General features: G+C 28.4%; 58 protein-coding genes, 13 tRNA genes, 1 pseudogene and 1 riboswitch (2 of these 73 running past the window's edge). Of the genes and pseudogenes, 60 read left to right on the top strand and 12 right to left on the bottom strand.

The window, feature by feature from the left end; all coding sequences use genetic code 11:
• The 3 genes from BQ2505_RS03605 to yfcC form a co-directional block, all read left to right on the top strand.
• On the top strand, positions 1-18 hold the 3' portion of the coding sequence (locus BQ2505_RS03605; protein ID WP_074016416.1) for an Mrp/NBP35 family ATP-binding protein. It extends 747 nt beyond the left edge of the window; the window shows 18 of its 765 coding nt (coding positions 748-765); the start codon falls outside the window, past its left edge; its stop codon occupies positions 16-18.
• A 99-nt stretch (positions 19-117) separates the two neighbouring features.
• Entirely contained in the window at positions 118-1,689 is a 1,572-nt protein-coding gene (locus BQ2505_RS03600) for a PAS domain-containing protein (protein ID WP_074016415.1), read from the top strand.
• A gap of 153 nt (positions 1,690-1,842) precedes the next feature.
• Positions 1,843-3,342, top strand: coding sequence for a putative basic amino acid antiporter YfcC (gene yfcC / locus BQ2505_RS03595; RefSeq protein ID WP_074016414.1), 1,500 nt, complete (start codon positions 1,843-1,845; stop codon positions 3,340-3,342).
• Positions 3,343-3,556: 214 nt separating this feature from the next.
• Here yfcC and BQ2505_RS03590 read toward each other — a convergent pair whose 3' ends face one another.
• Positions 3,557-4,714, bottom strand: coding sequence for a multidrug effflux MFS transporter (locus BQ2505_RS03590; RefSeq protein ID WP_074016413.1), 1,158 nt, complete (start codon positions 4,712-4,714; stop codon positions 3,557-3,559).
• A gap of 306 nt (positions 4,715-5,020) precedes the next feature.
• On the opposite strand from BQ2505_RS03590, the gene pth reads away from it, so the two are divergent.
• The 22 genes from pth to BQ2505_RS03480 all read left to right on the top strand — a co-directional run bounded on the left by pth (position 5,021) and on the right by BQ2505_RS03480 (position 14,435).
• A complete protein-coding gene (pth, locus tag BQ2505_RS03585) occupies positions 5,021-5,596 on the top strand; it encodes an aminoacyl-tRNA hydrolase (RefSeq protein ID WP_074016412.1) in 576 nt (191 codons plus the stop codon).
• A 74-nt stretch (positions 5,597-5,670) separates the two neighbouring features.
• Positions 5,671-6,984 (top strand): electron transport complex subunit RsxC, encoded by a 1,314-nt coding sequence (gene rsxC, locus BQ2505_RS03580; protein WP_074016411.1) that lies wholly within the window; start codon positions 5,671-5,673, stop codon positions 6,982-6,984.
• Between the two features lie 25 nt (positions 6,985-7,009).
• Positions 7,010-7,957, top strand: a complete 948-nt coding sequence (locus BQ2505_RS03575) for an RnfABCDGE type electron transport complex subunit D (RefSeq protein WP_074016410.1) — start codon at positions 7,010-7,012, stop codon at positions 7,955-7,957.
• Complete coding sequence (locus BQ2505_RS03570) at positions 7,947-8,480, top strand: RnfABCDGE type electron transport complex subunit G (protein WP_074016409.1); 534 nt, start codon at positions 7,947-7,949, stop codon at positions 8,478-8,480. Before BQ2505_RS03575 ends, BQ2505_RS03570 begins: the two co-directional genes overlap by 11 nt.
• The gene (rsxE, locus tag BQ2505_RS03565; protein WP_074016408.1) at positions 8,480-9,097 is read left to right on the top strand and encodes an electron transport complex subunit RsxE; all 618 of its coding nucleotides are present in this window, start codon (positions 8,480-8,482) and stop codon (positions 9,095-9,097) included. Before BQ2505_RS03570 ends, rsxE begins: the two co-directional genes overlap by 1 nt.
• Entirely contained in the window at positions 9,094-9,678 is a 585-nt protein-coding gene (gene rsxA / locus BQ2505_RS03560; RefSeq protein WP_074016407.1) for an electron transport complex subunit RsxA, read from the top strand. Before rsxE ends, rsxA begins: the two co-directional genes overlap by 4 nt.
• 24 nt (positions 9,679-9,702) lie before the next feature.
• Positions 9,703-10,869, top strand: a complete 1,167-nt coding sequence (locus BQ2505_RS03555; RefSeq protein ID WP_074016406.1) for an RnfABCDGE type electron transport complex subunit B — start codon at positions 9,703-9,705, stop codon at positions 10,867-10,869.
• A 365-nt stretch (positions 10,870-11,234) separates the two neighbouring features.
• A complete protein-coding gene (locus tag BQ2505_RS03550) occupies positions 11,235-12,227 on the top strand; it encodes a PTS sugar transporter subunit IIC (protein ID WP_074016405.1) in 993 nt (330 codons plus the stop codon).
• A 42-nt stretch (positions 12,228-12,269) separates the two neighbouring features.
• Positions 12,270-12,575 (top strand): GIY-YIG nuclease family protein, encoded by a 306-nt coding sequence (locus BQ2505_RS03545; RefSeq protein WP_143403549.1) that lies wholly within the window; start codon positions 12,270-12,272, stop codon positions 12,573-12,575.
• Positions 12,576-12,659: 84 nt separating this feature from the next.
• A tRNA-Leu gene (locus tag BQ2505_RS03540) sits at positions 12,660-12,747 on the top strand.
• Between the two features lie 10 nt (positions 12,748-12,757).
• Positions 12,758-12,834: transfer RNA gene (locus BQ2505_RS03535), tRNA-Met, on the top strand.
• A gap of 22 nt (positions 12,835-12,856) precedes the next feature.
• A tRNA-Gly gene (locus BQ2505_RS03530) sits at positions 12,857-12,932 on the top strand.
• Between the two features lie 10 nt (positions 12,933-12,942).
• Positions 12,943-13,018: transfer RNA gene (locus tag BQ2505_RS03525), tRNA-Lys, on the top strand.
• An 8-nt stretch (positions 13,019-13,026) separates the two neighbouring features.
• Positions 13,027-13,103: transfer RNA gene (locus BQ2505_RS03520), tRNA-Arg, on the top strand.
• A 7-nt stretch (positions 13,104-13,110) separates the two neighbouring features.
• Positions 13,111-13,188 (top strand) — tRNA-Ile (locus tag BQ2505_RS03515).
• A 17-nt stretch (positions 13,189-13,205) separates the two neighbouring features.
• Positions 13,206-13,280: transfer RNA gene (locus BQ2505_RS03510), tRNA-Glu, on the top strand.
• Position 13,281: 1 nt separating this feature from the next.
• A tRNA-Ser gene (locus BQ2505_RS03505) sits at positions 13,282-13,365 on the top strand.
• 10 nt (positions 13,366-13,375) lie between these two features.
• Positions 13,376-13,451 (top strand) — tRNA-Phe (locus BQ2505_RS03500).
• A 5-nt stretch (positions 13,452-13,456) separates the two neighbouring features.
• Positions 13,457-13,532 (top strand) — tRNA-Val (locus tag BQ2505_RS03495).
• Positions 13,533-13,543: 11 nt separating this feature from the next.
• Positions 13,544-13,620, top strand: a tRNA-Asp gene (locus tag BQ2505_RS03490).
• Positions 13,621-13,757: 137 nt separating this feature from the next.
• Complete coding sequence (locus BQ2505_RS03485; protein ID WP_074016404.1) at positions 13,758-14,057, top strand: hypothetical protein; 300 nt, start codon at positions 13,758-13,760, stop codon at positions 14,055-14,057.
• 9 nt (positions 14,058-14,066) lie between these two features.
• A complete protein-coding gene (locus BQ2505_RS03480) occupies positions 14,067-14,435 on the top strand; it encodes a hypothetical protein (protein ID WP_074016403.1) in 369 nt (122 codons plus the stop codon).
• 244 nt (positions 14,436-14,679) lie between these two features.
• Here the strand turns inward: BQ2505_RS03480 and ppc are convergent, their stop codons facing one another.
• The 5 genes from ppc to ribH are packed head-to-tail and all read right to left on the bottom strand — an operon-like array spanning position 14,680 to position 20,959.
• Positions 14,680-17,484, bottom strand: coding sequence for a phosphoenolpyruvate carboxylase (gene ppc / locus BQ2505_RS03475; RefSeq protein WP_074016402.1), 2,805 nt, complete (start codon positions 17,482-17,484; stop codon positions 14,680-14,682).
• Between the two features lie 30 nt (positions 17,485-17,514).
• Complete coding sequence (locus BQ2505_RS03470; RefSeq protein ID WP_074016401.1) at positions 17,515-18,714, bottom strand: bifunctional 3,4-dihydroxy-2-butanone-4-phosphate synthase/GTP cyclohydrolase II; 1,200 nt, start codon at positions 18,712-18,714, stop codon at positions 17,515-17,517.
• An 8-nt stretch (positions 18,715-18,722) separates the two neighbouring features.
• The gene (gene ribE, locus BQ2505_RS03465; protein WP_074016400.1) at positions 18,723-19,379 is read right to left on the bottom strand and encodes a riboflavin synthase; all 657 of its coding nucleotides are present in this window, start codon (positions 19,377-19,379) and stop codon (positions 18,723-18,725) included.
• A gap of 31 nt (positions 19,380-19,410) precedes the next feature.
• The gene (gene ribD / locus BQ2505_RS03460) at positions 19,411-20,496 is read right to left on the bottom strand and encodes a bifunctional diaminohydroxyphosphoribosylaminopyrimidine deaminase/5-amino-6-(5-phosphoribosylamino)uracil reductase RibD (RefSeq protein WP_074016399.1); all 1,086 of its coding nucleotides are present in this window, start codon (positions 20,494-20,496) and stop codon (positions 19,411-19,413) included.
• Position 20,497: 1 nt separating this feature from the next.
• A complete protein-coding gene (gene ribH, locus BQ2505_RS03455) occupies positions 20,498-20,959 on the bottom strand; it encodes a 6,7-dimethyl-8-ribityllumazine synthase (RefSeq protein ID WP_074016398.1) in 462 nt (153 codons plus the stop codon).
• Between the two features lie 260 nt (positions 20,960-21,219).
• A riboswitch (FMN riboswitch) is annotated at positions 21,220-21,334 on the bottom strand.
• A 180-nt stretch (positions 21,335-21,514) separates the two neighbouring features.
• Here ribH and BQ2505_RS03450 point away from each other — a divergent pair.
• Positions 21,515-21,591, top strand: a tRNA-Pro gene (locus tag BQ2505_RS03450).
• Between the two features lie 7 nt (positions 21,592-21,598).
• A tRNA-Gln gene (locus BQ2505_RS03445) sits at positions 21,599-21,673 on the top strand.
• A gap of 34 nt (positions 21,674-21,707) precedes the next feature.
• Here BQ2505_RS03445 and BQ2505_RS03440 read toward each other — a convergent pair.
• From BQ2505_RS03440 to BQ2505_RS03430, 3 genes are read right to left on the bottom strand one after another with little or no spacing between them, the layout of a single operon-like run.
• Complete coding sequence (locus BQ2505_RS03440) at positions 21,708-22,484, bottom strand: ABC transporter ATP-binding protein (RefSeq protein ID WP_074016397.1); 777 nt, start codon at positions 22,482-22,484, stop codon at positions 21,708-21,710.
• Between the two features lie 6 nt (positions 22,485-22,490).
• A complete protein-coding gene (locus tag BQ2505_RS03435; RefSeq protein ID WP_074016396.1) occupies positions 22,491-23,321 on the bottom strand; it encodes an ABC transporter permease in 831 nt (276 codons plus the stop codon).
• Between the two features lie 22 nt (positions 23,322-23,343).
• Positions 23,344-24,279: an ABC transporter substrate-binding protein gene (locus tag BQ2505_RS03430; protein ID WP_074016395.1), complete on the bottom strand. Its 936-nt coding sequence runs from the start codon at positions 24,277-24,279 to the stop codon at positions 23,344-23,346.
• Between the two features lie 290 nt (positions 24,280-24,569).
• On the opposite strand from BQ2505_RS03430, the gene BQ2505_RS03425 reads away from it, so the two are divergent.
• The 14 genes and pseudogenes from BQ2505_RS03425 (at position 24,570) to BQ2505_RS03360 (ending at position 36,800) form a co-directional block, all read left to right on the top strand.
• The gene (locus BQ2505_RS03425) at positions 24,570-25,109 is read left to right on the top strand and encodes a toxin-antitoxin system YwqK family antitoxin (RefSeq protein WP_083232320.1); all 540 of its coding nucleotides are present in this window, start codon (positions 24,570-24,572) and stop codon (positions 25,107-25,109) included.
• A gap of 39 nt (positions 25,110-25,148) precedes the next feature.
• Positions 25,149-25,409 (top strand): chorismate mutase, encoded by a 261-nt coding sequence (locus BQ2505_RS03420; RefSeq protein WP_074016393.1) that lies wholly within the window; start codon positions 25,149-25,151, stop codon positions 25,407-25,409.
• Positions 25,402-26,205, top strand: a complete 804-nt coding sequence (locus BQ2505_RS03415; RefSeq protein ID WP_074016392.1) for a shikimate dehydrogenase family protein — start codon at positions 25,402-25,404, stop codon at positions 26,203-26,205. The genes BQ2505_RS03420 and BQ2505_RS03415 overlap by 8 nt, the downstream gene beginning before the upstream one ends.
• Positions 26,186-26,620 carry a type II 3-dehydroquinate dehydratase gene (gene aroQ / locus BQ2505_RS03410; RefSeq protein WP_074016391.1) on the top strand — a complete coding sequence of 145 codons (435 nt, stop codon included), beginning with the start codon at positions 26,186-26,188 and terminating at the stop codon, positions 26,618-26,620. Before BQ2505_RS03415 ends, aroQ begins: the two co-directional genes overlap by 20 nt.
• A 14-nt stretch (positions 26,621-26,634) precedes the next feature.
• Positions 26,635-27,390: pseudogene (locus BQ2505_RS08825) on the top strand (exodeoxyribonuclease III); the annotation flags it as partial.
• A gap of 60 nt (positions 27,391-27,450) precedes the next feature.
• Complete coding sequence (locus BQ2505_RS08820) at positions 27,451-27,813, top strand: arsenate reductase family protein (protein WP_202613310.1); 363 nt, start codon at positions 27,451-27,453, stop codon at positions 27,811-27,813.
• A gap of 30 nt (positions 27,814-27,843) precedes the next feature.
• Entirely contained in the window at positions 27,844-29,124 is a 1,281-nt protein-coding gene (gene brnQ, locus BQ2505_RS03395; RefSeq protein WP_074016390.1) for a branched-chain amino acid transport system II carrier protein, read from the top strand.
• Between the two features lie 64 nt (positions 29,125-29,188).
• Positions 29,189-30,397 carry a tyrosine--tRNA ligase gene (tyrS, locus tag BQ2505_RS03390; RefSeq protein WP_074016389.1) on the top strand — a complete coding sequence of 403 codons (1,209 nt, stop codon included), beginning with the start codon at positions 29,189-29,191 and terminating at the stop codon, positions 30,395-30,397.
• 17 nt (positions 30,398-30,414) lie between these two features.
• Positions 30,415-30,900 carry a GNAT family N-acetyltransferase gene (locus BQ2505_RS03385; protein WP_074016388.1) on the top strand — a complete coding sequence of 162 codons (486 nt, stop codon included), beginning with the start codon at positions 30,415-30,417 and terminating at the stop codon, positions 30,898-30,900.
• A 183-nt stretch (positions 30,901-31,083) separates the two neighbouring features.
• Positions 31,084-31,740, top strand: coding sequence for an endonuclease III (gene nth, locus BQ2505_RS03380; RefSeq protein ID WP_074016387.1), 657 nt, complete (start codon positions 31,084-31,086; stop codon positions 31,738-31,740).
• Positions 31,741-31,811: 71 nt separating this feature from the next.
• A complete protein-coding gene (gene nifS, locus BQ2505_RS03375) occupies positions 31,812-32,987 on the top strand; it encodes a cysteine desulfurase NifS (RefSeq protein ID WP_074016386.1) in 1,176 nt (391 codons plus the stop codon).
• A 62-nt stretch (positions 32,988-33,049) separates the two neighbouring features.
• The gene (gene nifU, locus BQ2505_RS03370; protein WP_074016385.1) at positions 33,050-33,427 is read left to right on the top strand and encodes a Fe-S cluster assembly scaffold protein NifU; all 378 of its coding nucleotides are present in this window, start codon (positions 33,050-33,052) and stop codon (positions 33,425-33,427) included.
• A gap of 378 nt (positions 33,428-33,805) precedes the next feature.
• On the top strand, positions 33,806-35,095 hold the full coding sequence (locus tag BQ2505_RS03365; RefSeq protein WP_074016384.1) for a D-alanyl-D-alanine carboxypeptidase family protein: 1,290 nt from the start codon (positions 33,806-33,808) through the stop codon (positions 35,093-35,095).
• 214 nt (positions 35,096-35,309) lie between these two features.
• The gene (locus tag BQ2505_RS03360) at positions 35,310-36,800 is read left to right on the top strand and encodes a carboxypeptidase M32 (protein ID WP_074016383.1); all 1,491 of its coding nucleotides are present in this window, start codon (positions 35,310-35,312) and stop codon (positions 36,798-36,800) included.
• A gap of 141 nt (positions 36,801-36,941) precedes the next feature.
• Here the strand turns inward: BQ2505_RS03360 and BQ2505_RS03355 are convergent, their stop codons facing one another.
• Positions 36,942-37,610, bottom strand: a complete 669-nt coding sequence (locus BQ2505_RS03355) for an L-fuculose-phosphate aldolase (protein ID WP_074016382.1) — start codon at positions 37,608-37,610, stop codon at positions 36,942-36,944.
• Entirely contained in the window at positions 37,600-38,973 is a 1,374-nt protein-coding gene (locus tag BQ2505_RS03350; protein WP_074016381.1) for an aminotransferase-like domain-containing protein, read from the bottom strand. The genes BQ2505_RS03355 and BQ2505_RS03350 overlap by 11 nt, the downstream gene beginning before the upstream one ends.
• A 161-nt stretch (positions 38,974-39,134) precedes the next feature.
• On the opposite strand from BQ2505_RS03350, the gene BQ2505_RS03345 reads away from it, so the two are divergent.
• The 6 genes from BQ2505_RS03345 (at position 39,135) to BQ2505_RS03320 (ending at position 46,654) form a co-directional block, all read left to right on the top strand.
• Complete coding sequence (locus BQ2505_RS03345; RefSeq protein WP_074016380.1) at positions 39,135-40,292, top strand: iron-containing alcohol dehydrogenase; 1,158 nt, start codon at positions 39,135-39,137, stop codon at positions 40,290-40,292.
• Positions 40,293-40,304: 12 nt separating this feature from the next.
• On the top strand, positions 40,305-41,600 hold the full coding sequence (locus BQ2505_RS03340; RefSeq protein WP_074016379.1) for a Na+/H+ antiporter NhaC family protein: 1,296 nt from the start codon (positions 40,305-40,307) through the stop codon (positions 41,598-41,600).
• 22 nt (positions 41,601-41,622) lie between these two features.
• Entirely contained in the window at positions 41,623-42,672 is a 1,050-nt protein-coding gene (locus BQ2505_RS03335; protein ID WP_074016378.1) for a s-methyl-5-thioribose-1-phosphate isomerase, read from the top strand.
• An 11-nt stretch (positions 42,673-42,683) separates the two neighbouring features.
• The gene (mtnK, locus tag BQ2505_RS03330) at positions 42,684-43,826 is read left to right on the top strand and encodes an S-methyl-5-thioribose kinase (protein WP_074016377.1); all 1,143 of its coding nucleotides are present in this window, start codon (positions 42,684-42,686) and stop codon (positions 43,824-43,826) included.
• A 110-nt stretch (positions 43,827-43,936) separates the two neighbouring features.
• Positions 43,937-45,457, top strand: coding sequence for an AbgT family transporter (locus tag BQ2505_RS03325; RefSeq protein WP_074016376.1), 1,521 nt, complete (start codon positions 43,937-43,939; stop codon positions 45,455-45,457).
• A gap of 15 nt (positions 45,458-45,472) precedes the next feature.
• A complete protein-coding gene (locus tag BQ2505_RS03320; RefSeq protein ID WP_074016375.1) occupies positions 45,473-46,654 on the top strand; it encodes a M20 metallopeptidase family protein in 1,182 nt (393 codons plus the stop codon).
• A 230-nt stretch (positions 46,655-46,884) separates the two neighbouring features.
• Here BQ2505_RS03320 and BQ2505_RS03315 read toward each other — a convergent pair whose 3' ends face one another.
• Positions 46,885-47,553, bottom strand: coding sequence for a cupin domain-containing protein (locus tag BQ2505_RS03315; RefSeq protein WP_074016374.1), 669 nt, complete (start codon positions 47,551-47,553; stop codon positions 46,885-46,887).
• A gap of 168 nt (positions 47,554-47,721) precedes the next feature.
• Between BQ2505_RS03315 and mreC the strand changes: the two genes are divergently transcribed.
• The 13 genes in view from mreC to BQ2505_RS03250 are tightly spaced (at most 54 nt apart) and all read left to right on the top strand, a layout consistent with a single transcriptional unit that may run on beyond the window.
• Complete coding sequence (gene mreC, locus BQ2505_RS03310) at positions 47,722-48,537, top strand: rod shape-determining protein MreC (protein WP_074016373.1); 816 nt, start codon at positions 47,722-47,724, stop codon at positions 48,535-48,537.
• A gap of 9 nt (positions 48,538-48,546) precedes the next feature.
• Positions 48,547-49,122 (top strand): hypothetical protein, encoded by a 576-nt coding sequence (locus BQ2505_RS03305; protein ID WP_074016372.1) that lies wholly within the window; start codon positions 48,547-48,549, stop codon positions 49,120-49,122.
• 16 nt (positions 49,123-49,138) lie between these two features.
• Positions 49,139-49,822, top strand: a complete 684-nt coding sequence (gene recO / locus BQ2505_RS03300) for a DNA repair protein RecO (protein WP_074016585.1) — start codon at positions 49,139-49,141, stop codon at positions 49,820-49,822.
• Positions 49,816-50,286 carry a PTS sugar transporter subunit IIA gene (locus tag BQ2505_RS03295; protein ID WP_074016371.1) on the top strand — a complete coding sequence of 157 codons (471 nt, stop codon included), beginning with the start codon at positions 49,816-49,818 and terminating at the stop codon, positions 50,284-50,286. The genes recO and BQ2505_RS03295 overlap by 7 nt, the downstream gene beginning before the upstream one ends.
• A 12-nt stretch (positions 50,287-50,298) precedes the next feature.
• The gene (nrdR, locus tag BQ2505_RS03290) at positions 50,299-50,748 is read left to right on the top strand and encodes a transcriptional regulator NrdR (RefSeq protein ID WP_074016370.1); all 450 of its coding nucleotides are present in this window, start codon (positions 50,299-50,301) and stop codon (positions 50,746-50,748) included.
• 17 nt (positions 50,749-50,765) lie between these two features.
• Complete coding sequence (gene fmt, locus BQ2505_RS03285; RefSeq protein ID WP_074016369.1) at positions 50,766-51,698, top strand: methionyl-tRNA formyltransferase; 933 nt, start codon at positions 50,766-50,768, stop codon at positions 51,696-51,698.
• Complete coding sequence (locus tag BQ2505_RS03280) at positions 51,692-52,543, top strand: bifunctional 5,10-methylenetetrahydrofolate dehydrogenase/5,10-methenyltetrahydrofolate cyclohydrolase (protein WP_074016368.1); 852 nt, start codon at positions 51,692-51,694, stop codon at positions 52,541-52,543. Before fmt ends, BQ2505_RS03280 begins: the two co-directional genes overlap by 7 nt.
• Before the next feature lie 15 nt (positions 52,544-52,558).
• A complete protein-coding gene (locus BQ2505_RS03275; RefSeq protein ID WP_074016367.1) occupies positions 52,559-53,008 on the top strand; it encodes an ACT domain-containing protein in 450 nt (149 codons plus the stop codon).
• A gap of 28 nt (positions 53,009-53,036) precedes the next feature.
• A complete protein-coding gene (locus BQ2505_RS03270; RefSeq protein ID WP_074016366.1) occupies positions 53,037-54,317 on the top strand; it encodes a hemolysin family protein in 1,281 nt (426 codons plus the stop codon).
• A gap of 3 nt (positions 54,318-54,320) precedes the next feature.
• On the top strand, positions 54,321-54,995 hold the full coding sequence (locus BQ2505_RS03265) for a DUF502 domain-containing protein (protein ID WP_074016365.1): 675 nt from the start codon (positions 54,321-54,323) through the stop codon (positions 54,993-54,995).
• A gap of 29 nt (positions 54,996-55,024) precedes the next feature.
• Positions 55,025-55,822, top strand: coding sequence for a tetratricopeptide repeat protein (locus BQ2505_RS03260; protein ID WP_074016364.1), 798 nt, complete (start codon positions 55,025-55,027; stop codon positions 55,820-55,822).
• Positions 55,823-55,876: 54 nt separating this feature from the next.
• Positions 55,877-56,398 carry an adenine phosphoribosyltransferase gene (locus tag BQ2505_RS03255; RefSeq protein ID WP_074016363.1) on the top strand — a complete coding sequence of 174 codons (522 nt, stop codon included), beginning with the start codon at positions 55,877-55,879 and terminating at the stop codon, positions 56,396-56,398.
• A 25-nt stretch (positions 56,399-56,423) separates the two neighbouring features.
• On the top strand, positions 56,424-57,671 hold the 5' portion of the coding sequence (locus BQ2505_RS03250; protein WP_074016362.1) for a RelA/SpoT family protein. Its footprint extends 927 nt past the window's final position; 1,248 of the gene's 2,175 nt are visible here — the first part of the coding sequence; the start codon lies at positions 56,424-56,426; the stop codon falls past the right edge of the window.

The following is a 57,671-nucleotide window of genomic DNA, read 5'->3' as shown; positions in this document are numbered from 1 at the left end:
ATTATAAAAAAAATGTAAGTGAATAAAGTTCATTTTAAATATTATCCGATTGACACTTGGAAGAAAAAAGTTTATAATTTTAGTAAACAATTATCTTTGAAAAGGAAGTGATATTTTATGGAAATTATGTCTAACCATTTACCAAAAATAGATGAAGAAAAATTAAAGTTTGTCATTGAATTAAAAGAAAAATATAATGCTGGAGAAATTAGTCTTACAGATGCTAAAAAACAACTTAAGGAGAGAGTAAAAACTCTAAAGCCTTATGAAATTGCTTATGCAGAACAAAAAATTATGCCTTTTGTAGAAGACGAGTGTATAAAAGAGAATATTCAAAATATGATGCTTTTATTTGATGAAGTTATGGATACAAGTAGACCGACAGAACTTCCAACAGATCATCCTATAATGTGCTATTATAGAGAAAATGATGATATGAGAAAATTATTAAAGGAAGTTGAAAATTTAATCCAATTTCCAGTTATAAAAAATCAATGGTATGAGCTTTATGATAAATTAGATTTATGGTGGAAGCTTCATTTACCTAGAAAGCAAAATCAACTATACTCTTTATTAGAAAAGAAAGGTTTTACAAGACCAACAACTACAATGTGGGTTTTAGATGATTTTGTTAGAGATGAATTGAAAGAAAATAGAAAAATGCTTGATGAGGAGAATGAGGAGGAATTTATAGCTTCTCAAACTAGTGTTGCAGCAGATATAATTGATTTAATTCAAAAAGAAGAAACAGTTTTATATCCTACATCTCTTGCAATGATTACTGCCGAAGAATTTGAGGATATGAAATCTGGAGATAGAGAAATTGGCTTTACTTTTGGAAAGATCGAAAGTACAACTACAAATGAAACAAAAAAAATTCAAGTTAATAATAGTTCTACTAATCCAGGAGGAAATTTAGCTAAAGATTTAGCAAATTTACTTGGGAAATATGGTTTTAATTCTAATTCTAATGAAAGTTCGGAGTTAGATGTTGCAACAGGAAAAATGACCTTAGAGCAGATTAACTTAGTATTTAAACATTTACCAGTTGATATAACTTATGTTGATGAAAATGAAATTGTTAAATTTTATTCAGATACAGCTCATAGAGTATTTCCACGTAGCAAGAATGTAATTGGTAGAGATGTAAAAAATTGTCATCCAAGAAAAAGTGTACATATAGTTGAAGAAATTATAGAGAAATTTAGAAAAGGAGAACAGGATTTTGTAGAATTTTGGATAAATAAACCTGAGTTATTTATTTATATATCTTATACTGCAGTTAAAGATGAAAATGGAAAATTTAGAGGTATTTTGGAAATGATGCAGGATTGTACGAAAATTCGTTCGTTACAAGGTTCTCAAACATTATTAAACTGGCAAAATGAAAATTTTGAGGCTAAAACATATGATGAAAATAATGAAGAAATAAAAAAAGAAGAAAATAGTTCAGAAATTGATTTAGATAAGATTAATGGAGATACTTATTTAAAAGATTTATTAAAAGTTTATCCTAAATTAAAAGAAGATTTAGTAAAAATATCTGAAAACTTTAAACTTTTACAAACTCCACTTGCTGCAATAATGTTGCCAAAAGTAACTTTACAAAAAGCTAGTGAAAGAGGTGAAGTAGAGCTTAATACATTGATAGAAAAAATAAAACTTCTTATAAAAGACTATAAAAAATAAAAATTTAACTATAAGTTAAAAAGAAAAAACTAGAATAAAAATTTACAAAAAACAAATTATAAACTATAATAATACATAAAATATAAAAGTTTGTAATTTGTTTTTTTATTCTACATAAGAATACAAAATCAAACAAAAAAAGGAGGATAAAATATGAAAAAGATTAAAATGCCTGACACCTTTGTCATAATATTTTTCGTTGTAGTTTTTGCATCACTGTTAACTTATATTGTTCCAGTAGGTAAGTTTGAAATGCATGAAGTTACTTATGTTACAAACACAGGTGAAGAAAAAACAAGAACAGTACCAGTTCCTGGAAGTTTTAAATACGAGTTAGATGACAATGGGAATAAGCTAACAAAAGGAATAAAACTTTTTGAACCTGGAGGAGAAGTTGGTATGACTAACTATGTCTTTGAAGGTTTGACAAGTGGAGATAAGTGGGGAACTGCTGTAGGAATTGTAGCCTTTATAATGGTAGTTGGTGGAGCTTTTGGAATAATACTAAAAACAGGTGCTGTTGAAACTGGAATTTATAGTATGATAAGTAAAAGTAAAGGGTCAGAGTTGATACTCATACCAGTGATTTTTATATTATTCTCTTTAGGAGGAGCTGTATTTGGAATGGGGGAAGAGGCTATTCCATTTGCAATGTTAATAATTCCAATAGTTATAGGAATGGGATATGACTCTGTTACAGGTATCTTAATAACTTATATTTCTACACAAATAGGTTTTGCAACTTCGTGGATGAATCCTTTTAGTGTTGCTATAGCTCAGGGTGTATCAGGAATACCTGTGTTGTCTGGAGCAGGATTTAGAATAGCAATGTGGACTTTCTTTACAGCTTTTGGTGTAATTTATACAATAATGTATGCAAGAAAAGTAAAAAGAAATCCTGAAAGTTCTATTGCATATAAAACAGATGCTTATTATAGAAATGACTTTAAAATAGAAGAACAAAAAAATAAAGAATTTAAATTTGGGCATAAATTAGTAATTTTAGTTTTAACTATTGGAATGGCTTGGGTTGTTTATGGAGTTGTAAAAAAAGGATACTACTTACCAGAAATAGCAACTCAATTCGTAATAATGGGACTAATATCAGGAATAATTGGGGTAATATTTAAATTAAATGATATGACTACAAACGATATTGCTACATCTTTTAGAAAAGGTGCAGAAGATTTAGTTGGAGCAGCTTTAGTAGTGGGAATGGCAAAAGGAATAGTTCTAATTTTAGGTGGAACAAGTGCAGATACTCCTACAATATTGAATACAATGTTAAATTATGTTGCCTCAGCTTTAAGTAATATGTCAGCTGCATTTTCGGCTTGGGTAATGTATATCTTCCAATCATTATTTAATTTCTTTGTTGTATCTGGTTCAGGTCAAGCTGCTTTAACAATGCCAATAATGGCTCCACTTTCAGATTTAGTAGGAGTAACAAGACAGGTTGCTGTACTTGCTTTCCAACTTGGAGATGGATTTACAAATATGATAGTTCCAACATCTGGAATATTAATGGCAGTATTAGGAATTGCTAAAATAGAATGGGGAACTTGGGCAAAATATCAAATAAAATTTCAATTAATATTATTTGCTTTAGGTTCTTGCTTTGTTCTATTAGGAGTATTTATAAACTTATCTTAAGAAAAAAATAAAAGAGTTAAATAAACTGCACCCAAAATCTTGGCTAAAGATTAGAGGTGCAGTTTTTTATTTATTCTATAGGAAAGTATAAATTAAATAGCAAAAATTAGTCTCTTGACAGCCGTATGAGTTCTACGAGCTCAATAAACACAGGCTCTTCGAACTAATAGGGACGTCAGAGACTTTATTTGTTTTATTAAGCTATTTTATTGATTTAAGGATTTTTTTTATTAATAGAATATAACATATAGCTAATACCAGAACAAGCAAGTATAGATACAGCTGAAGAATACATAAAATTACCTATTCCAACCAAAGGAGAGACTAAACCTCCAAAAAAATAAGGAAAGAAGCCTATTAATGCAGAAGCACTACCAGCTTTTTCTTTTTCTGTTTTCATAGCAAGAGTTACTGCAGAAGTCAATATATAGCCAAAACCAACTAATAATAAGAAGAAAGAAAGCTCGACAACATACATATTAGCTCCAGTTACTAAAAGAATAAAAAGGATAATACTCATAAATAACATTGTAAATATACCTATTTTTAAAGCCTTTTCTTCTTCTACTTTTATAGCTAAATAATTTCCTATAACAATTGCTATTCCATTTAGTGCAAAGAAAATGGAATACATAATAACTGAAGTTTTGTAATAAATTTGGAAAATAAAAGGGGAAGCCGCAATATATACAAATAGAGCTCCCATTGAAAACATTTGTATCATGGCAAGTAATAAAAATTTTTTATTTTTTAAAACTTCAATCATATTGAAATAAGAAAAGAATAAAGATTTTACTTCTCTTTTATCTATATGTAAAGATTCATAAAATTTAAAGCAAGCTGCTAATAATATTAAACCAATGATTGCAAGGGACAAAAATATGGCTCTCCAATTAAATAAATCTAAAAGTAATCCTCCTATAATCGGAGAAACTATTGGAGCTATACCATTTATTACCATAAGAAGTCCAAAAAACTTTCTCATTTCTTCACCGGAATATATATCTGTTGTAACTGCTCTTGCCATAACTAAAGAACCGGCTGCCGCAGTACCTTGTAAAAATCTAAAAAATATCATTATATAAATATTATTAGTAAACATAATCACTAGAGTACTTAGTAGGTATATAAATAAGCTGATAATTAATGGATTTTTTCTACCAAACTTATCACTGAGAGGGCCTATTATAATTTGACCAATTGCAAGTCCAACCATTCCTCCTGTTAAAGTTAATTGAACTAAAGTAGTAGAAACATTAAAATAAGTACTCATAGTGGGGAGAGCTGGCAGATAAAGGTCAATTACAAAAGGACCAAAAGCAGACAGAGTACCTAAAAATAATAGTAAAAATAATTTAGAATTTTTTATCATGAAAATCTCCTGTTATTTAATCTTAATACATATTTATAATTTTAGAATTAATTATAACATAAGCCACTTTTTTTTGAAATAAAAAATATGATATAATAAAAAACATGGATAAGAGCTTAAAAGCTCTTTTATTTCTCTATGGGAAAGTACAAAAATAAATAATGAAAATTAGTCTCTGACGTCTGTATTAGTTCGAAGAGTCTGTGTTTATTGAGGTCGTAGAACTCATACAGCTGTCAAGAGACTTTATCTATTCTATAAAAAAGTATAAAATTAAATAACAAAAATATAAAAAGAGGTGTATGGATGAAAGTAGTAATTGGGCTAGGAAATCCTGGTAAAAAATATGAAAAAACTAGACATAATATAGGATTTATAGTTGTGGATAGTTTGAGAGAAAAATTTAATGTTACAGAAGAAAGAGAAAAATTTCAAGCATTAGTGAGTGAAAAAAATATCGAAGGGGAAAAAGTAATATTTTTTAAACCTCAAACTTTTATGAATCTAAGTGGAAATGCAGTTATAGAAATTGTAAATTTTTATAAATTAAATCCAACAGAGGACCTTATAGTTATATATGATGATATGGACTTAGATTTTGGAGATATAAGAATAAGAGAAAAAGGAAGCTCAGGAGGACACAATGGTATAAAATCTATAATTTCACATATAGGAGAAAATTTTCTAAGAATCAAATGTGGAATAGGGGCTAAAAAGTTAGATGCAGTTGAACATGTTTTAGGAGAGTTTAGTCAGAGTGAACAAAAAGAGATGTCTGAAAATTTAGAAAAGATAAAAAACTGTGTTATAGATTTAATTACTGTTCAAGATATAAACAAAACTATGCAGAAGTACAATAAGAAGAAAATAAAAAACAAATAAAACTTGTTAATTTTGTATATATATGCTAAAATTCTCTAAGTGGAAAATAAACTATTATGAAAGGAGTGTTTTTGATGAAGTTTTTTGGTTTCAGAGGCGGCGTACATCCTCCTGAAAATAAATTACAAACAGAACATTTACCAATTGAAAGATTGGAATCTCCAAACGAGATTTTTGTCCCTCTTCTACAACATATAGGAGCACCTTTAAATCCTCTTGTTAATGTTGGAGATAAAGTTTTAAAAGGACAAAAGATTGGAGATGCAGAAGGGCTAGCGGTACCTGTTCATTCGCCAGTAAGTGGAACTGTAACTAAAATTGAAAATCGTGTTTTCCCTTTATCAGGAAAAGTGATGACAGTTTTCATTGAAAATGATAAAGAAGAAAAATGGGCAGATTTGAGTAAAATTGAAGATTGGGAAAAAGCAGATAGAAAAGAATTGCTTGACCTAATTAGAGAAAAAGGAATAGTAGGTATAGGAGGAGCAACATTCCCTACTCATGTAAAATTAAATCCTCCAGCAAATACTAAAATTGATACTTTACTTTTAAACGGAGCAGAGTGTGAACCGTATTTAAATTCAGATAATAGACTAATGCTTGAAAATCCTAAGTCTATAGTAGAAGGAATTAAAATTATCAAAAAAATTCTAGATGTAAAAGATGTATATGTTGGAATTGAAGATAATAAACCTGAAGCTATCGAATCTATGAGAAAAGCAAGTGAAGGAACTGGAATAAATATAGTTCCATTGAAAACTAAATATCCACAAGGTGGAGAAAAACAACTTATAAAATCTATTTTAGATAGAAAAGTTCCATCAGGACAATTACCATCAGCAGTTGGTGTTGTAGTTCAAAATACAGGAACAGCAGCAGCAATATACGAAGCAGTTGTAAATGGAAAACCTTTAATAGAAAAAGTTGTTACTGTTTCAGGAAAAGCTATAAAAACTCCAAAAAATATAAAAGTTGCAATAGGAACACCATTCTCATATATTCTTGATAATTGTGGAATTGAAAGAGAAAAAATGGAAAGACTTGTTATGGGAGGACCAATGATGGGACTTTCTCAAATGACAGAAGATGCAACAGTAATAAAAGGTACTTCAGGACTTTTAGCTCTAACAACTGAAGAAATGAGACCTTACAAGACAAAATCATGTATAAGTTGTTCAAAATGTGTGTCAGCTTGTCCTATGGGGCTTGCACCACTTATGTTTGATAGATTAGCAGCAGCTAAGGAATACGATACTATGGAAGAACACAACTTAATGGATTGTATAGAATGTGGTTCTTGTTCATATATTTGTCCAGCTAACAGACCATTGGCTGAAGCTATCAAGACTGGAAAAAGTAAATTAAGAGCTAAAAATAAGAAAAAGTAGATTAAACTAATTAAGGAGGAAAAAAGTGAGTACAATTTTGAAAACAGGACCAGCTCCTCATATCAGAACAGCGGAAACTGTCGAGTCGGTAATGTATGATGTTGTTATAGCTTTGATACCAGCGTTTGCTATGGCTGTATATACTTTTGGGATAAGAGCTTTTATCTTGACTGTTGTGGCAGTACTAACTTGTATAGTTACAGAATATATATGCCAAAAGGCATTGAAAAGAGATATAGAAGCCTTTGATGGAAGTGCTATTTTAACAGGTATATTATTTTCATTCGTAGTTCCAGTAATTATGCCGTTACAATATGTTGTAGTTGGGTGTGTAGTGGCAATAGCATTAGGAAAAATGGTATATGGAGGACTAGGACACAATATATTTAACCCAGCACTAATAGGAAGAGCTTTTGTTCAAGCTTCTTGGCCAGTAGCAATAACAACATTTGCTTACGATGGAAAAGGAGGACCAACAGTTTTAAGTGCTATGAAATTTGGAAAACCTTTAACAGATGCATTAATTGAAGGAGGAAATCCACATATTCAAGCATTTTTAGGACAAATGGGAGGTTCTTTAGGAGAAACTTCAGCTTTAGCATTATTAGTTGGAGGAATATATTTAATTTATAAAAAACATATTGACTGGAAAGTTCCAGCAGTTATGATAGGTACAGTATTTGTATTGACTTGGGCTTTAGGAGCAGAAGATCCTTTAATGCAAATTTTATCAGGAGGTTTATTTTTAGGAGCTTTCTTTATGGCAACTGATATGGTTACAAGTCCAACAACAACAAATGGTAGAGTTGTATTTGCATTAGGTTTAGGTGTTTTGATTTCTTTAATAAGAATGAAAGGTGGATACCCAGAAGGAACTGCATATGCAATTTTAATAATGAATGGTGTTGTACCTCTAATAGATAGATATATAAGACCTAAGAAATTTGGAGGGGTGAGCAAAAATGGAAAATAGATATATACATTTTGGAATCGTCCTTGGTCTAATAGCTGCAATATCAGCTGGAATTTTAGGAACTGTAAATGGATTTACAAGTAAGGTTATAGCTGAAAATGCTTTAAAAATAGTAAATGAAGCAAGAGTAGAAGTTTTACCATCAGCTAGCACATTTAAAGAAGAAGAAGCTAAAGAAGTTGATGGAATACAATATATTCCTGGATATGATGAAAGTGGAGCTGTAGTTGGTTATGTAGCTTCAGTTGCTCAACCAGGATATGCAGGAGATATAAATTTTGTTGTTGGTATAGATAATGATGCAAAAATAACAGGACTTAATGTAATTAGTCAATCAGAAACACCAGGGCTAGGAGCAAAAGTTACAGGTAAAAAATGGCAACAACAATGGATAGGAAGAGATGACTCTTATAAATTTGATAAGGCAGTAGATGCTTTTGCTGGAGCTACTATATCTCCACGTGCAGTTTATACTGGTATTATGAGAGCATTGGAAAACTATAAAGCTGAGGTGAGTCAATAATGAAAAAATTAGGAATACTTACAGCGGGAATATTTAAGGAAAATCCGGTATTTGTATTAATGTTAGGTTTATGTCCAACATTAGGGGTAACAAATAGTGCTTTGAATGGTTTTTCAATGGGGCTTGCAGTTATAGCAGTTCTTGCTTGTTCAAATGGTTTGATATCTACATTTAAAAAGTTTATCCCTGATCAAGTTAGAATACCAGCTTTTATAATGATAATAGCATCATTGGTTACAGTTGTTGATATGGTTATGCATGCATATACTCCAGAGTTATATAGTGTACTAGGAATTTTTATTCCTTTGATAGTTGTAAACTGTATAGTTCTAGGAAGAGCAGAAAGTTTTGCATCTAAAAATGGAGTGTTTGACTCTATACTTGACGGTATTGGATCAGGAATAGGATTTACATTATCATTAACTTTCTTAGGATCAATAAGAGAAATTTTAGGAAATGGATCAATATTTGGAGTTTCTTTAGTTCCAGAAAATTTTAGTCCGGCTTTAATTTTTGTACTTGCTCCTGGAGGATTTATAACAATAGGAATGATAATGGCTTGTATAAATATAAAGAAAGAAAGAGATGCTAAGAAAAAGAAGGTGGCTAAGAAATGAATATAGGTGGATTATTTACTATAATAGTTAGTTCAATATTTATAAATAATATTATATTTGCTAAATTCTTAGGATGCTGTCCTTTTATGGGAGTTTCTAAAAAGATAGACTCTTCTTTAGGAATGGGTATGGCGGTAACATTCGTTATAACAATAGCATCTGGAATAACTTGGTTAGTATATACTTTAATATTAAAACCTTTAGGGTTGGAATATTTACAAACAATAGCTTTTATATTAATAATAGCTTCATTAGTTCAATTTGTTGAAATGGCAATTCAAAAAACATCTCCAAGTTTATACAAAGCTTTGGGAGTTTTCTTACCATTAATCACAACAAACTGTGCTGTTCTAGGAGTTGCTATATTAAATATTCAAGCTGGGTATAATTTTATAGAAACAATAGTTAATGGTTTTGGTGTTGCAGTTGGATTTTCATTAGCTTTATTACTTTTAGCTGGTATAAGAGAAAAATTAGAATATGCAAATATCCCTAAAAACTTTAAGGGTGTTCCAATAGCATTTGTAACAGCAGGATTACTAGCTATGGCATTTATGGGATTTAGTGGAATGCAAATTTAATAACTTATACAAATGGAGGTAAATATGGAAGCGATTTTAATACCAGTTGTTGTAATGGGAATAACTGGAGTATTAATGGGTCTATTTTTAGCATATGCTTCAAAGAAGTTTGAAGTAGAAAAAGATCCTAAAGTAGAAGCAATCTTGGCTATATTACCTGGAGTAAACTGTGGAGCTTGTGGATATCCTGGATGTTCAGGGTACGCTACAGGGGTTGCTCAAGAGGGAGCTAAGATGACATTGTGTGCACCAGGAGGACCTAAAGTTGCAGGAAAAATTGGTGAAATAATGGGTGTTGAAGTAGAAATACCTGTTAAAAAGAAACCTGCTGCTAAAAAACCAGTAGAAAAGAAAGAAGCACCAAAAGCTCAAACTGGAGAACCAATAACAGCAAGTGCAGAATTTATAGAAAAGAATAAAAGAATGTTAACTAAATTTAAAGCAGCTTTTGATTCAGGAGATAAAGAAGCTTATGAAAAACTTGAAAATTTAGCAAAAACAGCCAACAAAGATGAATTGTTAAAATACTATGAAGAAATAAAAACTGGAAAAATAATACCAGAACCTGGAGCAAGTCCAGCAGTATCTGCTCAAACTGGAGAACCAATAACAGCAAGTGCAGAATTCATAGAAAAGAATAAAAGAATGTTAACTAAATTTAAAGCAGCTTTTGATTCAGGAGATAAAGAAGCTTATGAAAAACTTGAAAATTTAGCAAAAACAGCTCAAAAAGATGAACTGTTAAAATACTATGAAGAAATAAAAACTGGAAAAATAATACCAGAACCTGGAGCAAGTCCAGCAGCACCTGCTCAAACTGGAGAACCAATAACAGCAAGTGCAGAATTCATAGAAAAGAATAAAAGAATGTTAACTAAATTTAAAGCAGCTTTTGATTCAGGAGATAAAGAAGCTTATGAAAAACTTGAAAATTTAGCAAAAACAGCTCAAAAAGATGAACTATTAAAATACTACGAAGAAATAAAAACTGGAAAAATAATACCAGAACCTGGAGCAAGTCCAGCAGCAACTTCAGCTAGTGAAACTGAAGTTAAAACAGTAACAAAAGAAGAAGCTAAGAAACAAGAAGCAACTTATTGTAGTGTTTTAGGAGACGGATTGTGTGTGCCTGAACAAAATGAAGAAGTTCAAAAAGGTTTATCAAAAGCATTAGAAGAAGAAATAAAATAGAATATTTAGATTGAAGTAAAACTGTATCCAAATTCAAAAAATGAGGATACAGTTTTTTTAAAATCTTCTTTATAAGGAAAGTATAAAATTAAAAATGAAAATTAGTCTCTTGACAGTCGTATGAGTTCTACGAGCTCAATGAACACAGGCTCTTTGAACTAAAGGACGTCAGAGACTTTTTTACTTTATAGGAAAGTATAAAAATAAATAATGAAAATCAGTTTAAAAAAGATTGTACTCAATTAGCCTTAGGATTCATATGATTATCAAGAGCCCTTATTATTCTATTTATTACTTGAAAAAATAAATTAAATGAAGTATGATATACAAAATAAAATTTCTTAAGAGTTGAGAAAGGAGAAAAAATGAAAGATTTTGTTATAAAAAGTTTAAATGGAATGGCTTTAGGCTTGTTTTCATCTCTTATAGTTGGGCTTATATTAAAGCAGCTAGGATTATTACTAAACCTGGATTTCTTAGTTTATATAGGTTCTATATCTCAGTTGTTAATGGGAGGAGCTATTGGTGTTGGAATATCTTATACATTAGGTTTTCCTATTTTAATAATTATTTCATCTCTTATAGTTGGAATGTATGGAGCAGGAAGTTTAGTATATTTAGATAATCAAGTTTTTATAAAATTAGGGGAACCTATTGGAGCAGGAGTTTCAGTTCTAGTTGGAATATTAGTAGCAAAGATGTTCTCCAAAAAAACAAAATTTGATTTAATACTGCTACCTTTAGTAACAATTTTAGTTGGTTGTTTGATTGCAAAGATATTTTCTCCATATATATCAGAAATTATTTATGAAATAGGATTGCTAGTAAACAAAACTACTGAACTAAGACCTGTTTTTATGGGATTAACAATTTCAGTAATAATGGGAATAATCTTAACTTTACCAATTAGTTCGGCAGCAATAGGGATTTCACTAGGTTTAAGTGGACTTGCAGCTGGAGCTTCTTTGACAGGGTGTTGTTGCCAAATGATAGGATTTGCCGTTATGTCATGTGAAGATAATGACTGGGGTACAGTGCTTTCTATAGGTTTTGGAACTTCTATGATTCAAATGCCTAATATAATAAAAAATCCGATAATATGGATACCACCGATAGTTTCAAGTGCTATTTTAGGTGTGTTTTCAACCACAATTTTCAAATTATCTTCAAATAGTATAGCTTCTGGTATGGGAACAAGTGGTTTAGTTGGTCAGATAGCTACTTTTTCTGTAAATGGCTTATCTTATTTGCCAACTATGATAATTTTGCATTTTATATTGCCGATTATTTTAAATTTTATAATTTATAAAGCTTTAAAGAAAAAAAATTATATAAAAAGTGGAGATTTGAAAATATAAAAATATAAAAATATAAAAATAAATATACATAATAGGAGAAAAATGGAAATTTATTATTTATATATGTTGAGATGTAGTGATCGTAGCATTTATACTGGAATAGCCAAGGATTATGAAAAAAGATATAAAGAACATATAGAATTGAAAGGAGCTAAATATACAAAGTCTCATAAAGTTACAAAAATAGAGAGAGTTTTTATATGTAATTCTCGCTCTGAGGCGAGCATTTTAGAGAATGTTTTTAAAAAATTTGCAAAAAAGCAAAAAGAAAGTTATATTTTAGCCCCTTCTGATTTTATAAAATATATTGAAAATATTAAAAAAATAAAAATAACAAAAAAAATTTAAAAAAAATTAAAAAAAGTTTGACATATTATAAGAATTATGGTATCATTACTAATGTCTCAAGGGGAACTTAGAGCAGTAAAAAATGCCTGGATGGCGGAATAGGTAGACGCACAGGACTTAAAATCCTGTGGTACTTAGTACCGTGCCGGTTCGATTCCGGCTCTAGGCACCATTTTTTATGTCGCGGGGTAGAGCAGTCTGGCAGCTCGTCGGGCTCATAACCCGAAGGTCGTAAGTTCAAATCTTACCCCCGCCACCAAAATTAAATAGTTAGAATTTATGCGGGAATAGCTCAGTTGGTAGAGCGTCAGCCTTCCAAGCTGAATGTCGCGAGTTCGAACCTCGTTTCCCGCTCCATTAATTTTATGCGTCATTAGCTCAGTTGGTAGAGCACACGACTTTTAATCGTGTTGTCACAAGTTCAAATCTTGTATGACGCACCATATAATATGTATCTGTAGCTCAGCTGGATAGAGCAACGCCCTTCTAAGGCGTGGGTCAGGGGTTCGAATCCCTTCAGATACGCCATATAGATGGATCCATAGCTCAGTTTGGTCAGAGCACTCGGCTCATAACCGAGTGGTCGCTGGTTCGAGTCCAGCTGGATCCACCATTTTTTTATGTTAGGATGCCCCGTTCGTTCAGTGGTTAGGACATCAGATTTTCACTCTGGAAACAGGGGTTCGATTCCCCTACGGGGTACCATGGAAGGCTATCCTAATTGGTAAGGAACCGGTCTTGAAAACCGGCGTCGTAAGACTTTAGAGTTCGAGTCTCTAGCCTTCCGCCATAATTTAAAAGCCCAGATAGCTCAGTCGGTAGAGCAGGGGACTGAAAATCCCCGTGTCGGTGGTTCGATTCCGCCTCTGGGCACCATTGATGGTCGCATAGCTCAGTTGGGAGAGCACCTGCCTTACAAGCAGGGGGTCATAGGTTCAAGTCCTATTGTGACCACCATTTTTATAACTGGGGGTGTAGCTCAGTTGGTTAGAGCGCCTGCCTGTCACGCAGGAGGTCGCGAGTTCGAGCCTCGTCACTCCCGCCATTATAAATTTATGTAAGTTAATAATATTTTGTAAACTGTGCCTAAGAATTTTATGAATTAAGGGACAGTTTTTTTTATTCATAGGAACTCAAATTGGAACAATTATTCCTGATAGCAAAAATTATTATATTGAATTTTTGATAAGTAAAAAAGATATTTTAAAAATAAAAAAGACAATGAAAATAAAATATAAGCTAATAGGAAATGATTTTGCATATAAAAAAATTAAATTTTATGGAAATGTTCTAAAAATTTCAAATGATTCTATTGATATAAATGGTAAAAAGTTTTATTTAATAATAGGAAGTATTCAAAGTAATAATATTAATAATATATCTGCCCTTAAAAAAGGGATGACAGTAGAAGTCAGTATAATTTCAGAAAAAGAGAGAATAATTTCATTTTTATTAGAATTGTTATTATTAAAAAATAAATAGGAGGGTAATATGAATGAAAAATTAATTGAGTTAATAAAAAAAATTTGTATCTTTTTAAAAAAAGAGGATTATTATAAACTAAAAAAAATAATAAATAGTAGTAAAGATAGCTATCCAGACTTTTTTCCTCTTTTGCATGAATTTGAAAAACGTACACTACTAGGAAAAATAGCAGCTGTTATAGAACCTATTATAAATTCTCTCACTTTTCCAGGAGTACCTTTTATATTATTCGGAAAAAAAGCAGAAGAAGAAGAAAAGAAAGCTATATTTTTAGAAAAAATTAGTGAATTTAAAGATGAAATAAAACAGTTTTTAGATAGAGCTACTATTCCCAAAGAAATCGAATTTTTAACTTTTTTATACAAAAATATATAAAAAACTTTTTAATAATTTACAGATCTTTTCTACAGTTCTAATATATTTAAAAACAAGTCAATTTTCCTCAAAGAATCTTGACTTGTTCTTTTTATTTATAAGGAAAGTATAAATTTAAAAATAGCAAAATTAGTCTCGACGTCCGTATTAGTTCGAAGAGCCTGTGTTTATTGAGCTCGTAGAACTCATACGGCTGTCAAGAGACTTTATTTAATTATATTTTTATAAATTAATACTATTTCTATTAGCCACTATTACGAAGACCAGTTGCCAGACCATTTATTGAAATATGTAGAGCTTTTTGTAAGTCTTCTGAGGCATCTCCATTTCTTTTTCTTTTTAGTAATTCAATTTGTAAATAATTCATAGAGCTAAAATATGCTAATCTATTGTTTAAACTGCTTGCTAATTCCGGGTTATCTTTAAGAAGAACTTCATTACCTGTAATTTTTTTCAATATATCTAAAGTTAATTCCCATTCTTTAACAATAGAAGAGAATATATTTTTCGCAATTTTTTGATTAGAAGCTAGCTTTATATATTCGTATGCTATTCCTAGATCAGTTTTAGATAGAATCATGTCTACATTTGAAATTACAGCTTTAAAGAATGGCCATTCTTTGTACATCTTTTGTAGTGTTTCAAGATTTTTATCATTTTTTTCTATCCACTTTTCAAATGAAGAACCTACACCATACCAACCTGGAAGCATAATACGAGTTTGAGACCAAGAAAATACCCATGGAATAGCTCTAAGACTTTCTAATGAATGATTTTTCTTTCTTGAAGATGGTCTTGAACCAATATTTAGACCTGCTATTGCATTTATAGGGGTAATTTCAAAAAAGAATTCAGTAAAACCTTCTGTATTATAAACCAAATCTCTATAAATACCATAGCTTAGATCCGAAATCTCAGCTATTATTTTTTCATACTCGTCCCAGTTTGCATCTTCTATTGACAATGAACTAGACTCTAAAGCAGCAGAAACTAAGGCTTCTAAATTTTTAAATCCTAATTCAGAATTTCCGTATTTTGCTCCAATGACTTCACCTTGTTCAGTTAAACGAATAGTACCTGCTGTACTTCCTTCAGGTTGTGCAAGTATTGCTTCATAACTTGGGCCTCCACCCCTTCCAACAGTTCCACCTCTTCCATGGAAAAAAGAAACTTGAATATTAAACTCTTGTCCTACAGCAGTAAGACTTTTTTGAGCAACATATAGAGCCCAGTTTGATGTTAAATATCCACCATCTTTATTACTGTCAGAATATCCTAACATTACTTCTTGTTTTCTCTCTTTTTTGTTCATCCACTTTTCCACTAAAGGAAGAGAAAACCAATTTCTTAGAGTTTGGGGAGCAACCTCTAAATCTTCTATAGTTTCAAATAAAGGAACAATTTGTAATTCACAAAATTCATTATTTTTAGTTCCTTTGGCAAGATTAGCTTCTTTAAGTAAGATAGCTACTTCTAGCATATCTGAAAGACTTGTTGCATGAGAAATTAAATTTTTTTCTATAATTTTTTCCCCAAATCTATCCCTTAAAGATTTAACTTTTCTAAATATTTCTAGCTCTCCAGAAAGCAATTCACTTTGTGGAATTGTAGGATCACTTAAAATTCTTGGATCTTGTTCTAATTCTTTTAATAAAATTTCACAACGTTCATCTTCAGATAAAGCTAAATAATCATCTAAAATATTTGCATTTTTCAATAATTCTGCAACACAAACTTCGTGTACACTAGAATCTTGTCTCAAATCTATTGTAGCTAGATGAAATCCGAATATTTTTATAGCACTAATTAAGTTATTTAAAAGACCTTTTGTTAAAAATTTTGCATTGTTATCAATTAACGATTGTGCAACAATTTCTAAATCTTTTTGAAATTCTTCGGCTTTCTTATATGGTTTCCCAACAACATTTTTTCTTCTTGGAGGGAAATAATCAGTGTCAGTACATATAGTATAAGCAGTAGATAAGAGTCTATCATTTATAGCAGTTAAAGCTCTACGATAAGGTTCATTAACCCTATGTGGAGAAACTTCTCCAGAATCTTCAGAAAGTTTTTTAAGGTCATCATTCACTCTGACCATTGTTATAGACATAGACAATTCACGATAAACTTTTTCAATTTCTTCAAAATAAAATTGAAATAGTTTTGTTGCTTGAGCTTGAGCTGATAGCTCTAAAGTCTCAGAAGTAACAAAAGGATTTCCATCTCTATCTCCACCTATCCACATTCCCATTGTTAAAGGAAGTAGGTTTCTATAGCTATTAAATGCAGTTTTATTAGCTATTGTTTCAGAAATTTCTTGAAATTTGTTCATTAATTTAGGAATTTCTTGAAAAAAGGTTGTACTGTAATAGCTAAGTGCATTATTTACTTCATCAGCAACGGTAAGTTTACTTGTTCTAAGCATAGAAGTTTGCCATAAAATTTGTATTCCCCTATTTAATTCATCTATCCATTCATCTTCCGATATTTTTAAATTCTTAACATCTTCATATTTATCTAATGTATCGGTCAATTTTTTAATCATATCCAATATACTCTTTCTTTGAACTTGAGTTGGATGAGCTGTTAAAACTGGAACAATAGAAACCTTTTTCATTGCTTTAAGTATTTTTTCCTCATTAAATCCTTTATCTTTTAAATTTTTTATAGATCTTTCTAAAGTTCCTAGTTGTAAATTATTTGAAATTTTAGCACTTCTTTGCTGATGCATTTGATATACATCTTCTGCAATATTTGCTAATACAGAATAAAATGTAAAACTTCTAGTAACTTTTAATAATTCCTTATTATTAAGTTCAGAGCAAAAGCTAGATAAGTTATCATAGTTAGCAGGAACTTTGTTTTTGTAATATTCAGCAGAGACATTTTTAAGTTTTTCTACTGCTTTATATATAGGTAATCCACCATATGTTAATATAGTTTCTCCTAAAAGATTTCGTAATAATTTATTGTGTTCTAGTAATATTTCCTGTTGTTTTGTCTTTTCAACAGAAAGTATAGGTGTAATAGGTAAATTTTTAAAATTCATTTTATCACCTTTCTATTGTAAAATTAAAGTTTATTTTATGTTTAATAAATGTCCCATTCTATCTTTTTTAGTTTTTAAATAATGTTCATTCACATGATTGTGTTCAATCTCAATTTCTTCTCTTTCTACAACTGGCATTCCATATTCACTTAATCCATTTATTTTTAATGGATTATTAGTTAATAGTTTTACAGATTTTACACCTAAAGCTTTAAGCATTTGAGCAGCAACAGCATAATCTCTCATATCTGCACCAAAACCAAGTTGTAAGTTTGCATCTAAGGTGTCAACACCTTGTTCTTGAAGATTGTATGCTTTTAATTTGTTTAAAAGTCCTATACCTCTTCCTTCTTGTCTTAAATATAAAACTACACCTTCTCCAATTTTTTCTATTCTTCTCATAGCAGTTTTTAATTGAGAACCACAGTCACATCTTAAAGAACCTAAAATGTCCCCAGTAAAACATTCTGAGTGTATTCTGACAGTTACATTTTCTTTGCCATTGACATCTCCTTTAACTAAAGCAATATGTTCTTTATCATCTATTAAATTGTTAAATCCAACAATTTTAAAAGTCCCACTATCAGTTGGCATATTTGCAACAACTTCTATGCTCATAAGTTCTTCATATTTTTTTCTGTATTTTATTAGGTCTTCTATTGTAATTATTTTTAAATTATGTTTTTTAGCAAAAATTTCTAAATCGTCCATTCTTGCCATAGTACCATCGTCCTTTAAAATTTCACAAATAACAGCAGCAGGAGCTAAACCACAGATTTTACATAAATCAACAGTAGCTTCTGTATGACCTTCTCTTTCAAGAACTCCTCTATCTTTTGCAACAAGTGGAAATATGTGCCCTGGTCTAGTGAAATCTGTATCTATAGAATTTATATCTGCTAATTTTTTAATAGTTGTTAATCTATCAGCTATAGAAATACCAGTAGTTGTCCCCTCTTTTGCATCAACGGAAACAGTAAAAGCTGTGCATTTTGCATCAGTATTATTTGCTGTCATTGGATCTAAATGTAATCTTTGAGCATATTCTTTTGACATAGGAACACAAGTTAGACCTCTTGCATGTGTTGCCATAAAATTAATACTTTCATAAGTTGCTTTTTCTGCTGCAACAAAAATATCCCCTTCATTTTCTCTATTTTCATCATCTACTATTATTAAAGGAATACCATTTTTTATATCCTCAAAAACATCTTCTATCTTGTAAATCATTTTTCCTCCTAGAACCCATTTTTTAATAAAAATTCTCTTGTAATTGTATTTTTCTTTTCTTCTTTTTCTTCAAGTTTATCAAAATATAAAAATTTTTCTATATATTTTCCTATTAAGTCTGTTTCAACATTCACAATATCGCCTATTTTTTTGTTTCCTAGAATGATTTTTTCTTGTGAATGTGGTATTAAAGAAATAGAAAAACTATCATCAGTTAGTGCAACAACTGTAAGGCTTGCCCCATCTATTGTTGCTCTACCTTTTTCAACGATGTATCTCATATATTTTCTACTGATTTTTATTTCATAGACCTTTGCTATTCCCTCTTGTGTTATAGAAATAATTTCTCCTTCACAGTCAACATCTCCAGTAACTAAATGTCCACCTAGGGGAGTTGCTAAAGTAATAGATTTCTCTAAATTTACTTCATCTCCAGCTTTTAGCCTTTTTAAATTAGATCTCATTATTGTTTCAAACATACAGTCTGCTAAAAAATAATCTTTTGAAAATTCTGTTACAGTCAGACAAACTCCATTTGTTGCAATACTATCTCCTAATTTTACATTTTCTAAAACTTTGCTAGCTTTTATTTTTAATTTTATTGATTTATCTCCATTATTGATAGAAATAACTCTTCCTTTTTCTTCAACTAAACCTGTAAACATAATAATTTAACCTCTCTTTTAGAAAATATCTTTATATCATTTCAAATTCTACTGATATGTTATCTCCGTAGATATTAAATTTAGGATTAGGCAACTTAAAGACCTCATCAATACTATCAAAATTAAAACCATTTAGAAATGATATAGCTGAATTATCTCCGATGATTTTAGGAGCAATAAAGATTTCGCCACCATCTATTATATTTTCTTTAAAAGCTGATGAAATTAATCCACCACCACCTTCTAATAGAATAGAATCAACTCCTAGTTTTCCAATTTCTTTAAGTATAGTTTTCATTTCAAACATTTCTCCGTCAAGAAAAATAAAATTAGTCCCTATTTCCTTTAAAACTTTTATTTTTTCAGCTGTCTTATTTTTAGTAGAAGTTACTATTATTGCTTTTTTATCATCAAAATGCAAAAATTTAGCATCAATTGGTGTTTCTAACTTAGGATCAACTACAATTCTATAAGGATTTCTTGCATTTTCCATTCTTGAATCAAGACTAGGATTATCTGCTAGGATAGTATTTATACCTACCATAATTCCCATATATTTAGTTCTTAAATACTGAACTCTTTCTCTTGCTAAATCATTAGTTATCCATTTTGATTTTCCACTTCTTGTTGCTAATTTTCCATCTAAGGTTATTCCACATTTTAAAAATAAATAAGGCTCTTTTTTTGTTATATATTTAAAAAATATTTTATTTATTTCTTTTGCCTCTTTTTCTAAAATTCCAACTTCAACTTCAATTCCAGCATTTTTTAATATATCTATACCTTTTCCAGCAACTAGTGGATTTGGATCCACACAAGCTATAATACATCTTTTTATTCCTGATTTTACTATTTTTTCAGCACAAGGTGGAGTTTTTCCATGGTGTGAACAAGGTTCTAAAGTTACATATATAGTTGCTCCTTTTGCATTTTCTTCAGCTTCATCTAAAGCCCAAACTTCTGCATGAGCACCACCAAAGTTCTTGTGCCAACCTCTACCAATAATTTTATCATCTTTAACAACAATAGCCCCAACTAAAGGATTTGGATTTACTTTTCCAAATCCTTGTTGAGCTAGTTTTATAGCTTCTTTCATATATTCTTCATCTTTTTTCATACTAGATACCTTTTATTAAATTGATCATTTCAATGGCAGTCATAGCTGCATCTGCTCCTTTATTTCCTGCTTTTGTTCCAGCTCTTTCGATAGCTTCTTCTATTGAGTTAGTTGTTAAAACTCCAAATATTACAGGAACTTCACTATCTAAGCTAACATGAGCAACTCCTTTTGAAACTTCAGCACATACATAATCAAAATGAGGTGTAGAACCTTTAATAACAGCTCCTAATGTTATAACAGCATCATATTTTTTAGATTGAGCTAATTTTTTTGCAACTAAAGGTATTTCAAATGCTCCAGGAACCCAGAATAAATTGATATCATCATCTTGAACTTCATGTCTTCTTAGAATGTCTTCTGCACCACCTATTAACTTAGATGTGATAAATTCATTAAATCTAGCAGCTACTATAGCTATTTTTATTCCTTGACCATTAAACTTTCCTTCAAAAACTTTCATTGTTACCTCCATAATTTTTATAAAAATTTTATTACTTATTAAATTTGTATATCTACTTTAGTAAATAAAGTCTCTGACATCCGTATTAGTTCGAAGAGCCTGTGTTCATTGAGCTCGTAGAACTCATGGACGTCAAGAGACTAATTTTTGCTATTTAATTTTATGCTTTCCTATAGAATAAAAAATACCTGAATAAAATTCAGGTATTTATTGGTTACTTAGAAATCAATTTAATCTTTTAAACTATAAATTTAAATAGACTATATCTTCTTTCATCCAGACTTTACTGTCGGTTTTGGAATTTCACCAAATCAAAGCTATGCTTTCGTGGACTATACCACCGGTCGGGAATCTCACCCTGCCCTGAAGATTTATATTTATTCTTAGTTATAAATATAATATTCTTTTTTGTTTTTGTCAACAATTATTTTAAATAAGGTAAAATAATTTTACTATTAATTTGATTTAAATTTTTATAAAAAATATTAGTTTAGATAAGAAATAATTTCTTGACAGAGAAAAATATATATGCTAAACTTATAAAGTCATTTAGGACGGAATATAGCGCAGTCCGGTAGCGCACCTGCCTTGGGAGCAGGGGGCCGCAAGTTCGAATCTTGCTATTCCGACCATTTTTTTTGGGGTGTCGCCAAGCGGTAAGGCAACGGACTTTGACTCCGTTATGCGTTGGTTCGAATCCAGCCACCCCAGCCATATAAAAATCTTTAAATACTTATATAATTCATTGTTAAAACACATCTGAATAAGTAGAAATCTTTTTAAATACATCCATTAATTTTTCTTGAGTAAGCTCTTTTTTTTCATCTCCACTAATATCTAAAATAATTTTTCCGTTGTGAAGCATAATTAATCTATTCCCATATTTTATAGCATCTTGTAAATTATGTGTAATCATAAGTGTAGGAATTTCATACTTTGTTATTATATCTTTGGTTTTATCCATAATAATTTGAGATGTTTTAGGGTCAAGAGCGGCTGTATGTTCATCTAAAAGCAATATTTTTGGTTGATTTAAAGTTGCCATAATTAAAGCAAGACATTGTCTTTGACCTCCAGATAGATATTGAACTTCTGTTTCCATTAAATTTTCAAGTCCCAAATCTAATTCTTTTAATAAATTTTTGTAATATTCTCTTTTGGATTGATTTAAACCTAGAGACCATCCAAATATTTTTCCTTTGTTGTCTGCCATAGATAAATTTTCAAAAATAGTCATAGATGGAGCAGTTCCCATAGATGGATTTTGATAAACCTTAGAAATAATTTTACTTCTTTTGTGTTTTGCTAAATTTGTTATATTTTCTCCTTCTATTTCAATAGTACCATTATCTAAGTCAATGTTTCCGCTAATAAGGTTAAGAAGAGTAGACTTACCTGCTCCATTACTTCCAATAACAGAGATAAATTCTCCTTTAGCTACTTTAAGATTTAAGTCTGTGAATATTGCTTTTTCTTCTCCTGATGCAGAATAAAAAGTTTTATTTATATTAGAAAGTGTCATCATTTCTTATCATCTCCTTTTATTTTTTAACTTTTGTAACCATAGGATTATTAAGACTATAATTGTTGTAATTAGTTTTAAATCACTTGCATCCATTCCCAAAGATAAAGTTAGAGCAAGAACAGCTCTATAAAGAACAGAACCTATTATTACTACAGAAGTCCCACTGATTTTTCTAGTCTTTCCAAAAATTGTATCTCCAATAATTATAGAGGCAAGACCTATAACTATAGTTCCTGTTCCCATACCTATATCAGCAAATCCTTGATATTGAGCAAGTATAGCACCAGAAAAAGCAACAAAAGCATTTGCTATAATAAGACCGTATACCTTATATTTTTTTTCGTTTAAACCTAAAGAAACTACAAGATTTTCATTATCTCCTAAAGCCTTTAATGCAAAGCCAAACTTTGTTTTCAATAAATAATCTAAAAATAATTTACTTATTAAAATTAAAATTATTATTGTTATAATTATAGAATAGTCTGTGTTAAATATATTTTCTTCTTCAAATAAAGGAATATTAGATTTTCCCATAATTCTTAGATTAATACTGTATAGAGCAGTCATAGTTAAAATTCCAGCAAGTAAATCTTGAACTTTTAATTTTACATGTATAAGACCTGTAATTCCTCCAGCAAGAGCTCCACAAATAAGAGCAACAAATAAAGTTAAATAAGGATTAACTCCTAAAGTTAAAAGTTTTGCTGAAATAGCTGCACCTAATGGAAAACTTCCATCAACAGTCATATCGGGAAAATTTAATATTTTGAAAGATATATATACACCCAAAACCATAATTGCAAAAATTAAGCTTTGTTCTATTGTTGCTTGAAACATTTTAAAACTCCTTTTTATCTTTTTAAATTTTTTCTGCTTTTTTATATTTTATATCGTCAATGTTTACATTATATTTTTTTGCCATTTTTTTGTTTATAATCAAGTTAGTTTCTTTCAAAGTTTCAACAGGGATATCTTTAGGATTTTTACCATTCATAATTTTTATAATAACTTCTCCAGTTTGATAACCTAATTTTTCATAGTCTATGCTTTCAGTTGCTAAAGCACCCTTTTCAACAATATCTTTTGTTGAAGCTATAATAGGAACATTTTTTCTATTAGCTTTTTGTAAAACTAAACTTGCTGAAGAATATACTAAATTATCTGTTGGAATGAATAATACATCTATTTGATTTAGTAGAGTATCTAGTGCTAAATTTATATCATTTACTGAACTTACACCTTTTTCAACAACGACAAGATTTTTAGATTTAGCAAGGTTTTTAAATTTTTTTAACAATATTACAGAATTTTGTTCACTTGTATTATATATGAAACCAACCTTTTTAGCTTTTGGAAGCATATCTTTTATAAGGGAAATTTCTTTGTCTAGTGGGGACATATCAGAAGTACCTGTTATATTTGCTCCTTTAAGTCCTGCACTTGCTCCATCAGTTACAGCAGTATAAATGATTGGAATATTTTTAGTTGCATTTAAAGCAGCTTGAGCACTCGGTGTTGATATTGCAACTATTATATCTTTTTTAGATGAAACAAATGATTTTGTTATTAGTTGAGCAGTTCCAAAATCCCCTTGAGCTGTTTGATAATCTATTTTAATTTTTTTATTTGAAACCTTGTCTTTTAAAGCCTTCTCAATTCCTTTTCTTGCAGCATCTAAAGATGGATGCTCAACAATTTGTGTAATTCCTATTTTTATTTCCTTTTCTTTTTCTTCAGCAATAGCTATTGTTGTAAGTCCTAAGCATAGTCCTAATATAGTTAGTATTTTTTTCATAATTCCCTCCCAAGATTTTTTATTTATGGGTGAATTTTAGCATAAAGAAAGGATAAAACTATAGATAACAATTTAAAAATTTAATTGTTCGGTTTTTAAGAAAAATTTTTTTATTTTTCAATAATATTTTTATAAAAGAGATAAAAAGTTTGTAGGATAAAGACAGTTCATATAGAAAAAATGATGTTAGTATTTAGAAACTTTATTTGAAATCTTTATTTTTTTAGTTACAATTATTATAAAAAAATGATAGAATAAAAAAATCACATTATACTGAAAGGAGAATAAAAATGAAAAAAATTATTATTCTTTTGATGATGATATTAAGTTTAAATTTATTTTCAAGTGAAAAGTTTTTAAAATATTTTTTTAATAATAAAGAAGATTATAAAGTTTTAAATCAAAATAACTTAAATGGAGTTAAAGAAAAATACTATGATAACGGGAAATTAAAATCTAAAGAATTTTATATCTCTAATAAAAAGTATGGTAGATGGCAATATTTTTATGAAAGTGGTAAACTAAAAACAGAAATTTTCTATGAACCGATTTCTAAGACAGAATTGGGTTATGTTATAAATTATGATGAAGAAGGTAAAAAACTCAGTGTTGGTAGAATAAATAATAATGAAATGATAGATATTTGGCAATATTTTGATGAAGATGAAAATTTAATATATACATATGACTATACAAGTGGGATAATAACATCTTATAGTAAAGATGCTAAAATTCTTCTTAAATTTAAAGATACAGAGATGATAGGAAAACTACAGGAGATAGAAAAGGAGATACTTGATGATAAAGTTAAATCAAAAATTACCCCTTAAAATTTCAGTAGAAATTCCAAATAGAAATGGAGATATTTTATGATAAAATTAAATCTCTTGAGAAAAAAGATAGATGATATTGATGATGAGCTTATAGCTTTATTTTTAAAAAGACTAGATATATCAAAAGAAATTGGTGAATTAAAAAAAGAAAATAATATGAAAATCTATGACCCAAAGAGAGAAGAAGAGATTATAGGTATGTCTCTTAAGAATATAGATGATAATCAGAAAAAATATGTGGAAAAATTTTTGAGAACGCTTATGGATATTAGCAAGGAGGTTCAAAAAAGTGATTAAGATTGGTCTGTTGGGAGAAAAATTGTCTCACTCTCTTTCTCCAATCCTACATAAAATAATTTTAAAAAATTTAAATATACAAGCAGAATATGTTTTATATGAAGTTTCTAAAGAAGATATTATTAATTTTAAAGAATATATGCAAGCTAATAATATTAAGGGAGTTAATATTACAATACCTTATAAGAAAATTTTTATAGATAAGTTGAATAGTTTAAGTAATGAGGCAAAAGAAATAAGAGCAATTAATTTATTGTATATAAAAGATAATAAATATTTTGGTGCTAATACAGACTATTATGGTTTTATGCAAACTCTTATTTTAAATAATATAGATGTAAAAAATAAAAAAGTAGCAGTCATCGGGAGAGGTGGAGCTAGTGCAAGTGTAAGTAAAGTTTTGAAAGATATGAGAGCTGGAGAAATTATTTTTTGCTTTAGAAAAGATAAAGATAGCAAAGTAGATTTTTCTAAAATTTCTGAGGGAGATATAATAATAAATACAACTCCTGTTGGAATGTACCCTAATATATATGAAAGTATTGCAGATGAAAATGTTATCAAGAAATTTAAGGTTGCAATAGATTTAATATATAATCCTATTGAAACAAAATTTTTAAAACTTGCTAAAGAAAATGGACTTGTTGCTATTAATGGAATGGATATGCTTATAGAACAGGCTATAAAAACAGATGAAATATTGTTTGAGAAAGAAATTTCAGAAATGATGAAAAATAAAATTAGAGAAGAAATTATCATAGAAATGGGAGAAAAAAATGAAAATAATGGTAATTAATGGAGCTAATTTAAATATGCTTGGAGTGAGAGAAAAAAATATATATGGCTCTTTTACTTATGAAGAACTGTGTGAATATATTAAAAAAAATTCAGAGTTTAAAAATAAAAATATAGATTTTACTTTTTTTCAAAGTAATATAGAAGGAGAAATTGTAGACTGTATTCAAAAAGCATATAATGAAAAATATGATGGGATAATTATCAATCCAGGGGCTTACACACATACATCTGTTGCTATACATGATGCTATAAAAGCTGTAAGTATACCTACTGTGGAAGTACACATTTCTAATATACATGCAAGAGAAGATTTTAGAAAAGTTTGTATTACTTCACCAGCTTGTATTGGACAAATAACAGGTTTAGGAAAATATGGCTATATTTTAGCTGTGAAATATTTGATGGAGATTTAAAGAGAGGGATAAATATGAAATTAATATCGTGGAATGTAAATGGAATTAGAGCAGCAATAAAAAAAGGTTTTTTAGATTACTTTAATGAACAAGATGCAGATATTTTTTGCTTGCAAGAGACTAAGTTAAGTGAAGGACAACTAAATTTAGAACTGCCAGGCTATTATCAATACTGGAATTATGCAGAAAAAAAGGGTTACTCAGGGACAGCAATTTTTACGAAAGAAAAACCATTATCTGTAGCTTATGGAATTGGAATAGAAGAGCACGATAAAGAAGGTAGAGTAATCACTCTTGAATTTGAAAAGTTTTATATGATAACAGTATATACACCAAATTCAAAAGATGAACTTTTAAGATTAGATTATAGAATGGTTTGGGAAGATGAGTTTAGAAAATATTTAAAAAAATTGGAAGAATTTAAGCCTGTTGTTGTTTGTGGAGATTTGAATGTTGCTCACAAAGAGATAGACTTAAAAAATCCAAAAACAAATAGAAGAAATCCAGGTTTTACAGATGAAGAAAGAGAAAAATTCTCAAAGTTGCTAGATAGTGGTTTTGTAGATACATTTAGATATTTTTATCCAAACTTAGAACATGCTTATTCGTGGTGGTCTTATAGAGCTAATGCTAGAAAAAACAACACAGGGTGGAGAATAGATTATTTTGTTGTATCTTCTGGGCTTGAAAAGAATTTAAAAGATGCTGAAATACATGCTCAAACAGAAGGTTCAGACCATTGCCCAGTAGTATTATTTTTAGACTTTGAAGGAGAAAATAGAAAAAAAGTAAAAACTAAAATAGAAGATAAAAAGGAAGTGCTAAAAGAAATGGGAGAAGTAAAGTTTTTATGTTATCCAAGATGCTCAACTTGTCAAAAAGCTAAAAAATGGCTAGAAACAAATAATATTAAGTTTAATGAAAGAGATATAGTGAAACTTAATCCAAATGAAAGTGAGCTTAAAGAATTTTATCAAAACAGTGGAAAAGAATTAAAAAAATTTTTTAATACAAGTGGAATACTGTATAGAGAAATGGGATTAAAAGATAAACTTCCAAATATGTCAGAAGATGAACAAATAAAGCTCCTGGCAACAGATGGTAAATTAGTAAAAAGACCTTTGGTTATTAGTAAAAATGGAGTTTTAATAGGATTTAAAGAAGAAGAATGGAAAGAATTTTTTAAGAAATAGACTTAAATGAATAGAATGGAAGGAGAAAAAATGTATAGTATAATGGATGTAATAACATCTGGGTTTGCTTTGTTTGCAATGTTATTTGGGGCAGGGAATTTAATATTTCCACCTATGCTAGGATATGATTTAGGTAACAACTGGGGAATAGCAGTTTTTGCTTTTATTTTAACAGCAGTTGGATTCCCATTGATTGCCATAATTGCTTCAGCTAATGCTGGGAAAAAATTAGATGATTTTTCAAATAAGGTTAGTCCTTTATTTGCAAGAGTGTATGGTATAGCTTTAATTTTATCAATAGGCCCATTATTAGCACTACCAAGAACAGGTGCAACAGCGTATGAAGTAACTTTCTTCCATGCAGGATTTACTTCACAAACAATGAAATATGTTTATTTGATAATATATTTCTTATTAGCATTGATGTTCTCGTTAAAATCATCAAAAGTTGTTGATAGAATAGGGAAAATATTAACACCAATATTACTTATAGTTTTATTTATAATTTTGGCAAAAGGTGTATTTTTTAATGATCAAGAAGTTGCCACTAAAGTATTTGAACTACCTTTCAAAAAAGGATTTATTGAAGGATATCAAACTATGGACGCATTGGCAGGAATTGTGTTTTCAACAGTTATTTTAAATGCTGTAAACAATGGAAAAGAACTTACAAAAAAACAAGAATTTTCATTTTTGCTAAAAGTTGGACTTATTGCAGCAGTTGGTCTTGCAATAGTTTATACAGGACTTTCATATATAGGTGCAACTTTTGGATCATATGAGTTAATTGCTGGAGCTGAAAAAACAGATTTATTAGTAAAATTATCTATAACTTTATTAGGAAAAATTGGATATTTAATCCTAGCTATCTGTGTTGCTGGAGCTTGTCTTACAACATCTATAGGACTTATAGTTACAGTTTCTGAATATTTTAGTGGATTTTTAAAAATTTCTTATGAAAAACTTGTTATAATAACAACAGCAATTGGGTTTATATTTGCAATATTAGGTGTTAATCAAATTATAAAAATTTCTGTGCCTATACTTGTACTTTTATATCCAATAAGTATAGGACTTATAATCATAAATCTATTCAACATAAAAAATGCAAATGTATTCAAAGGGGTTACACTTGTAACAGGTTTGATTGGGTTATATGAAGGAATAAGTGTTACAGGAGTTACTATGCCTGCAATGATTACAAATATTTATAATTCATTACCACTTATAGATTTAGGTTTACCATGGTTAGTTCCATCAGTAGTGGTAGGATTTTGTTGTTATTTTATAAAAGATGAAAAAACAAAATAAAAATTGAAATATAATAAACTTACTTATATAATTATACTAGAATTAAAATTTTTAGGGGGATAAAATGGCGAATGTATATGACGTCCTTATGGAAAGAGGATATTTAAAACAATTCACTCATGAAGAGGAAATGAGAGAAATCTTAGGAAAAGAAAAAGTTACTTTTTATATAGGTTTTGATCCAACAGCTGATAGTTTACATGTTGGGCATTTTATAGCTATGATGTTTATGGCTCATATGCAACAACATGGGCATAGACCGATAGCACTTGCTGGTGGTGGAACTGGAATGATAGGAGATCCGAGTGGAAGATCAGATATGAGAACTATGATGACAGTTGAAACTATAGATCACAATGTTGATTGTATAAAAAAACAAATGGAAAAATTTATAGATTTTTCAGAGGGAAAAGCTATACTTGTAAATAATGCTGATTGGTTGAGAAATTTAAATTATCTTGAATTTTTAAGAGATGTTGGAGAGCATTTTTCTGTTAACAGAATGCTTGCAGCTGAATGTTACAAATCGAGAATGGAAAATGGATTATCATTTTTAGAGTTCAACTATATGATAATGCAAGCTTATGATTTCCATGTGTTAAATAGAAAATATAATTGTACTATGCAACTTGGTGGAGATGACCAATGGTCAAATATGATAGCAGGGGTTGAACTTATAAGAAGAAAAGATAGAAAACAAGCTTATGCTATGACTTGTACTTTACTAACAAATAGTGAAGGTAAAAAGATGGGAAAAACAGCAAAAGGTGCATTATGGCTTGACCCTAAAAAGACTAGTCCATATGAATTTTATCAATATTGGAGAAATGTAGATGATCAAGATGTTGAAAAATGTTTAGCTCTTCTTACATTTTTACCTATGGATGAAGTTAGAAGATTAGGAGCACTAAAAGATGCTGAAATAAATGAAGCTAAAAAAGTTTTAGCTTATGAAATTACAAAAATTATTCATGGAGAAGAGGAAGCTAAAAAAGCTAAAGAAGCAACAGAAGCTCTTTTTGGTGGAGGAAATAATTTAGAAAATGCTCCAAAAATAGAAATTACAGAAGATGATTTTTCTAAAGAACTTTTAGATATATTAGTTGAAAGAAAAATATTAAAGACTAAGAGTGAAGGAAGAAGACTTATAGAACAAAATGGAATGTCATTGAATGATGAAAAAATTAGTGATGTTAAGTTTTTACTAAGCTCAGAAACTTTAGGACTTCTAAAAATGGGGAAAAAGAAATTTTTTAATATAGTGAAAAAATAGAGATAGTGGTGGTATTTTTGATCAGATTCAAAGTAAGAAAAATGAAAGAAGAAGACATTGAGACTGTGTATAAAAATTTACACTTAGATTTTGTGAATAAGTATTTTAAAAGCATAGAAAAACAAAAAGAAGTACATAAAAATCATGATAAATGGTATAGATCTCATCTTTCTTCTGAAGAATATTTAATTTATATTTTTGAAAATGATTCAGATGAATTTGTTGGCTTAACAAGTTATCAACTTTTAGAAGATAAAGCCCTTGTCAGTATTTATGTTAATAAAAATTTTCGTGGTAAAAAATATTCTAAAAGTATTTTAGATTTAGGTATATTAGAATTTTTAACTCATAATAAAAAAAATATAGAAAAGATACAAGCTAATATTTTAGAAGAAAATTCTATTTCAAAAAAAATATTTATAGATTTAGGTTTCACTTTACAAAATGAAGTAGAAATTGGAAAAGATGGACTTGAATATCAAGTTTTTATTAAATATTTATAGTGAGTTATAGAAAAAATTACAGGCAATTATAAAATTAAATAGTGAAAGTACTCTCTGATGTCCGTATTAGTCGAACCTATATTCTTTGAACTCACAGAACTAATACGGCTATCAAGAGGCTTTATTTAACTATTTCTATACGTTAATTTTAAAAATAAAAATTGATATAATTAAGAGGATACAATGACAAAAAAGGAAAAAGTAAAAAAAATTTTAATTGAATTAGAGAAAAAGTTTGGGAAACCAAAGTGTGCTTTAAACTATCAAACTCCTTTTGAACTTCTAGTTGCTGTTATTCTTTCTGCACAATGTACAGATAAAAGAGTTAATATTGTTACAGAAGAAATGTTTAAATATGTTAATAAACCAGAAGATTTTGCTTATATGCCTTTAGAAAAAATAGAGGAATATATAAAAACTACTGGTTTTTTTAGAAATAAGGCTAAGAATATTCAAAAATGTAGTCAACAATTGTTAGAAAAATATAAGGGAGAAATTCCACAAGGTATGGATCAACTTACAGAGCTTGCTGGAGTTGGAAGGAAAACAGCAAATGTTGTAAGAGGAGAAATTTGGGGATTAGCTGATGGAATTACTGTAGATACGCATGTTAGAAGAATTACAAATTTAATAGGACTTGTGAAAAGTGAAGACCCTATAAAAATAGAACGTGAACTTATGAAAATAGTTCCTAGAGAATCTTGGATAGATTTTTCTCATTATATTATTTTACATGGAAGAGCAACTTGTATTGCAAGAAGACCAAAATGTTCTGCTTGTGAGATAGTAGACTATTGTGAATATGGGAAAAAGTTATTAAACATAACTAAAAAAGTCTAAATTATTTCTTGACAAAAATGCTAAAGAATGGTATATATATTTATAGAAATTATTAGGGAGATGAATTTTATATGAAAGTTTATTTAGATAACAACGCAACAACAAAAGTTGATGAAAAAGTAGTTGAAGCAATGATACCTTATTTTTCTGAATATTATGGTAACCCATTCAGCATGCATTTATTTGCAACTGAAACTGGAAAAGCTGTAACAGAATCAAGAAAAATAATAGCAGATATATTGAAAGCAAATCCAAGTGAAATAATTTTTACTGCATCTGGAAGTGAATCTGATAATATGGCAATCAGAGGAATAACTAGAGCATATAAACATAGAGGGAAACATATAATTACAACTTCTATTGAGCATCCAGCAGTAAAAAATACTTTTGTGGACTTAATACAAGACGGTTTTGAAATTTCTGTAATACCTGTTGATGAAAATGGTGTCATTAAAATAGATGAATTTAAAAAAGCATTGAGGGAAGATACAATACTTGTTAGTGTTATGCATGCAAATAATGAAGTTGGAACTTTTCAACCGATAGAAGAAATTGCAAAAATAACAAAAGAACACAAAATAATATTACATGTTGATGCAGTTCAAACTATGGGGAAATTACCTATCTATCCTGAAAAAATTGGAATAGATTTATTATCATTTTCAGGGCATAAATTTTATGCTCCAAAAGGAATAGGAGTATTATATAAAAGAGATGGTGTTCGTTTAGGTAAAGTTTTAACAGGTGGAAACCAAGAATCTAAAAGAAGACCAGGAACTTCTAATGTTCCATATATAGTTGGAATGGCTAAAGCTTTACAAATGGCAACAGAAACTATGGAAGAAGAATGGAAAAAAGAAGAGGAATTAAGAGATTATTTTGAAGCAGAAGTAGTTAAAAGAATTCCAGAAGTTGTTGTAAATGGGAAAAATGCAAAAAGATTACCAGGAACTTCAAGCATTACTTTTAAATATCTTGAAGGGGAAGCAATGCTACTTAATTTAAGTTTAAAAGGAATAGCAGTAAGTTCTGGGTCAGCTTGTTCTTCAGACAGTTTACAACCATCACATGTATTGATAGCAATGGGAATACCTGCTGAATTTGCTCATGGAACTTTAAGATTTTCATTAGGAAAATATAATACAAAAGAAGAAATAGATTATACAATAGAGTGTTTAGTTGAAATAATTTCAAAATTGAGAGAACTTTCTCCTTTATGGAATGCTTTTCAACATAATAAAAATTAATTAGTTAAATTCTATAGAAGTTGAGTAAATAGTTAAGATACAATTAGAGGAGATGATTATAAATGCAATATACAGAAAAAGTAATGCAACACTTTATGAATCCACAAAATGTTGGAGTAATAGAAAATCCAGATGGATATGGAAAAGTTGGAAACCCGTCTTGTGGAGATATAATGGAAATCTTTATAAAAGTTGATAAAGACATTATAACAGATGTAAAATTTAGAACTTTTGGTTGTGCTTCGGCAATAGCAAGTTCATCTATATCAACAGAAATGATAATTGGAAAACCAGTTGAAGAAGCTTTAAAAGTAACAAATAAAGCAGTTGTTGATGCTTTAGGGGGATTACCAGCTGTAAAAATGCACTGTTCTGTTTTAGCAGAAGAAGCTATTAAAATGGCAATAGAAGACTATATTTCAAAAAGAGATGCAAAATAAATAAAGAATAAGAAAAGTTGCTATAAATTTTGTAGCAACTTTTTTATTTGTTTTATTTTGTAGGAAAGTATAAATTTAATATAAAAATTAGTCTCCGACGTCCGTATTACTCTGGAGAGCATTTCGATGAGCTCGGAAGAGTAATACGGCTGTCAGGAGATTTTTTTAAGTAAAAAAATAAAAAAAATTATATTTTGTGATATAATGAAAGATGTCATTTTAATAAAAGTAAATTTTTTATTTTATAGTAAAGTATAAAATTAAATGCTTATTAGTCTCTGACGTCCGTATTAGTTCGAAGAGCCTGTGTTCATTGAGCTCGTAGAACTTATACGGCTGTCAAGAGACTTTATTTAAGTTTTAACAGGAGAAGTAAAAATGTATCAAAAATTTAAAGTTTTATCAATGGTAATGTTATTATCAACTACTATTTCTTTAGATGTTTTTTCTAACGAAATCCAAGAAATTACAACTTTAGAAGATTATTCTAATAATATTTTGGATCAAAATTTTAAAAAGGAAGAACCTAAACTTGAGAATGTTGAAATAAAAGAAGTAAAGAAAATAATTGAAGATAGAGAGATAAAAAACGAAGTAAAAATTGAAGAAATAAAAAAACTAGAAAAAGTAAAAGAAATAGTAACTAAAGAACTTACTAAAAAAGAAAAAAAAGAAGCTGTAAGAAAAGCTCTTCCTATTTTTTCTAAGTCAAAAATTGAAAATGTTTCTAAAAAAATAAAAAATGAAAAAACAGAAACTAACAAGAAAAATGAAATAAAAGCTCAAACAAAATCTTTAGATATATATAAAAAGGAGCCTTTAGCTTTAGAAGAACCTGAAAATCCAAATGAAGATAAGAAAGAAGTTACAAGAACTAAGTATCATCACAATGGTGTTGAATGGGAATTACCTGATAATTTTAGGTCTGTATTGATAGGAGATTTAAAAGGAAATATTATTTTTTCAAAAGATGCTAATATAAAATATCCTCTTGCTTCCGTAACAAAAATTATGACACTTTTAGTTACATTTGATGAGATAAATGCAGGAAATATATCACTAACAGATGAAGTAACAATAAGTAAAAATCCTTTAAGATACGGTGGTAGTGGAATACCATTGAAAGCTGGGCAAGTATTTACTTTAGAAGATTTAATAAAAGCTTCGGCAATATATTCAGCAAATAATGCAACTTATGCAATAGCCGAATATGTCGGGAAAGGTAGTGTTAGTAATTTTGTGAAAAAAATGAATGCAAAACTTGATAGTTTAGGTTTATCAAATGAAATAAGTTACTACACTCCAGCAGGATTACCTACAAGAGTGACTAAGCAACCAATGGATGAAGGAACAGCAAAAGGTATTTATAAATTGTCAATAGAAGCTTTAAAATATAAAAAATACTTAGAAATAGCAGGAATTACTTCAACAACAATACATAATGGAAAAATAAAGATAAGAAATAGAAACCACTTATTGGGAGAAGAAGGAATTTATGGTATAAAAACGGGATATCATAAGGAAGCAAAATATAATATAAGTGTTGCTAGTAAAGTAAATGGAAAAGATGTTATAATTGTTGTTATGGGAGGAGAAACTTATAAGGCAAGAGATGGAGTTGTTTTAGAAGTTCTTGATACCTATAAAAAGAATTATTTGAATAGATAAAATAAAAATCCCTTGAAAGTAGTATGGACTTACTTAGATATTTTTTAAAAATAACTGTGCATTTCAAGGGACTTTATTTTTATAGGAAAGTATAAAATTAAATAGCAAAAATCAGTCTCTGACGTCCGTATATTTAGTTCGAAGAGCCTGTGCTCATTGAGTTCGTAGAACTCATACGGCTATCAAGAGACTTTATTTAATACCAGGAGGAGAAATGAGAGAAGAATTTAGAGAATTAGTTAAGAAGAAAAATAGAATAGGAGCTAATTTAGCTTTAGTTTACTGGGATTTAGAAACAAAAACTCCTAAAAAATCAAGAGCTTATCTTTCAGAGTTAAGTGGAGAGCTAAGTATGCAAGAGTATAATCTTTTTACATCTGAAGAATTTGTAAATCTTGTTGAAAATTTAAATAAGAATAAAGAAAGTTTATCTGATATTGAAAAAAAAGAGATAGAAATTTCATTGAAAGAAATAGAAAGAATGAAGAAAATTCCTGCTGCTGAATATGAAGAATATTCAAAATTAACTAGCTTAAATCAAGGGATTTGGGAAGAAGCAAAGAGTAAAAAAGATTTCTCTATTATAAAAGAGGGACTTGAAAAAATATTTTATTTTAGTAAAAAGTTTGCTGAATACAGAAAAACAGATGAAAAGAATTTATATGATGTATTGTTGAATGATTACGAGAAAGGAATGGATACAGAAAAATTAGACAAATTTTTTGCTGAATTGAAAAAAGAAATTGTACCTTTCTTAAAGAAAATTCAAGAAAAGAAAAAACAACTGGAAGAAAAAACTAGATTAAATGTTGAAGTTGATGAAGAAAAACAAATGAAATTTGTTAAATTTTTAGCAGACTATGTTGGCTTTGATTTTGATAAAGGACTAATTGAAACGAGTGAACATCCTTTTACTTTAAATTTAAATAAAAATGATGTTAGATTAACAACAAACAATAAAAAACAATTACCTTTTTCAACAGTTTTTTCTATAATTCATGAGGCAGGGCATGGTATCTATGAGCAACAAACTGCAGATGAACTTATTGATACTTTGTTAGGAACAGGTGGAACAATGGGATTGCATGAATCTCAATCAAGATTTATGGAAAATTTAGTTGGAAGAAATATAAACTTTTGGAAACCTTTATATAAAAAAGCACAAAATTTTTATCCTTTCCTAGCGGATATAAAATTTGAAGATTTTATGAGAGAAATAAATACTGTTCAAACAGGACTTATTAGGGTAGAGTCTGATGAATTAACATATTCACTTCATATTATGATAAGGTATGAAATAGAAAAAATGATGTTTTCTGAAAATATAGCCATAGATGATTTACCAAAAATTTGGAATGAAAAAGTTAAAGAATATCTTGGAATTGAGCCTAAAAATGACTCTGAAGGCTTAATGCAAGATGTGCACTGGTATTGTGGATTGGTGGGGTATTTCCCATCTTATGCAATAGGAAATGCTTATGCTTCTCAAATATACAATACTATGAAAAAGGATTTTGATGTAGAAAAAGCATTAGAAAATGGAGAATTAAAGAAAATAACTGATTGGTTAGGATCAAAAATTCATAAATATGGAAAATTAAAAGATACTCCTGAAATTATTAAAGAAGTTACAGGAGAAGAGTTGAACCCTAAATACTATATTGAGTATCTAAAAGAAAAATATGGGAAAATATATGGTGTGTAGAAAATTTGTAGGAGATATTCATACCTTTATCAACAACTGTATAAGGTAAAAATAATAGAGACTGTGAACTTATTTCTGTAAATTTTATTTTCTATGATTGGAATTACTTAGTTTTTCACAGTCTCTCTCACATTTTTCTCGTTATATTTCATCATGTTCTTCTATTCTTTTCCCGTAATTTTTAAATCTATCTATCATATGTAACATTTCTTTTTCAGAGAGTATTTTGGGGGCACCTATAGATTTTGATATACAAAAAATTTCTGAACAAAATTCTACATTTTCTGCTATATTATACGCTTCTTCTAAATTTTCTCCAACGGCGATCATTCCATGATTACTAAGTAATACGGCTTTTCTATCTTTCATTGTATTAAAAGCGTTTTTAGCCAACTTCACTGTACCGTATGTAGCATACTCAGCACAAGGAACATCGACCCCAGCGACAGCAAGTAAATAATCTATTGCAGGTAATCCTTTTAGTGAAGTACAAGCTACTGCAGTTGCAAATTTTGAGTGTGTATGAACGACGGCTTTTATTCCTTTTCTATATTTATAAAATATTCTATGCATATCTAATTCACTGGAAGGGACTTTATCACCTTCAATTATTTTTCCGCTTTCTACATCTATAATAACAATATCTTTAGGTTCCATTTTAAAATAATCTATCCCGCTAGGAGTAATTGCCATTATTTTTTGATTTTTATCACATATACTTATATTTCCTCCTGTTCCTTTTGTTAGGCCATCTTTAACCATTTTTTGGCAATATTTTATAATTTTTTCTCTTTCGTTTTCAAACTTCATTATTTTCTCCTTTTTCAACTGTTTTTAAAAAAGATATAACTTCTTTAATTTTTTTTATTCCATTTTTTATTTCTAAAAATGAACTTGTTGCAAATGATAATCTAAATTTACTGTTATTTCTTTCATCTTTATAAAAAATATATCCAGGTAATATTAATACCCCTTCATTTTTACATAATTCATAAAACAAGTCTTCATCTATTTGTCTATTTAATTTTAACCAAATAAAAAAACCTCCTTTTGGAATATTCATTATTTTTAATTCAGGTACAGCTTTTAATTCTTTAACTAGAAAATTTAATTTGTTTTTTAAATCCATTCTTATTTTATTTAAAAAAAAATTAAAATATTCACTTTGTAAAAACGTATAAGCTATATTCTCTTGAAGTTTAGAATTTTCTATTGAAAATACAATTTTTTCCATTAAGAATTTTTCTTTAAACTTATCTGGAACAGCTACATAAGTAAGCCCAATTAATGACCCTAGTAATTTAGAATAATCTTTTATATAAAATATTCTTTCTTTTCCTATTCTGTCTAAGCATTTAAATGAGGTAAGTTTCTTATCAAAAAATAATGATGAGTAATTATCTTCTTCAATTATATAAAAGTCAAATTTTTCTGATAATTCAAGAAGATATTGTTTTTTCTCTTCCGACCAACATATACCAGAGGGATCTTGATAGTTGGGATTTACATAAACTAGATCTATTTTTTCTGAGGATAGAATATTTTCGAAATCCTTAAAATCCCAACCATCTTCTAATAAGTGGATTCCTTTTATTTTGCTCAATTTATCTAAAATATTAATAACACTGTAGTGACTTGGATCTGAAATTGCAATAGTTAATTTATTCTTATTCGATAGTAATCTTATAATCATCTCTATTGTTAATTGAGAACTAGAGGTTATAAATATATCGGATTCTGGAATAAATATTTCCTCTTTTTCTAAAAGATCTGATATAAGCGAAATTGTTGTTTCCTTTTCAATATGGATTAATTTTTGTTTATCTAATAGAAATGATACAAAATTATTATTTAAATATCTTTTAAATGGAGCTATAGATGTAAAATTAATAATATCTGAATTTTTATTTTCAGCATCATAATAATTTTTTAGTATAATCTTTACTTGCTTGTTTATTTGAGAATCCTTTCTTTTGTTTACAAAATATCCTACTGCTGAAATTGGAAAAATATAACCTTCTTCTTTTAGTATTCTAAAAGAGTATACTACAGTATTTCTTGATGTTTTATATTTTTGAGCTAATTGTCTTAAGGAAGGAAGCTTTTCTCCAACTTTCCAATTGCCTTTTAATATTTTAATTTTTATGTCTTGGACAATTTCTTCATACTTCATATAACTAACTCCTTTTTTCTAATATTTTACTATTATTTTTTAAAAAATCAATACTTTTATAACTGTTACTGTACAGTTTTTTCATAAATACTTTACTTTTTTTAAAAAATTAGATATAAATATAGTAGATAATTTTTTATATTTTTAAAGGGGATGGTACGATGGAAAATTTTAATTTTAAAAATAGTACAAGAATTATATTTGGAAAATTCAACTATAATGAAATTCTAAGAAACATTAAATTTTATTTCAGGGAGAACTCAAAAGTTTTATTGCATTATGAAAATCAAGGGGAAATAATCAAAAAAATAGGAATTTATGAAAAGATTATCTCTCTTCTCAAAGAAAACAATATTGATTTTATTGAACTTGGAGGTGTTGTTCCCAATCCAAAACTTTCGTTAGTGTATAAAGGAATAGATATTTGTAAAAAAGAAAATGTTTCTTTTATTTTGGCGATAGGTGGTGCTAGTGTTATTGATTCAGCGAAAGCTATTTCATTAGGAGCTGTATATGACGGAGATGTTTGGGATTTTTTTTGTGAGAAAAATAAACCAATATCTACTTTAGGAGTAGGAACAATTCTAACTATTCCGGGATCTGGATCTGAAATGTCAGAAAGTATTATTATAACTAATGAAACTAATTATGAAAAAGCTGTTTGTGATTCTGAAATTAATTTCCCAAAATTTTCAGTGTTGAATCCAGAGGTTTGTTATACCGTTCCAAATAAATTAATGGCTGCTGGAATTGTGGATATCTTGTCTCATCTTATGGAGAGATATTTTACAAAATCCACAGATACTGAATTAAGTGATTCATTGATTGAAGCTGCTATGAGAACTGTCATAAAATATGGACCTCTTCTTTTAAAAGATAGAAATAATTACAATTATTGCTCACAAATTATGTGGGCAGCAACAATAGCTCATAATGGCATGATTGGCTGTGGTAGAATTGCTGATTGGGCTTCTCATAGAATAGAGCATGAAATAAGTGCTATTTATGACTTAACTCATGGTATAGGGATGGCAATTATCTTCCCGGCTTGGATTGAATATGTTAAAAATACAAATTTAAACATTTTTAAAAAATTCTTTCAAAATATTTTTGATATTTCAGATATAGAAGAAGGAATAAAAGTGTTAAAAAGTTTTTTTAAAGAGCTTGGTTTAAAAATAAAATTATCTGATTATGGGATAACAGATGAAAATTTTTCATTAATGGCTGAGAAAGCTTTAAAAAATTCTATATCAATTGGAAAATTTGTGAATTTAGACAAAAAAGATATTATCAATATTTTGTATTTAGCTAGATAGGGAGGATACTTTATGAATAAAAAAAGTAATTTTATAGGTTTATTTCCATTATTAATTTTTTTACTAATTTATGCAGGAACAGGTATATTTACAGATAAAATTGATAATATGCCTTTGCTTGTAGCTTTTGTGATAACTATTGCAGTTTCCTTTTTATTTAATAATCCAAATAAAGAAAAAATAAATTTTGAAAAAAAAGTGGAGATATTTTGTAAAGGTGCGAGTGACTCCACATTATTATTATTAGTAATAATTTTTTTGTTAGCTGGAGCTTTTTATTCTGTTGCTGATGGTATGGGAGGAGTAAAATCAATGGTTAATCTTGGATTGACTTTACTACCTTTAAAAATGTTACTTCCAGGGTTATTTATAATTGGATGTATTTTAAGTTTTTCGATGGGAACTTCAATGGGAACTGTATCAGCTTTAACACCAATTGCTGTAGGTATTGCAAATGAAACTGGAATTGATTTAGCTCTTGTCTGTGGAGTTGTTGTTGGAGGAGCTATGTTTGGAGATAACTTGTCTTTTATTTCTGATACAACGATAGCTGCAACAAGAACACAAGAAGTTGATATGAAAGATAAATTTAAAGTTAATTTTTTTATTGTTTTTCCGGCAGTTATAATTAATATTATAATTTTGGCTTTTATAGGAGGGAAAGGAGTTCAAGGTGCTATTTATGATTATAATTTAATAAATTTAATTCCATATATTTCTATTATAATTTTAGCTTTAGTAGGCGTCAATGTTATTATAGTTTTGAGTATAGGGGTTTTACTTGGTTTAATTATAGGAGTTTTTAACGGTTCTTTCACATTCGTTGAAATGTTTTCAATTGTTCAAAGAGGAATGGGTTGGATGGAAAATATGGCAATTATAGCTCTTGTTGTTGGAGGCGTGGTAGCTCTAATGGAATATTTAGGTGGAATTGACTACTTGCTTGAAAATTTGACAAATAAAATTAAAACAAAAAAGGGAGCTGAATTTGGTATTGCATTGTTAGTAAGTTTATTATGCTTAGCTACTACAAATAATACTGTTTCTATTATTACAGCTGGGCCATTAGCTAAAGATATAGCTGATAAATTTTCTGTAGATAGAAGAAGAGTAGCGGGGCTGTTGGATATATTTTCTTCAGCATTCCAAGGATTAATGCCTTATGCTGGACAAATACTAGTTGCGGCAGCAATGGCACAGATATCTCCGATAAGTATTGTTTCATATTCATGGTATTCTATTCTTATGATAATAATGGGAATTTTAGCAATTATAACAGGTATTCCTAAAATGAAAGAAAATAAATAAATTAGAAAAGGGAGGTTATGTAATGCAAAGAATGGATGATGGTTTAGCTTTCTTATTAAGGTATGAAAATGTTGCTTGGTATGAAAATGGGAAAGTAAAAATACTAGATAGAAGGATATATCCAAAAGAAATTAAATTCGTTATTTGTGAAAGTTATTTGGAAGTGAAGGAAGCAATAGCAAATATGGTTACTCAAAGTGCTGGACCATATACTGCTGCTGGGATGGGAATGGCTTTAGCTGCTTATCAAGCTAAAAATTTAAATAAAAATGAAAAAATTAAATTTTTAGAAGAAGCTGCCTATTGTATCTCTACGGCAAGACCAACAACTATGAATAGGATGAGAATAATTACAGATTCTTGTTTAAGAGTAGCAAAAGATGCTATTTATAACAATCAAGAACCTATAGATGCTATTTTTAATCGAACGTTTGCTTCGTTAGAAAGACGTTATAAAAGGATGAGTATTGTTGCAAAAAATCTAGTAACTTTATTCCCACAAAAAGCAAAAATTTTGACTCAATGTTTTGGAGAAACAATTGTTGGATGTATGGCTAGAGAAATTAGAAATCAAGATAAGGATATCGAATTTTTTTGTGCTGAAACCAGGCCCTATTTACAAGGAGCTAGATTAACTGCTAGTGTTTTAAAAGAACAAGGTTTTAAAACAACTGTAATAACTGATAATATGGTAGCTTGGACTATTTTACAAAAAGGTATTAATATATTCACTTCTGCAGCTGATAGCATATGTATGGATGGGAATATTGTAAATAAAGTGGGAACTTTTCAAATAGCTTTACTTTGTAAGCACTTTGGTATTCCGTATTTTGTTACTGGGATACCTGATATGAACAAATTTAGAGATAATATTGTTATAGAAGAAAGAAATGAAGAAGAAGTTCTTTCTCTTAATGGACAAAAGCATACTTTAAATGGAGTTAGAGCTTATTATCCAGCTTTTGATATAACTCCACCATATCTTATTGATGGAGTAGTAACAGATAAAGAAATATTTTCTCCTTATAACTTGAGTAATTATTTCAAAACAGATACAGAAGAATATTATTAATGGAGGTCTTTATGAGATATGCTAACCATTTTTTATTAGATTGTAATGAAGCTATTAATTATACTAAAGAAAAAGGACTTTTTTCTAAAGAAACAAACTTGGTTTGTCAGGAAATTGGAGATGGAAATATAAATTATATATTTAGAGTAAAAGATGAAAAAACAGGTAAATCCATAGTTTTGAAGCAAGCTGATAAGTTATTACGTTCTTCGGGGAGAAATTTAAGTCTAGCAAGAAGCCAAATTGAGGCTAATATTCTAGAGATTGAAAGTAAGTTAGCTCCAAACTATGTCCCTAAAATATATTTATATGATAAAGCTATGTGTGTGCTAGCTATGGAAGATATCTCTAATTATAAAAATTTAAGATTAGAACTTATGAAAGGAAAAATATTCCCAAATTTAGCAGAAAATATTGCAGAATTTTTATCGACTACATTACTCCTTACAACAGATTTATTTATGGACAATAATGAAAAAAAAGAAAATGTGAAAAAATTTATTAATCCAGAATTATGTGCTATAAGCGAATGTTTAGTTTTTACAGAACCATATAATAACAATAAAAGTAGAAATATTATAAGTGAGGGGAATGAAGATTTTGTAGAAAGAAAATTATATAAAAATTTGGATTTACAATTTGCAGTTTTAAAGTTAAAAGAAAAATTTATGACTTATAGTCAATCATTAATTCATGGAGATCTTCATTCAGGTTCTATTTTTATTAATGAGAATGGAATAAAAATAATAGATCCAGAATTTTCATTTTATGGACCAATGGCATATGATATTGGAAATGTTCTTGGGAATTTATACTTTCCTTTATACAGAGCTAAATACTTTATGGAGAATAGTAAAGAATTTGTTGAATGGCTAGAAGAGACAATAAAAAATATTCCTGAACTTTTTTATATAAAATCTAAAAAATTATGGAATAAAATTCCAAATAATAATTTCTTTAAAAATGAAACTTATTTTGAATATTATATAAAAACAATTTTAGAAGATTCTTTAAAATATGCTGGAACTGAGATTATTCGTAGAGTTGTTGGAGATTCGAAAGTGTTAGAACTTACTAGTTTAAAAATTTCAGAAAAAAAATTAGAGTTTGAAAGAGAATTAATAAATAAAGCTATTTCATTATTAATCGAATAAAATTTTTGTATTAAAATATGCATAATATACTACTTTTAGATAAATATATAAATAAAAAGTAGTAAAGTAGAAATATAATTAGAGATTGATTTATAATTTAGGGGGATATTATGGAAACAAATAAAAAAGTTGAAAAAGAAAAATTGAGTTTTTTAAACAAGATATTAAATAAAGTTGAAGTAATTGGGAATAAAATGCCGGACCCTACATCAATTTTTTTAATATTGTGTATTTTAATTTTTATTATTTCATTTATACTTAGCAAGTTTGGAGTTTCAGTAGAGCATCCTGGAACAAAAGAAATTATAAAAGCAGAAAATTTATTAAGTTCAGATAACCTAAAAGCTATTTTAGTTTCTACTGTAAAGGTTTTCCAAACATTCCCACCATTAGGAGCTGTTTTAGTAACAATGATAGGGATAGGGCTAGCTGATAAAAGTGGATATTTAGAAGTTTTATTGACATTAACAATAAAAAAAGTACCTAAAAGATTAATTTACTTCACAGTTGTATTTGCAGGTTTAATTTTTACAGCTATTGGTGATGGGGGTTTTATAGTTTTACCTCCATTGGCAGCAATAATATTTATAAATATTAAAAAGAATCCTCTAATTGGGATATTTTTATCATTTGCTGGTGCTGCAATAGGTTTTTGTTCAGGATTTTTTGTTGGAATGAATGATATACTTTTGAGTTCATTCACTAATCCAGCAGCTCAAATATTAGAATCAACTTTCCAAAAAAGTCCTACTATGACTATTTATTTTAATATGGCAAATGCCATATTACAAATTTTTATAATAACATGGGTAACTGTAAAATTTATAGAACCAAGATTTCCTGTAAATGAAGAACATTTTAAAGATAATGCTAATACAGAAATTGGAGATTTAGAAAAGAAAGGAGTAAAATATGCAAGTATTTCTTTCTTATTAGTTATTGCTTTTATAGTATTTTTAGCAATAGGACCAAATGCGTTTTTAAAAGATGAAAACGGATCTTTGATTTCTGTAAATTCTCCTTTAATGGGTGGATTAATTTTCTTTATGTCAGTAGTTTTTTTGATACCAGGTTTTGTTTATGGTAAAGTTATTAAAAAAATAAAAACTGATAAAGATGCAGTAAAATTAATTTCAACTTCTCTTAGTGAAATGGGAGGATATATATTAATAGTTTTTGTATCAGCACAATTTTTAAATTTATTTACAAAAAGTAATTTAGGTATAATAATGGCAATAAAAGGAGCAAATTTAATAAAAGCAGCAGGTTTCAAAGGATTACCACTTATAATAACTTATGTTATTTTAGTTGCTTTTATTAATTTATTTATAGGAAGTGCTTCAGCAAAATGGGCAATTTTATCTCCTATATTTATTCCAATGTTTATGTTATTAGGTTATGATCCAGCTTTAACTCAAATGGCTTATAGAATAGGAGATTCATCTACAAATATGATTTCACCATTATTTCCATATGTTCCATTATTATTAGCAGTAGCAAATAAATATGATAAGAACTTTGGTTTAGGAACTTTGATGGCTAATATGATTCCTTATTCTTTGATAACATTGGTTGGAAGCCTTTTATTATTTACAGTTTTCTTTATTTTCAATATTCCATTTGGAATATAACATTAGGAGGTTAATATGGAAGAAAAAATTAAAAAATTATCTGAAAAATATTTAGAAAGAGTTATGGAACTTAGAAGAGAACTTCATAAATATCCAGAACTTGGTTTTGATTTATTTAAAACAGCAGAAATAGTAAAAAAAGAATTAGATAGAATAGGAATTCCATATAAGTCTGAAATAGCTAAAACAGGTATAGTAGCTACTATCAAAGGTGGAAAACCTGGGAAAACTGTACTTTTAAGAGCTGATATGGATGCTTTACCAATAACAGAAGAAAGTAGATGTGGTTTTAAGTCAACTCATGAAGGAAAAATGCATGCTTGTGGACATGATGGACATACTGCTGGACTTCTTGGAGTTGGGATGGTCTTAAATGAATTAAAAGATGATCTTTCTGGAAATATAAAATTACTTTTTCAACCTGCTGAAGAAGGACCTGGTGGAGCAAAACCAATGATAGATGAAGGAGTTTTAGAAAATCCAAAAGTAGATGCAGCTTTTGGTTGTCATATTTGGCCTAGTATAAAAGCAGGGCATGTAGCTATAAAAGATGGGGATATGATGACACATACGACTTCATTTGATGTTATATTCCAAGGTAAAGGAGGACATGCTTCACAGCCTGAAAAAACAGTTGATACAGTTATGGTGGCTTGTCAAACTGTAGTCAATTTTCAAAATATAATCAGTAGAAATATTTCAACTTTAAGACCAGCTGTTTTATCTTGCTGTAGTATTCATGCTGGAGAGGCACACAATATAATACCAGATAAGTTAGTTTTAAAGGGAACTATCAGAACCTTTGATGAAGGTATTACAGATCAAATAGTTAATAGAATGGATGAAATTTTAAAAGGGATAACTAATGCTTATGGAGCTTCTTATGAATTTTTAGTAGATAGAATGTATCCAGCATTAAAAAATGACCATGAATTATTTAAATTTTCTAAAAATGCTTTAGAAAATATTTTAGGAAAAGATAATATTGAAGTTATGGAAGATCCCGTTATGGGGTCTGAAGATTTTGCATATTTTGGAAAACATATCCCATCATTCTTCTTCTTTGTTGGAGTTAATGATGAACAATTAGAAAATGAAAATATGCTTCATCATCCAAAGTTGTTTTGGGATGAAAAATATTTAATTACAAACATGAAAAGTCTATCTCAACTGGCAATAGAATTTTTAAATAAATAATATAAAGAGCCGTTATAAAATAATAAAAATCATTATTGAGTAATATTTAATGATGATAAAGATTAATTTTAAAACGGCTCCTATTTTTATTCTATAAGAAAGTATAAAATTAAATAATAAAAAATAGTCTCTAACATCCGTATCAGTTCGAAGAGCTTATGTTCATTGAGCTTGTAGAACTCATACGGTTGTCAAGAGACTTTTTTTAATATTATTATAGATAACTTCACTTAATCTTTTACTAAGATTAATAACATTTTGAAGTTTTCAATTCCTTCAACTGCATGAGGTATATTAGCTGGAAGTACAGCACTTTCCCCAGTATTTAATACAAATTCTTTTCCGTCAACAATATATTTTCCTTTACCATCTAAAACAGTAACTAAAGCATCTCCAGGAGCTTTGTGTGGGTCAAGACTTTCACCTTTCCAAAAAGCCATAACTGACATAATAAGATTTTGTTTTGCAACTAAATTTTTACTAACAATTTTATCTTTTTGATATTCAACAATGTCTTTTAAATTAAAAGCACTAGCAGCATCAAACATATTTAAAGTTTTATTTTCCATATTAACTCCTATCTTTTCTCCTATTTCAATAATTTTAAATTTATCCAATGAACGCACAGAATAATTATTATTTGCTGGAATTTCTAAAAATTCATTTTCTTTAATAATAACTTTTTGATTTTGAATATCAAATTCTCCACTTCCATTAAAACAAAAGTAGTATCTATTTCCAAGCATAGCTTCAGCAGATATTTCTTCAAATTTATCAAGTGCAAAAAACGATACATAACTATTAGAATAATTTATAACTCTAGTACTAACAACTTCAGCCGTTTTTGCTTCAATAAAATTATTTAAAGAAAATGGTTTTGCAACTTCAATTTTCACCATTCAAACATCACTCTCCTTACCTATAGATATAATACCATAAAAGGGTTAGAGTTGTCCAAAAAAATAATATAAAATTATTAATTGCTTTACAAAAATAGAACAATATAATATAATTAAATGATAATTATTAATAAAATTTTATTTTTATATAGGGAGATTTTTAGATAGATGAAAAAGGATAACAAAGTAAAATTTATTTTATCTATACTAGTAGTAATAATAGTAATAATGCTAATTTTTAATAGATTTTTATTTGGATTAAAAGATGGTATTGATGATATGGCATTACCATTACAAAGTAAAATTTTTAGTATTTCAACTAGAATAGTTGGTATAAAAGATAGTATATTTTCTCATGATAATATAGTTGAACAAAATTTGAAGTTAAAAGAAGAAAACATGAGATTAAAAATAGATGAGATGAAAAATAAAGAAGTTCAGGAAGAAAATAAAAGATTACTTGAACTTTTAAAAATGAAAGAAAATCTTTATTTCAAAGATGGAATAAAATTTACAAGAGTTATATTTAGTGATGCTGATAATATGAATAATAAAGTTTATATAGATTTAGGAATCAAAGATGGAATGAAAGTAGATATGGTAGCTATTTATGGGGAATATCTAGTTGGTAAAATATCAAAAGTTTATAGAGATTACTCTGTGGTTGATTTAATAACAAATCCGAAGTCTATGGTAAGTTCAAAAACAACTGAAGATGTTTTGGGAGTTACTAGAGGTAGCGATGAAGAGAATGGACTTTTATATTTCCAAGCATCAATATTTGATGAAAGAATAACGGTTGGAGATGAGGTTATCACATCTGGAATTAGTAATATTTATCCGGAAGGCTTAAAAATAGGTAAAGTCTTGAGAATAGATGAGAAAGAAAATTATGCTTACAAGACAATAAAAATGGAACCAGGATTTAAAACTAAAGATTTAAGAGAACTGGTGATAATAAATAGTGTAAAAAATCTTCAATAGGAGGTTAAGATGAAGAAAATAATACTTTTAACTTATTTTTTACTTCAAGTTTTAGTATTCTCGGCAACCAAAAGTTTATCTACTATAAAGACATTGAAATTTAGTGTTAATGAAATAACAACAGTAAACTCTAAAAAGAGAGAACTTAAGTATTCAATAGATTTTAAGTTACCTAATAAAATAAAGAAAGAAGTTTTGTATCCAGATTTGAACAAAGGAGAAATCTATATTTATGATTATTCTAAGAATAAGAAGTCAGTATATCTTCCAATTTTTAATGAGATAAAAGAAAATAGCATAGACAGTGAGGAAAATAGAATTATTAGTGCTATTAACAAAATAATAGTAGCTGAAAAAAACGATAAAAAATTTAGAGAAGATTATCAAAATCAAAAAAGATTACTTTTACAAATAGATAAAAATATAGAAATTGAAATACTTGATTATTTGAATCAAGAGGACTATATATTTCCAAAAATTATAATAATAAAAGAGAATAATATAAAAGTAGGAGAAGTTAGCATAGGTAATTTAGTCGTGAATAAGACTTTAGAAAATAGCTTATTTGAGCTTAATAAAAAATAAGAAAAACAGAGGAGAAATGTTATTTTTAAGAAGTAAAGGGATAGTAATTTCAAAAACAGATGTTGAAGAAGCAGATAGATATATAACTGTTTTCATGGAAGAATTTGGAAAAGTATCGGTTTTTGTCAAAGGAATTAGAAAAAGTAAAAAAAGAGACAAAACAGCAGTTGATATACTATCTGAAACAGATTTCTTATTTCATATGAAAAATGAAAATATAATATTGTCAGATTTTTTTAGCATAGATAACTATAAAAACATAAAGAAAGATATTGAAAAATTAAATGTGGCTCTTTATATATTTTCTGTTTTAAACCAAGTATTAGTAGAGAATGGGAAAAATAGAGGTATGTACACTCTTTTAGAAAAAACATTAAGATATCTTGATAAAACAGAGGATATGAGAAAAAATTATTTACTAATAGTCTATTTTTTGTACCAGATTATAAAGGACGAGGGTATAGACACAGGGAAAAATGTAGATTTTTTCATTGAGGAAATAAATAAAAAAGTATCAATTTTAGCAAAAGAAATACTAAAAAGTCTATTTGATGAGAAATTGAAAAGAATAATAGATGATGAAAAGTATGAATTTACATTTATAAAGGAAGTTATTTTATTATTGGAATTTTATATTAATAAAAATTTAGATATAGGAATAAATGCAGAAAAAATGTTATGGGGGGCATGGATATGGTAAATTCTGTGAAAATAACCGATTATATCACAGAAGATTTAATCGATTTAGATTTAAAATCAAAAAATAGAGAAAGTATTTTGGTAGAATTATCTAAACTATTGGAAAGATCTAAAAATATATTAGTAGAAGACAACGATATCTATAAAGCTTTAGTTGATAGAGAAAAATTAGGAAGTACAGGAATAGGAAAAGGAGTTGCAATTCCTCATGCAAAAACTGAAAGTGCAAAAGAACTTACAGTTGCTTTTGGTATAAGTCGTAAAGGAATAGACTTTAATTCTATGGACGATGAAGAAGTTCATATCTTTTTCGTTTTTGCTTCGCCTAATAAAGATAGTCAAATATATTTAAAAGTATTGGCTAGAATATCAAGATTGATAAGAGAAGAAAATTTTAGACAAAATTTAATGGATTGTAAGACTGCAAAAGAAGTAATAGCTTGTATTGCAGAAAAAGAAAATTAATTAGGAGGTTCTATGAAGTGTCCTTTTTGTTCTTCTGAAGATACAAAAGTTGTGGATAGTAGAACAGCAACAGATGGGTCAACAAAAAGAAGAAGAGAATGTAATAATTGTCAAAAAAGATTTAGTACATATGAAAGATTTGAAGAAAATCAAATATATGTAGTAAAAAAGGATAAAAGAAGAGTTAAGTATGATAGAAATAAATTACTTAATGGACTTACTTTTGCAACAGTAAAAAGAAATATAAGTAGAGATAAGTTAGATGAGATTATAGCAGATATAGAAAAAAGTTTACAAAATTCACTTGTGAATGAAATTAGTAGTAAAGAACTAGGAGAAAAAGTCCTTGAGAAACTAAGAGACTTAGACCAAGTTGCTTATGTTCGTTTTGCCTCTGTTTATAAAGAATTTGATGATATAAAATCTTTTATGGAAATTGTTGAAGAAATTAATAAATCTTAATTAAGAGAGGAAGTGTAATGAAAATAATTTTTATGGGAACTCCAGAGTTTGCAGTTCCTAGTTTAGAAAACATAAATAGAAATCATGAAATATTATCAGTTTATACAAAAGTTGATAAACCAAATGCGAGAGGAAAAAAAATAAATTATTCTCCAGTAAAAGAATATGCTCTTGCTAATGATTTAAAAATATATCAACCAGAAAGTTTCAAAGGTAGAGAAATAATAGAGGAAATAAGAGAGCAGAAACCAGATTTAATAGTAGTTGTTGCGTATGGGAAAATATTACCTAAAGAAGTAATAGATATACCAAAGTATGGAATAATAAACCTACATTCTTCATTATTACCAAGATATAGGGGAGCAGCACCAATAAATGCAGCCATAATAAATGGAGATGAAAAAAGTGGAGTATCTATAATGTATGTTGAAGAAAAACTAGATGCAGGAGCTGTTATATTACAATCTGAAACGACAATTTTAGATGAAGATAGTTTTTTAACATTGCATGATAGATTAAAAATTATGGGAGCAGACTTGCTATTAGAAGCCATAAATTTAATAGAAAAAAATGAAGTAAAAGCAGTAAAACAAGATGAAAATTTGGTTACTTTTGTAAAACCGTTTAAAAAAGAAGATTGCAAAATAAATTGGGAAAAAGCGAGTAGAGAAATTTTTAATTTTGTTAGGGGTATGAATCCTTTACCAACAGCTTTTACTACTTTAAATGGAAGTGTTATGAAGATTTATTCTACTGAAATTTTAGATAAAGTTTATGATAGTAATTGTTGTGGAGAGGTTGTAGACTATATCAAAGGAAAAGGTGTGGTTATAAAAACGCTGGATGGTAGTTTGATAATAACTTCAGCAAAGCCAGAAAATAAAAAACAAATGTCTGGTACAGATTTAATAAATGGAAAGATTTTAAAAAAAGGTGAACAACTATGTTAATGGACGGAAGAGAAACAGCAAAAGAATTAAAGAAAAAAATAAAAATGGAAATAGACGACATAAAGAGAATATACGGAGTAACTCCAACAGTTGCTTCTATATTAGTTGGGAATGATCCTGCCTCAGAAGTTTATGCTAATTCTCAAATAAAATCTTACCAAGATTTAGGGATAGAAACACAGAAATATTTTTTTAGTGGAGAAATATCTGAAGCCTACTTACTAAATTTAATAGATAAATTAAATAAAGATACAGAAGTTGATGGGATAATGATTAACTTACCTCTACCTTCACAAATAAGTGCTACTAAAGTATTAAATAAAATAAAACTTGTAAAAGATGTTGATGGTTTTAAAGCTGAAAATTTAGGGCTTTTATTTCAAAATAGTGAAGATTTTATTTCTCCATCTACTCCTGCGGGAATAATGGAGTTAATAAAAGCATATGAAATAGATTTAGAAGGTAAAGATGTTGTAGTTGTAGGAAGAAGTAACATAGTTGGAAAACCTGTGGCAGCACTTGTATTAAATAGCCATGGAACAGTAACTATTTGCAATAGCCATACAAAAAATTTATCAGAAAAAACAAAAATGGCAGATGTTTTGATATCTGCTGTTGGAAGACCTAAATTTATTACAGAAGACATGGTAAAAGATGGAGCAGTAGTTATAGATGTTGGGATAAATAGAGTTAATGGTAAATTAGAGGGAGATGTCGATTTTGAAAATGTAAAGAATAAGACATCTTATATAACACCGGTTCCAGGCGGAGTTGGGGCAATGACAGTAGCTATGCTACTTTCAAACATACTAAAAGCTTTTAAAGCAAATAGAGGAATTATTTAGCTATATGGAGGAGAGATGAAATATAAAGAAAAAAAAGAGTTTTATATTGTAGATAAAAGAATTTTACCTAAGTCGATTCAAAATGTTATAAAAGTTGATGACTTAATAGCTAAAACTAAAATGTCTAAGTATGCAGCAATAAAAAAAGTTGGCATAAGTAGAAGTACTTATTATAAATATAAAGATTACATAAAGCCTTTTTACGAAGATGGAGAAGACAAAGTTTATGGATTGCATTTGTCATTGCAAGATAGAGTAGGTATATTATCAGATGTCTTAGATGTTATAGCTCATGAAAAAATTAGTATCTTAACTGTAGTACAAAATATGTCGGTAGATGGTATTGCAAAATCTACTATACTTATAAAAGCATCAGAAGATATGATAAAAAAGGTAGATAAAATGGTAACTAAAATTGGTAAAATTGATGGAATAATTGATATTAGAATAACAGGAAGTAATTAAACTAAAAATAAGGAAGGTGTATGACTAATTGGACACGTATCTTAATGTGTTGATATTGGTAATTTTAATTTTATTATCTGGATTTTTTTCGGCAGCAGAAGCTGCTTTATCGGCTTATAGATCTAACTATTTAGAAAAGTTAGACGAAGAAAAACATCCTAAAACTTATGCTGTGTTAAAAAGATGGTTAAAAGAACCGAATAATATGCTAACAGGAATAGTTATAGGAAATAATATAGTAAATATCTTAGCTTCATCTATAGCAACTATAGTTATAGTGAATCATTTTGGAAAAGGTGGTTCAGCAGTAGCATTAGCAACAGCTATAATGACTATATTAATTTTGATTTTTGGAGAAATAACTCCCAAGCTTATGGCAAGAAATAATAGTGCTAAAATAGCAGAGTCTGTGTCAGTTATAATTTATGTATTATCAATTCTATTAACTCCGGCTGTGTATATTTTAATATTTATATCAAGACTTGTTGGAAGAATATTAGGTATTAATATGACTAGTCCTGAACTTATGATAACAGAGGAAGATATAATTTCTTATGTGAATGTTGGAAATGCTGAAGGAATTATTGAAGAAGATGAAAAAGAGATGATTCATTCAATAGTAACTTTAGGAGAAACGAATGCTAAAGAAGTTATGACTCCGAGAACTTCGATGCTTGCATTTGAAGGTACTAAGACAATAAATGAAGTATGGGATGAGATACTTGAGAATGGTTTTTCAAGAATACCGGTTTATAATGAGACTATAGATGATATAATTGGAATCCTTTATGTCAAAGATTTAATGGAGCATATAAAAAATGGAGATTTGAATTTACCTATTAGTGAGTTTGTGAGAAGCCCATACTATGTCCCAGAAACTAAATCTATAATAGAAATTTTGAAGGAATTTAGAACTTTAAAAGTTCATATTGCTATGGTATTAGATGAATATGGTGGAGTAGTTGGTCTAGTAACTATTGAAGATTTAATTGAAGAAATTGTCGGTGAAATTAGAGATGAATATGATGATGAGGAAGATAGTTTCTATACAAAATTGTCTGACAATGAGTACGAAGTAGATGCAATGACAGATATAGAAACAATCAATAAAGACTTAGAGCTTGAACTTCCAATATCGGAAGATTATGAAAGCCTAGGTGGTTTAATAGTAACTAATTTAGGACGTATTTGTAATGTTGATGATGAGGTACAAATAGATAATGTGTATTTAAAAGTTCTAGAAGTAGATAAAATGAGAGTTTCAAAAGTGTTTATCAGAATTTTGGAAAAAGAGCCAGAAGGAGAATAATAGATGAAAAAAAATTTTTATACTGGACTTTTTATGATTCTACCAGCAGTTATAACTTTTTATATATTCAATTGGATGTTTAATATTGCTTTTAGAATAATAAATAATACAATAATTATAAAAATTTTAAAGAAAACAGTATTTTTTGCACTAGGAGAAGAGGCTAATAAATTTATTATACAATTTTTTATATATGTTGTAGCAATAGTTATTATGATTTTCTTAATAACTCTTTTAGGATATATGGCAAAGTTAGTCTTTTTTACAAAGTTTGTAAAAAAAGCTACAGAGATAGTAGAAAGAATACCGATTATAAAAACTGTGTATTCTACAACAAAACAAATTATAGGAGTTGTTTATTCTAATAATGGAGAAACAGTATATAAAAAAGTTGTTGCTATAGAATACCCACAAAAAGGAATGTATGCAATAGGTTTCATAACTGCTGATAAAAATACGGCACTAAAGGGCTTTTTACCAGATAAAGAAATAGCTAATGTATTTGTACCAACTTCTCCAAATCCAACTTCTGGATTTTTATTGTGTGTTCCTAAAGAAGATATACACTATTTAAATATGTCTGTTGAATGGGCTTTTAAATTAGTTGTTTCTGGTGGGTATATAACAGAGGAGATATTGAAAGAAAAAGAAGAAAAGAATCCAACAAAGCAAGACTAAAATAAAATATAGAGGATAGTGATGGTACTATGAAAAAAATTTTAATTTTTACAGTGGCAGTACAAGTTTTATTCTCAGGTTGTTATTTTCTTGATAGTAAAAAAGAAAGTAACTATAATTTTATTAAAGGGCTAAATGAATACCAGAAAAATAATAAGGTATTAGCTTTAGAAGAATATACAAAGGCATATAATTCTAACAAGAAAAATATAGCTATATTGAATGAAATAGCATTTTTGTATGCTGATTTAGGTAATTATGAAGAATCAGAAAAGTTTTATAAAAAAGTTTTAAAAATAAAACCAAATAATGAGCTAGCTTTAAAAAATTTATTACAGTTATTATATGCTCAAAATAAAAAAATAGAAATGGGAAGTTATATTCCTATGATTATTGATAGAAATAGTTTTCTATATAATCTAAATAATTTTAGATTATCTCTTTTAGAAAATAAAGAAAGTGAAATAGAAAAATACTTACTAAAGATAAATTCAGATGATAATTTTTTAGAAGATTATAATGAAAGTTTTTATATGGATTTATTAAAAGTTAATACTTTACAAGAAAACGTAAAAATTTATTCAAAAGATATTTTAGAAAAGGCTTATAAAAAATATTCCAGTCAGTATAAAAATATTACTAAAATATATGCTAAATTTTTAATGGAAATAAAAGAATATGAAAAAGCTGAAGATATTTTGATGAAATTTCTTGTTAATGATGATAGAGATTTAGAGATATATTCACTTTTAGATATTTTATATAAAAAAGAAGACAGTAGACAAAAATTAGAAAATTTAAGAAAAATTTTAAAAAATAAGATATAGAAATTTAAAAAATTATATACAATATTTTTAATAAATTAAAGAATAGGAGAAAAAATGAATTTAAAAAATTACGTAGCAACAATTGAAAATTATCCAAAAGAAGGGATTATATTTAGAGATATAACACCTCTTATGAATGATGGAGAGGCTTATAAATATGCAACAGAACAAATAGTGGAATTTGCCAAAGAAAATAATATAGATATAGTTGTAGGTCCAGAAGCAAGAGGATTTATATTTGGATGTCCTGTATCTTATGCTTTAGGAGTTGGTTTTGTTCCTGTAAGAAAACCAGGGAAATTACCTCGTGAAGTAATTGAATACAGCTATGATTTAGAATATGGTTCAAACAAACTATGTTTACATAAAGATTCAATAAAACCAGGACAAAGAGTCTTAATTGTAGATGACTTACTTGCAACTGGAGGAACAGTTGAAGCTACAATAAAATTAGTAGAAGAATTAGGAGGGATAGTTGCAGGGCTAGCTTTTTTAATAGAACTTGTTGACTTAAAAGGTGTAGAAAAATTGAAAAAAATAGGAGATTATCCTGTACTTACATTGATGAAATACTAATAGATTTTAGAGAGAAGGTTGTATTATGAACTATTGGGAGAAACTGTTAGAAAGAGCTAAAAAAAACCATTTAGAGTTGGACTTTGACAAAATAAAATTGGCCCTAGTATTTGCAGAGGAGAGCCATGTAGGACAATATAGAAAGTCAGGAGATGACTATATCATACATCCTGTTGAAGTAGCAGAGATATTAATGGATATGAAAATGGATACAGATACCATAGTAGCTGGTTTACTTCATGATGTCGTAGAAGATACATTAATTCCAATAGCAGATATAAAATATAATTTTGGAGATACAGTAGCTCTTTTAGTTGATGGAGTTACAAAACTTCAAACATTACCTAATGGAACAAAAAATCAAGCAGAAAATATAAGAAAAATGATTTTAGCCATGGCTGAAAATATAAGAGTAATACTTATAAAATTAGCTGATAGATTACATAATATGAGAACTTTAAAATTTATGAAGCCGGAGAAGCAAATAAGTATATCTAAAGAAACTTTAGATATTTATGCTCCTTTAGCTCATAGACTTGGAATGGCTAAAATAAAGTCAGAGTTAGAAGATAGAGCTTTTTCTTTTTTGCATCATGATGAATTTTTAGAAATAAAAAAACTTGTAGATAATACAAAAGAAGAAAGAAAAGATTATATAGATAATTTTATTAGGACAATGACAAGACTTCTTGTAGATTCTGGAATAAAATCTGAAGTAAAAGGAAGATTTAAACATTTTTATAGTATATATAAAAAAATGTATCAAAAAGGAAAAGAATTTGATGATATATACGATTTAATGGGTGTTAGAGTAATTGTAGGGGATAAAGAAGAATGTTATCATGTTTTAGGTTTAGTGCATAGTAAATATCTTCCAGTTCCAGGAAGATTTAAAGATTATATAGCAGTTCCTAAATCCAATAATTATCAATCTATTCATACAACAATAGTGGGACCTTTGGGAAAATTTATTGAAATTCAAATTAGAACAAAAGATATGGATGACATAGCTGAAGAAGGAATTGCTGCTCACTGGAATTATAAAGAAAATAAGAAGAGCAGTAAAGATGATAATATTTATGGTTGGTTAAGACATATAATAGAATTTCAAAATGAATCAGATTCTACTGAGGATTTTATAGATGGAGTTACTGGAGATATAGATAAGGGGACAGTTTTTACTTTTTCACCTAAAGGTGACATATTAGAATTACCTGTTGGGTCAACAGCCCTAGATTTTGCTTTTGCAGTTCATACACAAGTTGGGTGTAAA

Source organism: Fusobacterium massiliense, assembly GCF_900095705.1.
GTDB lineage: Bacteria > Fusobacteriota > Fusobacteriia > Fusobacteriales > Fusobacteriaceae > Fusobacterium > Fusobacterium massiliense.
This window is presented reverse-complemented; position numbering and strand designations above follow the sequence as displayed.

Excerpts from the sequence above, each read along its gene's own strand:
- BQ2505_RS03600 (WP_074016415.1), top strand. The coding sequence starts at position 118 with ATGGAAATTATGTCTAACCATTTACCAAAAATAGATGAAGAAAAATTA.
- BQ2505_RS03435 (WP_074016396.1), bottom strand. The coding sequence starts at position 23,321 with ATGTTTCAAGCAACAATAGAACAAAGCTTAATTTTTGCAATTATGGTT.
- BQ2505_RS03480 (WP_074016403.1), top strand. The coding sequence starts at position 14,067 with ATGAATGAAAAATTAATTGAGTTAATAAAAAAAATTTGTATCTTTTTA.
- rsxA (WP_074016407.1), top strand. The coding sequence starts at position 9,094 with ATGAATATAGGTGGATTATTTACTATAATAGTTAGTTCAATATTTATA.
- BQ2505_RS03440 (WP_074016397.1), bottom strand. The coding sequence starts at position 22,484 with ATGATGACACTTTCTAATATAAATAAAACTTTTTATTCTGCATCAGGA.
- fmt (WP_074016369.1), top strand. The coding sequence starts at position 50,766 with ATGAAAATAATTTTTATGGGAACTCCAGAGTTTGCAGTTCCTAGTTTA.
- BQ2505_RS03265 (WP_074016365.1), top strand. The coding sequence starts at position 54,321 with ATGAAAAAAAATTTTTATACTGGACTTTTTATGATTCTACCAGCAGTT.
- BQ2505_RS03545 (WP_143403549.1), top strand. The coding sequence starts at position 12,270 with ATGGAAATTTATTATTTATATATGTTGAGATGTAGTGATCGTAGCATT.
- yfcC (WP_074016414.1), top strand. The coding sequence starts at position 1,843 with ATGAAAAAGATTAAAATGCCTGACACCTTTGTCATAATATTTTTCGTT.
- brnQ (WP_074016390.1), top strand. The coding sequence starts at position 27,844 with ATGTATAGTATAATGGATGTAATAACATCTGGGTTTGCTTTGTTTGCA.
- BQ2505_RS03295 (WP_074016371.1), top strand. The coding sequence starts at position 49,816 with ATGGTAAATTCTGTGAAAATAACCGATTATATCACAGAAGATTTAATC.
- BQ2505_RS03350 (WP_074016381.1), bottom strand. The coding sequence starts at position 38,973 with ATGAAGTATGAAGAAATTGTCCAAGACATAAAAATTAAAATATTAAAA.
- ribE (WP_074016400.1), bottom strand. The coding sequence starts at position 19,379 with ATGTTTACAGGTTTAGTTGAAGAAAAAGGAAGAGTTATTTCTATCAAT.
- BQ2505_RS03325 (WP_074016376.1), top strand. The coding sequence starts at position 43,937 with ATGGAAACAAATAAAAAAGTTGAAAAAGAAAAATTGAGTTTTTTAAAC.
- BQ2505_RS03255 (WP_074016363.1), top strand. The coding sequence starts at position 55,877 with ATGAATTTAAAAAATTACGTAGCAACAATTGAAAATTATCCAAAAGAA.
- recO (WP_074016585.1), top strand. The coding sequence starts at position 49,139 with ATGTTATTTTTAAGAAGTAAAGGGATAGTAATTTCAAAAACAGATGTT.
- aroQ (WP_074016391.1), top strand. The coding sequence starts at position 26,186 with ATGAAAATAATGGTAATTAATGGAGCTAATTTAAATATGCTTGGAGTG.
- rsxE (WP_074016408.1), top strand. The coding sequence starts at position 8,480 with ATGAAAAAATTAGGAATACTTACAGCGGGAATATTTAAGGAAAATCCG.
- BQ2505_RS03550 (WP_074016405.1), top strand. The coding sequence starts at position 11,235 with ATGAAAGATTTTGTTATAAAAAGTTTAAATGGAATGGCTTTAGGCTTG.
- ribD (WP_074016399.1), bottom strand. The coding sequence starts at position 20,496 with ATGAAAAAAGATGAAGAATATATGAAAGAAGCTATAAAACTAGCTCAA.
- BQ2505_RS03425 (WP_083232320.1), top strand. The coding sequence starts at position 24,570 with ATGAAAAAAATTATTATTCTTTTGATGATGATATTAAGTTTAAATTTA.
- nifS (WP_074016386.1), top strand. The coding sequence starts at position 31,812 with ATGAAAGTTTATTTAGATAACAACGCAACAACAAAAGTTGATGAAAAA.
- nifU (WP_074016385.1), top strand. The coding sequence starts at position 33,050 with ATGCAATATACAGAAAAAGTAATGCAACACTTTATGAATCCACAAAAT.
- BQ2505_RS03570 (WP_074016409.1), top strand. The coding sequence starts at position 7,947 with ATGGAAAATAGATATATACATTTTGGAATCGTCCTTGGTCTAATAGCT.
- BQ2505_RS03320 (WP_074016375.1), top strand. The coding sequence starts at position 45,473 with ATGGAAGAAAAAATTAAAAAATTATCTGAAAAATATTTAGAAAGAGTT.
- rsxC (WP_074016411.1), top strand. The coding sequence starts at position 5,671 with ATGAAGTTTTTTGGTTTCAGAGGCGGCGTACATCCTCCTGAAAATAAA.
- ribH (WP_074016398.1), bottom strand. The coding sequence starts at position 20,959 with ATGAAAGTTTTTGAAGGAAAGTTTAATGGTCAAGGAATAAAAATAGCT.
- ppc (WP_074016402.1), bottom strand. The coding sequence starts at position 17,484 with ATGAATTTTAAAAATTTACCTATTACACCTATACTTTCTGTTGAAAAG.
- pth (WP_074016412.1), top strand. The coding sequence starts at position 5,021 with ATGAAAGTAGTAATTGGGCTAGGAAATCCTGGTAAAAAATATGAAAAA.
- BQ2505_RS03345 (WP_074016380.1), top strand. The coding sequence starts at position 39,135 with ATGGAAAATTTTAATTTTAAAAATAGTACAAGAATTATATTTGGAAAA.
- mtnK (WP_074016377.1), top strand. The coding sequence starts at position 42,684 with ATGAGATATGCTAACCATTTTTTATTAGATTGTAATGAAGCTATTAAT.
- BQ2505_RS03280 (WP_074016368.1), top strand. The coding sequence starts at position 51,692 with ATGTTAATGGACGGAAGAGAAACAGCAAAAGAATTAAAGAAAAAAATA.
- BQ2505_RS03260 (WP_074016364.1), top strand. The coding sequence starts at position 55,025 with ATGAAAAAAATTTTAATTTTTACAGTGGCAGTACAAGTTTTATTCTCA.
- BQ2505_RS03335 (WP_074016378.1), top strand. The coding sequence starts at position 41,623 with ATGCAAAGAATGGATGATGGTTTAGCTTTCTTATTAAGGTATGAAAAT.
- BQ2505_RS08820 (WP_202613310.1), top strand. The coding sequence starts at position 27,451 with ATGGGAGAAGTAAAGTTTTTATGTTATCCAAGATGCTCAACTTGTCAA.
- BQ2505_RS03365 (WP_074016384.1), top strand. The coding sequence starts at position 33,806 with ATGTATCAAAAATTTAAAGTTTTATCAATGGTAATGTTATTATCAACT.
- BQ2505_RS03305 (WP_074016372.1), top strand. The coding sequence starts at position 48,547 with ATGAAGAAAATAATACTTTTAACTTATTTTTTACTTCAAGTTTTAGTA.
- BQ2505_RS03360 (WP_074016383.1), top strand. The coding sequence starts at position 35,310 with ATGAGAGAAGAATTTAGAGAATTAGTTAAGAAGAAAAATAGAATAGGA.
- BQ2505_RS03340 (WP_074016379.1), top strand. The coding sequence starts at position 40,305 with ATGAATAAAAAAAGTAATTTTATAGGTTTATTTCCATTATTAATTTTT.
- BQ2505_RS03275 (WP_074016367.1), top strand. The coding sequence starts at position 52,559 with ATGAAATATAAAGAAAAAAAAGAGTTTTATATTGTAGATAAAAGAATT.
- nrdR (WP_074016370.1), top strand. The coding sequence starts at position 50,299 with ATGAAGTGTCCTTTTTGTTCTTCTGAAGATACAAAAGTTGTGGATAGT.
- BQ2505_RS03590 (WP_074016413.1), bottom strand. The coding sequence starts at position 4,714 with ATGATAAAAAATTCTAAATTATTTTTACTATTATTTTTAGGTACTCTG.
- nth (WP_074016387.1), top strand. The coding sequence starts at position 31,084 with ATGACAAAAAAGGAAAAAGTAAAAAAAATTTTAATTGAATTAGAGAAA.
- tyrS (WP_074016389.1), top strand. The coding sequence starts at position 29,189 with ATGGCGAATGTATATGACGTCCTTATGGAAAGAGGATATTTAAAACAA.
- BQ2505_RS03355 (WP_074016382.1), bottom strand. The coding sequence starts at position 37,610 with ATGAAGTTTGAAAACGAAAGAGAAAAAATTATAAAATATTGCCAAAAA.
- BQ2505_RS03420 (WP_074016393.1), top strand. The coding sequence starts at position 25,149 with ATGATAAAATTAAATCTCTTGAGAAAAAAGATAGATGATATTGATGAT.
- mreC (WP_074016373.1), top strand. The coding sequence starts at position 47,722 with ATGAAAAAGGATAACAAAGTAAAATTTATTTTATCTATACTAGTAGTA.
- BQ2505_RS03315 (WP_074016374.1), bottom strand. The coding sequence starts at position 47,553 with ATGGTGAAAATTGAAGTTGCAAAACCATTTTCTTTAAATAATTTTATT.
- BQ2505_RS03430 (WP_074016395.1), bottom strand. The coding sequence starts at position 24,279 with ATGAAAAAAATACTAACTATATTAGGACTATGCTTAGGACTTACAACA.
- BQ2505_RS03470 (WP_074016401.1), bottom strand. The coding sequence starts at position 18,714 with ATGATTTACAAGATAGAAGATGTTTTTGAGGATATAAAAAATGGTATT.
- BQ2505_RS03555 (WP_074016406.1), top strand. The coding sequence starts at position 9,703 with ATGGAAGCGATTTTAATACCAGTTGTTGTAATGGGAATAACTGGAGTA.